This window comes from Sphingobium sp. B8D3A (assembly GCF_025961995.1).
Classification (GTDB): Bacteria; Pseudomonadota; Alphaproteobacteria; order Sphingomonadales; family Sphingomonadaceae; genus Sphingobium.
The window spans coordinates 2,838,623-2,896,293 of record NZ_JAOQOS010000001.1; the positions used below are offsets into that span (position 1 = coordinate 2,838,623).

The window sequence follows — 57,671 nt, forward strand, 5'->3', positions numbered from 1 at the left end:
AAGATCCACGCCCAGAAGGCCACAGTCGCCAGCGCCGAGGCGGCGAGAATGACCTTCGACCACCGCTTGTTCGCCGTCAGCTCAAAGCCCGCGCCCATGTCCATCACCAGATGGCGCAGGCCCGAGAGCATGTGCTGGAAGAAGGCCCAGGTCAGGCCGATCAGCACGATGCGCGCGATCACATTGGCAATCAGGCCAGCCAGATCGCCCGCATCAGCTTGCCAGACATAATATTGGAAGTTCGCATAGGCTGCGGGTCCGCTCGCCGCCGCATACAGCCACCAGGTCAGGCCGAGGCCCCCCAGAATCGCCATGCCATCCCCCGTCACCCGGTGGAGGATGGAAAGAAGCATATGCGGGCCCCACTTCCAGATGGTGAGGTGCGGGGAAAGCGGCCTTCGCCCGGATTGCGCCATGATCGAGCAGTCCTGTTCGTGAAAGAATGCGCCCCTTTAGCGCAAAGCTGCTGCACTGCAAACGCTCGCTGGCGCCATGTCACCAATGTGCAGACTGAGGTCCCGGTGAACATGGAAAACAGAGGATGTTAGCCCTCGATTAACGAAAGGCCGATATCACGCCACCCCATACGACCCGGCAAATGGCAGGACAAAAGGGGCACCGAGGCCATGATCGCAGGAAAAAGCGACACGATTTCAATGGCTGAACGGCTGCAGGAGTTCGACCCCCAAGTGACATTGCCGGGGCGGGCGCGTCAAATCCTGGCTTATCTCGGAGACCGCATCGACGAACTGGGCGACACCGCCATGGCGGTCTACCTCCCCTGCATCGACCTTACGGCGGTCGGCCCGGCGGAGCTGGAAGCCACGCGGCAGGGCGCAAGAACCTTCCATCGAACACTGCTCAGCGATTTCGCCGGGGAAGAATGGACGGAGATGGCGCGGACCGGCGTGATGAAGATGCTTGCGCGCGATGTCTCCATCCGCACCCAGATCGTCATCATTAACCGCGTGGTCGACAAGGTCCGTGATATCCTGACGGAGCTCGTGGCCGATCGCGACGAGCGCTCGGAATTGCTGGCCGCCATGCGGTTCATCTCGCTGGTGCAAGCGGAAGTGTGCTGCGCCTTTTACGCCGACACGATCCGCGAGCAGGACCGGATCGAGCGCCAGCGCCAGCGCGACAAATTCTCCGAATTGCTGAACACGCAGATCGATCTAGCCGCGCAACTGGGCGAGCGCCTGCGCGAACAGGCCCGCGAATCCTCGAACGCCACGCGCGGGATGCTCGATAAGGCTTCCGAAGTCGCCGCCGCTGCCGAACAATCGGCCATCGCCATGCGCGAGGCCGCGCACACCAGCTCCGGCCTGATCCGCGCCATCGAGGAAGCCCGCACCGAAGTGGACCAGGCGGCGGAAGTCGCCGCCCTGGCCTCCGAGCAGGCCGGTGAGGCGGTGAACGTCTCGACGGCGCTGAGCGATCACGCCCAGTCCATCGAATCGATCCTCGGCCTGATCCGCGATATTGCCGGGCAGACCAATCTCCTTGCCCTCAACGCGACCATCGAGGCCGCGCGCGCCGGCGATGCGGGACGCGGCTTTGCCGTCGTCGCGCAGGAAGTGAAGTCGCTGGCGAGCCAGACCGCCCACGCCACCGACGACATCGCGCAGAAGATCGCCGCCATCCAGAACGCCACGCGGCACACAGTCGAGACCAACGAGCGCATCCGCGAAACCGTGCTCAACGTCCAGACCATGGGCATGCGCATCCGCACCGCGATGGACGCGCAATCGCAGACTGTGACGATGATTACCGCTGCCGTGGACGAGACGGCGCTTGCCGCCGACTCCATGTCATCGAACATTTCGGCGATCCGGCAGGATACGGAGATCGTCGCCTCGGAGATCGACGAGCTGGAAAGCGGCTTCACCGAAGTCCGCAACCTGCTCGGCGCCCTGCGCACGCGCTCGGCCAATTTCGTGGTCTCCATGGCACCGGCGACCGACGCCCAGGCAGAGCCGCAGCCGGCTTATCCGCCAATCCGACGCGCCGTCTGACAAATCCGCTTCGACTGAGGCGACCCGGTCCATTCTCTCTCCCTTTGCCGTCCAAATCGGCTAGAGAGAGGGCATGACACAGCGTTCCTCCACCGCCAGCGTCGCGCCCGCGATGCCCTGGCAGATGACCTTTTCCTGCACGCGCGCCGTCGCCGAGCGGTTCGAGCTTGAGGCCGAGCCGCTGTTCATCGACTGGCCCTCGCCGCCGGCGATTCTGGCGAGCGAGCCGGACGAAAGCCAGCCCGATGCCTGGCAGCTTGACATCATCTTCGAAACCAAGCCGACGCGCGCGACCATCGATGCCATCGCGGCGCTGATGCCCGATGGCGCCGCGACCCCATACACGCTGGCGCAATTGCCGGACACCGACTGGGTGACGCAGAGCCAGGCCGGCCTGGAACCGATGACGGCCGGGCCGTTCCATGTCCGCCATGACAGTGCGGACAGCCCGCGCGCCGACCGCATCGATTTTCTCATCCCCGCCAGCCGCGCCTTCGGCACCGGCCAGCATGAGACGACACGCGGCTGCCTGCTGGCGCTGGCCGACCTCAAGGCGCGCGGCATGCGCTATGGCAATATTGCGGACATCGGCACCGGCACCGGCCTGCTTGCATTCGCCGCCAACCGTCTTTGGCCCCGCGCTCATGTGCTCGCCTCCGACATCGACCCTGTCGCGGTGGACGTTTCGGCCGAAAATGCCGATTTGAACGGCGTTCCGCTCGGGGCCGGCGCGGGGGCGCTGCGGCTGGTCGCCGCGCCGGGGGTCGAGCATCCGCTCATTCAGGGCCTTGCGCCTTACGATCTGCTCATCGCCAATATTCTCGCCGGGCCGCTGATCGAGTTGGCGCCAAGCCTCTCCGCACAGGTCGCCGAGGGCGGCACGCTGATGCTGGCGGGCCTGCTGGACAGCCAGGCCGGCCGCGTGCAGGCCGCCTATCGCGCGCAGGGCATGGTGCTGATCTGGCGGTTCGACCATGGCGACTGGCCCACGCTCGTGCTGCGCAAGCGCCATCGCTTCGGCTGGCGCCGCACGACGCGCTGGCGCACGGGCGATCATGGCGCCGCGCCCGGATTTGGCAGCTGGTAGGACCGGCTGCGCATTGACAGGGCGCCCGCGCCGACCGACCATCCCCGCCTGACGCTGCGAGGGAGAGATTCGGCATGTGCGACAATGACATCCATCAGGGCCTGGTCGAGGATTGGAGCGTCACCCGGCGCATGTTCATGGCAACTGGCGCCGCCGTCGGCCTGGCCGGTGCGGCGACCGCGCAGGCCGTCGCCAATGTGACGGAAACCAACGTCAGCATCAAAACGCCCGACGGTTCTGCCGATGCCGCCCTCTTCCACCCCGCCGGCACGGGGCCCTGGCCTGCCGTGCTGATGTGGCCGGACATCATGGGCCTGCGCCCGGTGTTCCGCGAGATGGGCCGGCGCCTGGCGGCCGAGGGCTATGTGGTCCTCGTCCCCAACCCCTTCTACCGCAATGCCGTCGCGCCGGTGATCGACGGGACATTCGACTTCAGCAACCCGGAGTCGCGCAAGATCCTGTTCGGCTATCGCGCCGCGATGAGCGATGCCGCGGTCGATCATGACGCGGCGACCTATCTCGGCTTCCTCGACGCGCAGCCGCAGGTCGACAAGGGCCGCAAGGCCGGCGTGCAGGGCTATTGCATGGGCGGGCCGCTCTCCTTCCGCACCGCCGCTGTGGCTTCGGCACGGATCGGCGCGGTCGGCAGCTTCCATGGCGGAGGCCTGACCACCGACCAGCCGAGCAGTCCGCATCTGCTCATCCCCAAGACCGATGCCGCCTATCTCGTCGCGGTGGCGCAGAATGACGATGCCAAGGAGCCGGAATCCAAGACGATCCTGCGCAAGGCATTCGATGCAGCGGGCAAGACCGCGACGGTCGAGGTCTATCCCGCCGACCATGGTTGGTGCGTGCCCGGTAGCCAGGCCTATAACCATGACGCGGCGGAAAAGGCCTGGGCCGCGTTGCTTGCGATGTATCGCACAGCGCTGGCCTGACGCGGAGGCGCCCTAGCCGGCGCTCCGCACGATCTCAGCCCAAGCGGCCTCGTCGATCACCTCGATCCCGAGGTCGGCGGCCTTCTTGAGCTTGGAGCCGGCACCCGGCCCCGCCACCACCAGATCGGTCGACGCACTGACCGAGCCGGCCGACCGGGCGCCCAGCGCCTCGGCCTGCGCCTTGGCTTCATCGCGGCTCATCGTCTCCAGCTTGCCGGTGAAGACGATGGTCTTGCCCGAGACGGCGCTGGCCTTCACATCCACAACATAAGGCGGCGGCGAAACCTGCGAGAGCAAGTCGTCCCACGCCGCGACATTATGCTCCTCATGGAAGAAGTCGCCCAGCGCCTCGACCACGGCGCCGCCGATGCCTTCGATCGCGGTGAGAGTGGCCTTGGCCTGTTGGACAACGTCCCCGTTCGGGTCGAGCGAAGTCGAGACCCGTTCGCGCATCAGCATCTCGACCTCGCTCGATGCGAACGCAAGCCGGTCGGCATTGGCAAGCATCGACCACGCTTGCAGTACCGGCAAGGTCGCGAATGCCTTCATCAGATCGCGCGCTGTTACCGCGCCGACATGGCGAATGCCGAGGCCGAACAGCAGCCGCGCGGCATCGGGCGCGCGCCGGTCCTCGATGGCCTTGAGGAGATTGTCGACCGACTTCTCCTTCCAGCCCTCGCGGCCCAGCAGATCGGCGCGATGCTGCCTGAGCCGGAAAATGTCCGCCGGGCCATGTTCCAGCCAGCCGAGCGCGAAGAACTCGCGAATGGTCTTGTCGCCCAAGCCATCGATATCCATCGCGCCGCGACTGACGAAATGGTTGAGCCGCTCGATACGCTGGGCCGGGCAGATGAGGCCCGCCGTGCAGCGCACATCGACTTCGCCTTCCTCCGCCACCGCCTCACTGCCGCATTCCGGGCAATGATCGGGGAAGATGTACGGCGCTCGCTCCGCCTCCCGCGTCAGATTGTCCACGACCTGCGGGATCACGTCGCCGGCGCGCTGGACCAGAATCCGGTCGCCGGGCCGCACGCCCAGCCGCGCGATCTCGTCGCGATTGTGCAGGGTGACGTTCTGGACCACCACGCCGCCCACCGTGACCGGCTTGAGCCGGCCCACCGGCGTCAGCTTACCGGTGCGGCCGACCTGAATGTCGATGGCTTCCAGCGTCGTCTCGGCCTGTTCGGCGGGGAATTTATGCGCAATCGCCCAGCGCGGCGCCTTGGCAACGAAGCCGAGCCGCGCCTGCCAGTCCAGCCGATCCACCTTGTAGACCACGCCGTCAATATCGTAATTCAGGTCCGCGCGCTGTTGCTGGATGGCGCGATAATGCGCCAGCATCGCCGCGCTGCCATCGCACAGCACCAGATGCCGCGACACTGGAATGCCCCAACCTTCCAGCGCTTTCATCACGCCATATTGCGTATCCGCAGGCAGGCCATCATCGCTGACCACGCCCCAGCCATGGGCAAGAAATCGCAGCGGACGGCTGGCGGTGACGCTCGCATCCTTCTGGCGCAGCGATCCGGCGGCGGCATTGCGCGGATTGGCGAATTGGCGGACGCCCTCGGGATCAAATGCCTCACCGCGCGCCTCGGCCGTCGCGCGCGCCTCGTCCATCAGCCGCGCATTGAGCGCGGTGAAGGAGGACTTCTCCATATAGACCTCGCCGCGCACCTCCAGGATGGCCGGCGCGTCGACGGGCAGGGTCTGGGGAATATCGCCGATATGCGCAACATTGGGCGTCACGTCCTCCCCCACCTCGCCATCGCCGCGCGTCGCCGCACGGACGAGCTTGCGGTCCTCATAGCGGATGGAGAGCGACAGGCCGTCGATCTTGTCCTCTGCGGTCATCATGACCGGCTCATCTTCACCGAGCGCCAGATACCGCCGGACGCGCGCAACGAATTCCGCCACATCCTCGTCCGCAAAGGCGTTGTCGAGGCTCATCATGCGCTTCTCGTGGCGCACTTTGGCGAGCACAGACGTCGCCACCGAAGCGCCCACCTGCCGATTGGGGCTGTCCGCACGGATCAGATGCGGGAAAGCTGCCTCCAGCGCATTATTTTCGCCCACCAGCGCATCAAAAGCGGCGTCGCTGATCTCGGGCGCGTCATTGGCGTGATAGAGCGCGTTATGCCGCGCGATTTCCTTCGCGAGCCGCATAAGGCGGTTCGCGGCCTCAGCGTCGGTGAGTGTGTGGGAGTCGGTCATGCGCTTTTCCTCCTCTCCTCTTCAGAGGAGAGGCCGGGGGTGGCGCCTGCCTGCCATCGATCCGGGAGCATATCGAGCTTCGCGCGCAGGTGGGTCAAAACGCCCTCCATATTTGTCATCACATCGCTGTTACTGAAGCGCAGGGTGGAGAAACCCTGGTTCACTCTCAATTGTCGGTCTCTGACCGCGTCTAGCTCAGGCAGATGGGTCTGGCCGTCGACCTCCACCACCAAGCCTTTTTGCGGACAGAAGAAATCGACAATCCGGCCGTCAATCGTCGCTTGCCTGCGGAACTTGTGGCCGAGTTGTGAGGCGCGCAGATGCTGCCAGAGGCGGCGCTCCGGCTCGGTTGGTTCGCGGCGCATGCGGGAAGCCCGCGCGAGCATGGTAGGACGATCGGGGTTCATGGGCGTTCACCACCCCCGGCCCCTCCTCTAAAGAGGAGGGGAGCAGGTTGCGGCATGACGCCAGCCTGTACGCTGACCAGGTGCAGATTGTCAGCGCGACGCAATCTCCCCTCCTCTTCAGAGGAGGGGTCGGGGGTGGTGCTGGACGGCGACACCATCCTCACACCCCCTCCAGCAGCCGCTCGGCCTGTGCACGCGCTTCGTTGGTGATCTCGGCGCCGGAGAGCATGCGCGCGATTTCCTCGCGGCGTTCGGCGTCGTCGAGCGGATGGACCCCGGTGCGGGTGATGGTGCCTTGCGAGGATTTGGCGATGAGCAGATGCGCCGCGCCGCGTGCGGCCACCTGCGGGGAGTGAGTGACGACGATCACCTGCCCGCCACCGGAGAGCCGCGCCAGCCGCTCACCAATCGCGCCGGCCACGGCCCCGCCGACGCCCCGGTCGATCTCGTCGAAGATCATCGTGCCCGCGCTGCCCTGCGCGGCGAGCGCGACCTTGAGGGACAGGATGAAGCGCGACAATTCGCCGCCCGAGGCGATCTTAGTCAGCGGCGCGAAGGGCGCGCCGGGGTTGGTGGAAATCATGAACTCGACCCGATCCTTGCCGGACGCGCGCCACTGCCCTTCCGGCAGCAGCTCGACATCGGTGCGGAAGCGCGCGGCATCCAGCTTGAGCGGGGCCAGTTCGCCGGCAACCGCCGCGTCCAGTCGGGCAGCGGCCTCCCGGCGGCCATCGCTGAGCGCCTGCGCCGCGGCTTCATATGCCTGCCGTGCGGCCGCGACGTCCCGTTCAAGATCGGCCAACCCCGCCTCGCCCGCATCGATCCGCGCGAGCTGATCGCTCATCCGCGCCGCGAGATCGGCCAGATCGTCGGCCGCGACCTGATGCTTGCGGGCCAGTGCCCGCAGATCGAACAGGCGCGTCTCGATCGCGTCGAGCCGCGCGGGATCGACGGACAGCGCTTCGCCGGCCCGCGCGAGATGCTCCTCCGCTTCGCTGGCCTCGATCACGGCGCGATCGAAGGCAGCCAGCGCCTGCGTGAGCAACTCATGCTCCTCGCCGATCCGGTCCAGCCGCCGCGCTGCCTGCCGCAGCTTGGCCAGCGCACCGTCCGATCCGCCGAGCAAATCGTCGAGCGCGGCCATGTCCTCGGTGAGGCGCGCACTTTTCTGCATGTCGGCGCGCTCGGTGGCGAGCGTCTCCTCTTCACCCGGTTCGGGCGCGAAGGCCGTCAGCTCCGCCACGGCATGGGCGAGATAATCGCGTTCACGAGCGGCGCTCTCCAGCGTGTCGCGGGCCTCGGTGAGCCGCGCCTGCGCAGTCTGCCAGACGCCGTGTGCGGTGCGTACCGCGCCGGCATCCAGTCCGCCAAAGGCATCGAGCAGGTCCATATGCCCGCGCGGGTTGATGAGGCCGCGCTCGTCATGCTGGCCGTGAATCTCGACAAGATAGGCACCGACATCGCGCAGCAGCGCCGCCGAGCAGGGCTGATCGTTGATGAAGGCGCGGCTCCCGCCATCGGCCTTAAGCGTGCGGCGGATCAGCAGCGGTTCGCCCTGTTCTTGCGCCACATCGCTCTCGGCCAGCAAGATGGCCAGGGCTGAACCGGGCGCCGGCGGATCGAATGTCGCGGTCACGCTGGCCTGATCGGCACCGGCGCGCACAAGGCCGCTATCGGCCCGCATCCCCAGCGCCAGACCCAGCGCATCCAGCAGGATGGACTTGCCCGCGCCGGTTTCGCCAGTGAGCACAGTCAGTCCCCGCTCGAACACGAGATCGAGCGCCTCGATGAGCACGATGTTACGGATCGAGAGGCCGGTCAGCATATGCGGTGCAGAGCTAATCCATTGCCCTCATGCTGTCACCCGCCTTCGCCAGCGCAAAGCGCCGGAAAGAGATCAGGCGCTCGGAGCGTGCTGCGTCATCAGGCGATAGGAGCGCTGATACCAGTCCGAATCGGGATAGTTGGTCTGCAGCACGGCAGCGGCCCGCTTGGCTTCTTCCGTCATGCCGAGCGCCAGATAGCTCTCGACCAGACGGTGCAGCGCCTCTGCCGTGTGGCTGGTTTGCTGGTAATTGTCGACGACCTGCCGGAAGCGCATCGCGGCGGCGATCCACTCGCGGCGGCGCTGGTAGAAGCGGCCGACTTCCATTTCCTTGCCGGCGAGATGGTCGTTCACCAGATCGAGCTTGAGCCGGGCGTCCGACGCGTAGCGCGAATCGGGGTAGCGGCGGACCAGCTCGTTCAGCGCATCGCGGGCCTGAAGCGTCAGCTTTTGGTCGCGCGTCACATCGCTGATCTGCTCATAATAGCATAAGGCGATCAGATAATAGGCATAGGCCGCGTCGCGGTTACCCGGATGGATCGAAAGGAAGCGCTGGGCCGACTGGATCGACTGGCGATAATTGCGCGCGGCATAATAGCTGAACGAGCTCATCAGCTGCGCGCGGCGGGCCCAGGGCGAATAGGGATGCTGGCGCTCAACCTCATCGAACAGCACGGCAGCCTCGGCAAAGCGACCATTGTCGAGCCGCTGCTGGCCCGCCAGATACAGCGTGCTCACGTCGCGCGCGACATAGCGCGTATCAACGCGGTTCGAACTGCGCGCGCAGCCGGCCAGCAAGGCGAGTGAGATCAGGCTGGCGGCAATCAGCCGGCCACGACGCAGCGGTGTAACGGTCATGCGCAGCCTCTTAACCGAGCAACCGGACCGCGCCAAGCGAATGATGAGCGCTTTGCGCCACGGGCATAAGACAGATGATGCATGGCGCGCGAAACAAGGACCGGCCCGTTGAACCGGCGCTGAACGAGAGCGGCTGAATGGGCGCCTGCCCCTCTTTTCCCATGCGAGCGCACTGCCCGCAAACCGCGCCGCCGCTCTCTGTGTGGGAGGCGGGAAGCGGCGACGCGGCCTGCACCTTGCGGAGCAGAAAACGGTCGACGCCCGACCCGAACCGGGGAATGCGCACGCCAGCGTGGGGGATGGCGGCACACGGTTCAGGCCGGTCGTCGACCTGCGAAGCTGTCAGACGTCCGGGTGGTCGCTGACATAACTTCGCATCCTCGCGGACCCGAGGGGCGTTAGCCCGACCGTCCGCCGCTCGGGTTCTTCACCCGCAACGACGGCCAGCCCCGCTTGGACCAGTTTATCGATCACTGCAGCGGCCTCAGCCGGGCTGAGCATGTTGCCCACGGCCAGGGCCGTGTCGCTCACCGGACTGGACTGCAGTTCACCGACGAAAAGAGAGAGCATCACGTCCATGGCGCGATCGGCCATGACGGGCGTGTAGAAATGCTTGCTGCGCAGACGGCCGAGCATATGCATGCGGCCGGCCTTGGCCCGCAGAACGCTCGAGGCTTCCGCGGAGCGAGGATCAGCCGGCGCGTCCGGCCGGGCTGCGGCGTCGCGTTGCACGATATTGGGCACGTCAAAAAACTTTCGATTCGGCATCGGACTACCCTCGCCGCGCGGGAAACATCCCGCGCGCGAAAGATGCGCCGCCGCTGTGAGAAGAGGCGGCGGATAGACCACCGTCTCTGCCGGCGCATGTCCCGTAACCACCAGACAGGAGGAGCCTATCGTCACCAGCCGCGCTCACTGACCGGGAAGACCGGGCCGAGCGGCGGGAATAAGACCCGTGAGGTGGTCGGGTTGACCGCTCATTGTCCAATACCGCGATGGTCGCCGAGATAATTGCGCATTCGCGCCGATCCCATCGGGGTCAGGGTGATCCCATCGTCTTCCCCGACCGCGGGCCCGCCCGCTCCCGCCGACCCGGCGCGGACCAGACCTGCCTTGATTAGCGCTGCAACCACCTCATCTTGCGGATCGCTGCGCAGATCTTGCGCACCGTTCAACGATGCCCGTGAGACCGTCCGCCCCTCGCTCTGGGCAAGGAACAGCGTCAGCATGGCTGCCATGGCGCCATCGGCCATCACCGGCTCTGGAAAGAGGGCCCTGCGCTGGCCCATGAGGGCCTGCAAACGCCGGGCCCGCTCGATCACCGGGTCATCCGGCAGACAAGCGCGCGCATCGTCGTCCACGCCCGGTGGGCGCGGCTTATTGGCTGTATCGAACATCACGATCCGTCCCTGGGATATTCGCGGGGTTCACACTGAACCCGTGTCTCCTCGCCTATCCCTGCCTCAACATCATTCTCAAACGCGTGGCAGTCAGCGGCGGTCCGTCATGTCTTGAAGTCGATTGTCATCTGGTGCGACCCTGCAATTTTAGAAGCCTTTTTGGCTTTCTAAGGCAACATTATGTTATGCGAGCTTCACTTTGTGCGCCGTGATCACGGGAAGTCAACCGCTAAAGGACGGGTCGATGGAGCGATGCGATGGGGGCCCACCTCATCTGTCCCGTTTTGATTCGTTCCTGCCGGAATCAGCACCAAAACGGCACGGTTCGAGGATGTTGGACAGCGCCGGCAGCATTGCCGCGCGAAAGGCATAGCTGCGGCGGCCTGTCTCGATCGCCGATCCGGCGAGGCCTTTTCCGCGGAGCGCAGCCCGCAGCGTTGAGATGTGAACCTTGACCGCTGCACGCGACATCGCGCCGCGGTCCAGGAGCAACGCAAGTTCATCGAGCGGGATCAGCCGGTCAGGCTCGGCAATCAGGCGCAGGAGCAGGCGCGCACAGATATGGCCCCGCAGTCCCAAGGCCGCATTCAGATGGGCAACCGCCATCGGCTCGTTCGCGTGGCTGAGCAGCCCAACCTGCAACGCAACGCCGCTGGCAAAGGGCCTCGCACCGGCCCCTTCCGCTTCGTTCTGCTCCATCTCAAGCAGATGGCGCGCGGCCTCGATGCGATCTGCAGCTTCCTGAATCAGCCGGGCCGCACGATGACGGCGCACCTGGCCGGATCGATCTGGCTCCGTCACACCGCCCCTCCACGGTCAACGCGGACACGTCATTGGGCGGCCTGCGATAGCGCGGTGCGGCACCGGTCTTATGCCCTGCAAGGTGCCGGAGCGTGGCATGGGTTCCTTCCTGTCGATCGAGCGGGAGACGCTAACCCAGTCCGCCCCCGGCATTCCATCAATTGCCTCCATTTCGGAGTCGAAAAGGCGCGACGAGGTTAGCTCTGTCGCCGCATGCGCTCGTTAACTCAGCCGGCTTGCCCCTTTCGCCCTTTGGCTCCGCCACCAAGTGCCGATACGAGCGCGGCAAAGCATATTGCCGCCTAGATCAAGACAGCACGCCGCGCGCTACCGAGAGAGAGACGGGATGGGATGGAGAGGTGAGCCTTGCAATCTGAACAGCTTTTGAGCCTGCGCAATGTCCGCACGGTGCGCATCGGTGCCGGTCTTCTGCCGGCCTGTGCCGCCGATGTCGTCGCGTCCGGCGCCGAAAGCGCGCTGATCGTCTCCGGCAGCCCCCTGCGTGCGCTCAGCGAAGCACTCGCCTCCGAACTGGCCAAAGCCGGCTGCGCCGCCACGATTTTCGACGCCATTGCCGGTGAGCCGACCTTCGCCGATTTTGAGGCCGCCATGGCGACGGCGCGCGAGAGCCAAGCCGGCTTCATCATCGGACTGGGCGGCGGCAGTGCGATGGATGTCGCCAAGCTGGTCGCCGCGCTGATGGATGGCGCGCAGGGCATCGATGACGTCATCGGCACAGGCCTCCTCCAAGGCCGCGCCATTCCGCTCGCCTGCATCCCGACCACCGCCGGCACAGGCAGCGAAGTCACTCCCATCGCCATTCTGGAAGACGTGGCGGCGGAACTGAAGAAGGGCGTGGTCAGCGATCATCTCGTGCCGGATTTCGCTTATCTGGATGCTGAACTCACCGTCTCAATGCCCCGCGCCGTCACCGCCGCGACCGGGCTGGATGCGCTGACGCATTGCATCGAGGCCTATGCCAACCGCTTTGCCCATCCCGTCGTCGATGCCTGGGCGCTCGAAGGCATCCGCCTGATCGCCGGCCATCTCGAACGCGCCTGCACGGACGGCACAGACCTGGAGGCGCGCGATGCCATGCTTCGCGCGGCGCATCTTGGCGGCATGTGCCTCGGCCCGGTCAACACCGCGGCGGTCCACGCTTTGGCCTATCCGCTCGGCGGCGAATTCCACATTCCCCACGGCGTCGCCAACTCGCTGCTGCTGCCCCACGTGCTGCGCTTCACCCTGCCTGCCGCCCCCGCTCGCTATGCTGAGGTCGCTGCCGCCCTAGGCGTGCCGCGGACCGGCAATGACGAGGCTGACGCGCTGGCCGGCATCGCGCAGATCGAGCACCTTTCCGCTGCCATCGGCATCGAGCGGCACTTGTCCGCCTTCGGCATCGGCGCCAACGCGGTGCCCAAAATGGCTGCCGCCGCCATGACCGTGCAACGGCTGCTCATCAGAAATCCGCGCGAGGTCACCGAATCCGATGCGCGCGCCATCTACGAAGCTGCGCTATAGGACCGACACCCCATGAAAGCCGACCTCTTCTCCTGGTATCGCGGCGCGGACCGCAAGACCCGCCGCGTGTTCTGGACCTGCAGCGCCGGCTGGGCGATGGATAGCGCCGATGGGCTGGTCTATCAGTATCTCATCCCGCTGCTCATCGTTGGTCTTGGCATCTCGCTGACCGAGGCTGGGACCATCGCCAGCGCCAATTACTTCGCGGCGGCGATCGGTGGCTGGATCGGCGGCTGGCTATGCGACCGCTATGGCCGTGCCCGCATCCTGCAACTCACCATCCTGTGGTTCTCCTTCTTCTCATTCGCCTCGGGCTTTGCGCAGAATTTCGAGCAACTGCTCGTGCTGCGCGTGTTGCAAGGCATCGGCTTCGGCGCGGAATGGGCGGTCGGCGCGGTGCTGCTCGGCGAAATCGTCTCACCCAAGCATCGCGGCAAGGCGCTGGGCACGCTGCACAGCGGCGCGGCAGTCGGCTCCGGTCTGGCCGCGTTGATCGCCGGGCCATTCGCCTCCGCCTTCGATCCCGAGATCGGCTGGCGCCTCGCCTTCTTCGTCGGCATCATTCCCGCCGCGCTCATCTTCTTCATCCGGCGCGGGTCCGACGATTCCGACCTATTCAAACAGGCCCAGAAACGCGCGCACGAAACCGGGCAGCGCACCAGCCTCACCAGCATCTTCCGACCCAAGGTCGTCCGCATCACCGTTCTGGCGTCGCTGCTGGCCGTCGGCGCGCAGGGCGCAGGCTATGCCGTGAGCAGCTATCTGACGGTGTTCCTCGCTAATGAGCGCGGCATCGGTATCGCGATGGCCGGGCTGTGTGTGATGTTCAACAGCGTCGGCGGCTTCTTCGGCTTTCTGTTCAACGCCGCGATCAGCGATTTTGTCGGGCGCCGCAATGCCTTCCGGCTGTTCGGCCTCGGCTTCGTGATCTCCGCCGCCATCTATCTGTTTGGGCCATGGGGCGGGAATGTATGGTTCCTCGTGCCGTTCGGCATCGTCTACGGCTTCTTCCAGTTCGGCATCTATGCAAGCTTCGGCCCCTATTTCACCGAATTGTTCCCGACCGAACTGCGCGGCACCGGACAGGCCTTTGCTTATAATTTCGGCCGTGCCGCGAGCGCTCTGTTCATCATGACCGTACCCTTGGTGGCCGCCATCATCCCGCTGGGCGCGGCGATGGCCATCGTCGGCATGGGGGGCATCCTGTGCGCCCTCATCGCAACGCTGATGCTGCCCGAGACCGCCGGCCGCGCGCTGCAGTCACTGGATGACTTCGGTCGGGACGAAGCCCCCCAACCCATTGAGGCAAAGGCAACCGCTCCATGAGCCAGCAGCCCATCGCGATCGTCATCGGCGGCAGCCGCGGCATCGGCGCCGCCATCGTCCAGCTGCTCGCGGCGTCCGGCTACCATGTCGTGTTCAGCTATGCGCGTGACGCAGCGGCGGCGCAGGCCGTCGCAGCGAGCGTCACCACTGCCGGCGGTCAGGCCCACGCGGTGCAGGCAGACAGCGCGCGGGAGGCCGATCTGATTGCCCTGTTCGACGAAGCGCAGGCGCTGGGGCCGATCGGCGCGCTCGTCTATTCCGCCGGGATCACCGGCCAGGCCTCTCCCCTGGCGGAGGTCTCGGCGGAAACCCTCGAGCGCGTCATGGCGGTCAATCTCACCGGCGCGATGCTGGCCGCGCGTGAGGCCGTGCGGTGCATGGCCCTCTCGCGCGGCGGTGCGGGCGGCGGCATCGTCTTCATCTCGTCGCGGGCGACCGCTTATGGGTCAGCCGGGGAATATGTCTGGTATGCCGCATCCAAAGGCGGGCTCGACAGCCTGATGACCGGACTGGCGCGGGAAGTCGGCGGCGATGGCATTCGCGTCAACTGCGTCTCCCCCGGCCCGGTCGCCACGGACATGCTGAGCGCCGAGCGGTTGGCCGCTGGCGCCGCGCGCGTGCCGATGCAGCGCGCAGCACAGGCGGAGGAGATCGCGCAGGCGGTCCGTTACCTGCTCTCGTCCGAGGCCTCTTTTGTAAATGGCGCGAACCTCGCCGTATCCGGCGGCGTGTGACGATGGGAAACTTGCAAAGCGCCTTGAAATGGTTGACCCTGAAGGAAAGCGGCCGGGACGCCTCGATAGAAGGACAGAGGGCACGCGGAGAGGATAAGCATGGAATCCTACAGCACTGAAGCCTTCCCCATATCGACGCGCGCGGCGGCATGGACAAAGCTCTATTCACAGCAGCTCAATCGCGTGAACTTCACGCCCGCGGACCGGCATGAGTTTGCCGCGCGGCTCAGCCTCAGCCATTTCGGGCCAATCCAGCTCGCCAGTATCGCGGCCAATCGCAGCCATATCGAGCGGACGCGCAACCACATCCGCCCCGGCGCGCCGCGTCTTTATTCTTTCCTGATGCAGGCGCGCGGCAACAGCGTGCTCGACCATTGCGGGCATCAGGCCCAGCTCGATCAGGGCGATTTCGTGCTGTGCGACAGCGCGGCGCCGCACAGCTTCACGCTCGGCGACAATTCGATGATTATCATGCTGCGCGTTGATGCCGGCCTCATCAAAAAGCACCTGCCGACGCCCGAGCGCTTCTGCGGCCTCAAGCTCGATCATGAGGTGGGGCTGACCGCGGTCATGTCCGCCATGCTCGAAAATCTGAACACGCAGGTGCAGAGCGGCTTCCATTCCGATCATGATGGCCGCTTTGCTCGCCACGTGCTGGAAATGCTCTCCACGGCCTATGCGATGGGCTTTGACGAGCAGCCGGAAGGCTCGGCGGTGATGCTCGGCCGACAGAGCGAAGTCATTCGCTACATCGAGGACAATCTGCGCGACCCGGAACTGACGCCCGCACGCGTCGCCGAGGGGCTGCGCATCTCGCCGCGCTACCTGCGCACGCTCTTCGCCTCGCGCGGGGAGAAGGCGTCGAGCTACATCGTCCGGCGGCGTCTGGAAGAGTGCGGCAAGCAACTGCGCAACCCCGCCTGGGCCGGCCATACGCTGACCGAGATCGCCTTCGCCTGGGGGTTTAACAGCGCGGCGCATTTCACCCGCACCTTCCACGAGCATTTCGGCATGGCGCCGCGCGATTACCGGCGCGCTGGCTCGAACTGACCAGCCGCGCGGGCGCCTTCCTGAGCAAGTCATCCTGCCCGCCCGGGCAAGCGGCGACGCAACCTCTATGTCAGCCCGGTCTCCACGCAGACAGGCGGGACATGGAGGACGGAAGACACAATGGTTGCCAGGGAAGTGCTTGATCTGAACCAGATATTGTCGCTGCAGCTGACCGAATATTGGCACGAGATCGATACCAACAAGGGGCGCAAGGCCTCGGATTATTATACCGAGGATGCCGTCTTCCACGGCCAGTTCGCCTCCTATAACGGCCGCGCGAAGATCCAGCAATTCTATGACTGGCGCGCCGAACGCGGCGAGCGGCTCGCGGTCCATGCCTTCACCAACTTCCGAGCATGGTTCACCGGGCCGGACAGCGCGGAAGCGACGAACTACCTGTTCCTCTACGCCGCCGATGGCGTGCGCCCCCTCCCCACCCATCCGCCAGTGACGATTTCGCTGGCGACCGACCGCTATGTCCGCGGCGCCGGCGGGCGCTGGCTGTGCACCTATCGCCGGTTCGAGCATTTGTTCGAGAGTGATACCCCGATCACAAATCCGAACCTGGACGATCAAGAAGCAAAGTGAGCAGGCCCATGAGCAGACAGCGCGGCGAACTCGACGAGAAGGATCTTCTGCTTTCCAAGGCCTATGTGGCCGGCAAATGGGTGGATGGCAGTGGCGACCCCATCGCTGTCGACGATCCCTATACGCTCGAGACCGTGGGACAGGTGCCGCGCGTCAGCGAAGCGCAAGTGTCTGAGGCCATCGACGCCGCGAACCGCGCCTTTCCGCAATGGGCACGACGGCCCGCCAAGGAGCGCGGCGCGATCCTGCGGCGCTGGTATGAGCTGGTCATCCAGCACAAGGAGGACTTCGCCCGGCTCATCACGTTGGAGAACGGCAAGGCGCTCAAGGAATCGCGCGCCGAGGTCGACTATGGCGCCGGCTTCCTCGAATTCTATGCCGATGAGGCGACCCGCTCGTTGGGCGAGATCATCCCCGCCCCGGTGACCGGCCGCCGCCTCATGGTCGAGCGCGAGCCGATCGGCGTGTGCGTGGCGATCACGCCATGGAACTTCCCGCTCGCCATGCTCACGCGCAAGGTCGGGCCGGCGCTGGCCGCCGGCTGCACCATGGTCGCCAAGCCGGCCGAGCTGACGCCGCTCACGGCACTGGCCTTTGCCAAGCTGGGTGAAGAAGCAGGCGTGCCAGCGGGCGTTTTCAGCGTGGTCACCGGCAATTCCAAGACCATCGGGCCGGTGATGACCGGTTCGCCGATCGTCCGCAAACTCTCCTTCACCGGCTCGACCCCGGTGGGCGCAATGCTGGCGGAAGCCTGCGCCCCGACAATCAAGCGGCTCGGCCTCGAACTGGGCGGCAATGCGCCGCTGCTGATCTTCGACGATGCCGACCTCGACACCGCCGTCGAAACGGCAATGGTCGCCAAGTTCCGTAATGGCGGCCAGAGCTGCGTCGCGGCGAACCGCATCTATGTGCAGAATGGCATCCGCAGCCGCTTTCTCGACGCGTTTGGTAGCAAGGTCGCGGCGATGAAGGCTGGCGATGGCTTTGAAGACGGCATCGATGTCGGCCCGATGATCGATGATCGCGCCATCGCCAAAATCGATGAGCATCGCGAGGATGCGCTGCGCCATGGCGGACGCCTCATCGCCGGGGGCGCATCGCCCGGCGGACGCATCGCCGTGCCGACGCTGATCGGCGACGTCGCACCCGATGCCCTGCTGACCCGCGAGGAAACCTTCGGGCCGCTGGCCGGCGTCATCGGCTTTGCCAGCGTGGAAGACGGCGTGCGGCTCGCAAACGACACGCCCTTTGGCCTCGCAGCCTATCTCTGCTCCAGCGATCCGGCAACGATCGCCCGCGTAGGCCGGGATCTGGAGAGCGGCATCGTCGGCATCAACACCGGCCTCATCTCGACGCCTTATGCCCCCTTCGGCGGCGTCAAGCAGTCGGGCCTCGGGCGCGAGGGCTCGCACCACGGCCTCGCCGAATATCAAAATCTCAAATATCTCTGTCACGCAGGACTTTAGACCCGCTTATGCGCAAACACGCCAAGGTCATCATCACATGCGCGCCGACCGGCTCGATCCACACGCCCTCCATGTCGCCGCATCTGCCGGTGAGCGCGGACGAGATTGCGGAGGCCGCCATTGGCGCAGCGCAGGCCGGCGCGGCGATCCTGCACCTGCATGCGCGTAACCCGGCAGACGGCAGCCCAAGCCCCCGCGCGGCCGATTTCATGGCCTTTCTGCCGCGCATCCGGCAGGCGACGGACGCGGTGGTGAATATCTCCACTGGCGGCAGCGCCACCATGTCGCTGGATGACCGGCTGGAAGGCGCCAAGCAGGCCCGGCCCGAGCTGTGCTCGCTCAACATGGGACCGCTGATCTTCGATTTCTCCGGGGCGGCCAAGCGGGTCACCCAGTGGCAGCACGGCTGGGAGAAGCCCTATGTCGAAGGCGCGCGCGGGCGGATCATGTACAATGACAATGCCTACATCGAGCGCATCATGCTGGAGGTCGGCCGGGAGTTCGGCACGCGCTTCGAGTTCGAATGCTATGACATCGGCCATCTCTACACGCTCGCTCATTTTGCCGACCGCGGCCTCATCGACCCGCCCTTCCTCGTCCAGGGCGTGTTCGGCATCCTGGGCGGCATCGGCGCGGACCCGCGCAATCTCGCCCATATGGTGACCATGGCCGATAGTCTGTTCGGCGAGGATTATGTGTTCTCGGCCTTCGCGGCGGGCCGCCATCAACTCGGCTTCTGCACCCAGAGCGCGCTGCTCGGCGGCAATGTCCGCGTCGGGCTGGAAGACAGCCTGTTCATCGGCAAGGGCGAGCTCGCCACCTCCAACGCGCAGCAGGTGGAACGCATCCGCCTCGTGATCGAAGCCCTGGGCCGCGAGATTGCGACGGCTGCCGAAGCCCGCGCGTTGCTCGGCCTCAAGGGCGGCGACGCCGTCGGCTTCTGAGCCAGAGCTTCGGCCTCCCTTCAACGTCCATCGCTTTTGGGTGCCCGCCCGGCCTGAATGGCCGAGTGGGCATTTCGACAAAGGAAAGCCGGGCCTCCTTTCGGAAGCCCGGCTGGCATCTGCAGCGCTGGCGTCAGATCAGAATTTGACCCGTACGCCGGTCCGGAACCGCGCACCGAAGGTGTCGAAATAGACCGGGTTGGTTGGATAGTTGGAGCCACCCAGGCCGCCGCCACCCGGCGCAATCGGCGGCTTCTTGTCGAAGATATTGTCGATCGCGCCGAACACCTCGATGCTGTTCCCACCATTTCCGACCGGAATGGCATAGGACATGGCGAGGCCGAAATAGCTCGCTCCCTTCACGCGGTTGGTGTTGATGCTGTTGCGCAGCGTCGGATCGTAGCCTTCATCTTCCGGCCCCACCCGCTCGACATTGTAGATGCCCGAGCTGATCCGGCGCATGCTCACCGTGGCGTTGAAGGGCCCGCTATCATAGCTCAGGAACGCGTTGACGATCCACGAGGGCGCGGGATTGAAGTTGCCGCCGCTGCTCACCGGCCCGGTCTGCCCGGCATAATCGATCACCGGCGTCGTCGGGTCGGCCTGCACCTTGAAGTCATATTGGTGGTTGGCCAGCACGCGCAGGTTGAGCGCCCCGCCCCAATCGGCCGAAAGGTCGGACAGGCGCAGCGTATAGTCGAACTCGAAATCGAGGCCACGCACGGTCATGCTGCCGAGGTTCACCTGGCGGGCATCGATGTACGAGATGTTCGTCGGCGAGACGAAGGTGATGCGGTCACAGAAGATGTCGAACTGATCGCAGAAATCGACGATCTGCTGGCCGCCGAGCCGGCTGACAGCATCCTCGATCGCGATCTGATACCAGTCGACCGACATGCGCAGACCCGGGATGAAGCTTGGGCGGAACACGATGCCCGCCGTTGTCGTATCCGCCTTTTCCGGCGTCAGCGCGAAGCTGCCGCCATTCAGGATCGGGGTCGGATCGTCATTGCCCACGCCCGCGATGTTCGGATTGTCGACGATGCCCTGCGATGAGCCTTCCTCCGTTGCCACCTGCCGCTGGAACAGCTCGCGGAAGCCCGCAGCGCGGATGTCGCGCGAGCGAGAGCCGCGCAGGCGCACACCGCCGCCGATTTCCCAGATGCCGCTTAGCTTGTAGCTCACCGCCTCGGTCGTCTTCTCCTCGCTGGTGAACGCATCCGACGCCTTGTTGCGCGTCCAGCGTACGGCGCCGTTGAGCTCCAGCGTCTCAAAGAACGGATGGTTCGCCAGCAGAGGCACGCTCACTTCGCCGAAGGTTTCGAGAACCTCTATGGTGCCGCCATAATCGAGGCCAAAGGTGAAGGCGTAGTCGGTGTAATTGGGGATATCGCCATGGGTCACATCGCCCTTTTCCTTGCGATATTCCACACCCGTGGCTGCGCCGACCGGCCCGGCGCCAAAGCCATCGAACAGCGAGCCGCTGATTGAGGCGGCAGCGACATGCTGGGTATAAAGGAAGTCCTCCACCACCGGGCGGTAGGCGTAGTCGATGGCCGCCTGGCTGAGATTATCGAGACCAAACAGGTTCATCGGTACGCAGCCCTGCGCGCGCGGATTGGGATTGGCCTTGAGCAGTTCCCGGCAGACGATCTGGTTGGTCGCCGGATTGACCACGGCGTCCAGCCCATATTGGAACTCGGTGTTCACGCGCGAATAGCGGGCCGACTGGTGCCGCTTGTTGCGGCCGTACTGATAATAGACGTCCCAGTTCCAACCGCCACCGATCTCGCCGGTGACGCCAAACACCGCGCGCCAGACATCTGCGGTGACGGAGTTGAGCGCCGGGATCTGCGCATCAACATCCTTGCCGAGGCTGAACTGGGTGCCGGCTAGCAGCGTCTTGAGCGAGGCCGGGAGGAAGGCATTATCCGGTTGGACGAAATAGGTCGAGCGCGGCCCGGCTGTCACGCCGCTGTTGGAGGCGGAGCGATGCGCGTAGGTGACTTCGGTATAGGCTTCGACCGTGTCCGACAGGTCGTATTTGCCGGAGAGATAGCCGACGAAGCGCTCGACCGGCGTCTGGATGTCGGAATCTGCATAGGTCGATTCGCCGTCACCGCCCTGGCGCGGACCGGTCTGCGACGATTGGACGTATGTGCCCGGATCGAACTGCACGATGCCGGTGCCGTCGTCATTGAAGCGGATGTTGCGCGCCGCCGGCGCGGCGGGCGCACGGTTGCGAACCACGCCGCGCGCATCGTTAAACGCCTGCTTGGAATTGGGGCCGATGATGAAGTTGGGCAGACCATAGCCCGGCGTGCCGGGACGATCGAAGCCCGAGAGCGAGCCGTTGGCCAGCACATTATTGGCATTCACGAAGACGTCGTAGCTTTCCGCACACCAGTCGCGCGAAAGCGAGCAATCGCCGATGCCGTCCTTCTTCTCATATTCGCCGCCGATGACGATATGGCCGCGGCTGCCGACGCGTGTGCCATAGACGAGCGATCCATGATGCCCCTTGCCATCCCCCCGGAAGGTCTGGCCATAATCGACCTGCCCGCGCAGCCCCTCGAGCTCGGTATCGAGGATCAGGTTGACGACACCGGCAATCGCATCCGACCCATAAGCCGCCGATGCGCCGCCCGTCACCGTCTCCACGCGCTTGATCATCGCGGTGGGAATGAGGTTGAGATCAACCGCACCGCCATCCGATGTCGGCACGAAGCGGCGGGAATTGACCAGCGTGAGCGTGCGCGTGCCGGAATCCGGGTTGAGCCCGCGCAGGTTCGCATAGGAAGCGCCGACATTCGCGCCCGCGGTGATGCCGGCGGTTGCGTCCGACTGGAACGCCGTGTTCTGCGGGATAAGCTCGACGATATCGCCGGCATTCACGATGCCCAGCTTCTCAGTCTGCTCGATGCCGAACACCGTGGCGGGCGTCGGCTCGTTAAAGGCGTTGTTGCGGATCCGCGTGCCCGTGACGACGATGGATTGCTCGCTCGCGCTCTCCGCCCCGCTGCTGTCCTGCGCCTGAACCGGCATTGACAGCAACGCCGCCGCCGGCAGTGCCGCCCACAGCAGATGCGACGCGCCCCCGCGTCCTTTCACTTTCAAAGTCATTCGTACGGCCTCCCCATTATGTATATTTTGCGCGCACGACCTTTGCCGGGCGCGACCTCATGCGGACCATCGCATTGCGCAACGGGCCGCTTCTTATCTCCAAGTGATCCAGCTTATGCCGAATTCGGCACAAACAGAGCCGGACGACGGCATCGCCCGGCTCCGATGTCATCGGTGTGCTGCGGTGCTCTTACGCCCAGTTGAGCGCGCGCTTAATCGTGCCGCCCAAAATCCACTCCTTGTCACTCTGCGAAATCTCATTGGTGTGGAGAAGGCTGTAGAGCGCGTCCGCATAGGGCTTCCAGTCCTTGCGGAGCGGGAAGCCATTGGGACCCGGCGGCGTTTCCGTGCCCCAGCGCTGCCGGGTCATGTCGCTCGCCCACAGGCACCGTTCCGGGCCGAAGGCGTGCAGGATCTTGTGAATGTATGGCCAGATGTCGTGATAGGGATAGGCCTCCTTGGAGATGATCGGCATCCCGCACAGCTTCACATAGACATTGGGATAGCGCGCCATGTCGAGCAGCTTGGGAAGGTTCGCCCAGCGATCCTTGGGCGGCGCGATCATCGACTGGGTGACCCCGTAGTGATCGATGATGATCGTCATGTCCGGGTGACGCTCGGCATAGATCGCGGCCTCGTGACCGAACTCATGGGCACCGACGAACATCGGGATCTTATACTTGGCGCCATAAGCGAAATAGCGGTCGAACGCGCCCTGCTTGACCAGCGGACTGACCGCGATCTGCGCGCCCGGCTTACGCCAGACCTGCCCGTAATTGGTGAACAGCACGCGCGTGGCGAGCATCCCAGGCTTCTTCTTGAACGCCGCCATCTGCTGCTCGAGATCGGGCGCCGCATGATCGAACACCTCGACCGCCCCGAACCGATCCGGATAGTAGCGCACCGCCGCTTCGTTGAAGGACCGACCGGCATAGATGATCGCCTTGTCGACGCCGACGCAATCGATCGCCTCGCGCGCCAGCTCGACGTTGATGAACTCTTCAAGCTGCGGCGTGATCGTCTCGCCTTCGGGCTTGGCGGCGCGCATGCCGCCGCCGATATGGGGTTCGTGGATCTGACCGTCGATGATCTGCATGTACCTTGTTCCTCTCGCCTATGCTTGATGGTCGGTGGCGGGCACGTGCCCGCCTTCCGATCAGAACCGCTTGTTCAGGGTGAGATACCACTCACGCGGGGCGCCCGGCTGGCCATTGATCTGCGGATAGCCAATGGCCTGGTAGATGAAGTAGTTGCGCCAGTAGAACTGCTTGAAGACGTTGGTGACGCCCGCTGCGATGGAGAAATCATACTCCTTGTTCGCGTAGGTCAGGCGAGCGTTGACCAGCGAATAGCCGTCCTGATTATACTCTACACGGTCCGGGCTGTAGACCTGGCTGCCGGTGTAGAACCAGTCGACACGTGGCGTGACCGTGCCCTGCAGAGCCGGCGCATCGACCTCATACTGGATGCCGGCATTGGCCTTGAGCTCCGGGATCGCCACCGGGCGCCGGTTCTGGCCGGCCGGGCGGGCATCCAGATCGGCCGACGAGAATTTGTGGTAGCCGATCGAGCCGCCGACCGCCAAGCCCTCGACCGGACGGAAATCTAGCTCCAGCTCGAAGCCTTTCACCTTGCCCGGCGTGTTCTGGTAGAAGGTGCGGCCGATGCAGGCGAAGCCGGGCGTGTTAGCGGCGATTTCAGCCGACGTCAGCGGACGGCAGGTCGTGAAGGCAGGGTTCACCGGGTTGGGGATTTCAAGGAAACCGCCCGGCGCTGGCTGCCCGTTCGCACCCAGCTGATACTCCTGACCGGAGACACCCGTCGGACGGGTCTTATAATCCGTGTAGAAGGCCGCAGCGTTGATCCGCAGCATCCGGTCGAACAGATCGGTCTTCACGCCCAGTTCGTACGACTGGGTTTCATCGCCCGGATATTGCGCGACCTGGCTCGGCTGCAGCGGACGGGCATTGAAGCCCGGCAGCCGCGCGCCAGTGGCCACGGACGCGTAGATCATCGTGCGCTCGCTCAGCTTGTAATCCGCGCCAACCTTCCAGTCGAACCGCTCATCCTTGATGTCGAAGTTGAAGACGGTCTGACCGGTGGGCGAGATGGTGAACTGCGTCGAGGTGGCCGTGGTGCCATCCAGCACGCTGCGATAATCGACACCCTTCTTGTCCTTGGAGAAACGCCCACCGAGCGTCAGGCCAAAGCGATCGCCAAAGGGCCGCAGCGTGGCGTTGGCGAAGACCGCCTTGCTCTCCGGCGTGTAGCGGCTCCAGAGATAACGCTGCGTATTGTTGAACGGCGACGTGCCGGAGAAGCGCTGTTCGCCATCCGCCCAGTAGTAGAAGGCGCCGACGACCCAATCGGCCCAGCCGGTCTTGCCGATCAGGCGGATTTCGCCGGTCCAGTCATCCTGGAACACATCATTGCGATTGTTTTCCATGGCGACGGGCGAACCATCGACATCGAACCCGAACACGCCATCATAGCGGCGATAGCCGACGATGCCGACAACATCGATATTGTCGCTGATCTCATATTCGATCCGCGCATTGCCGCCCCAGTTCGTCTGCGGAACGTTGCTGGGGTGCGTAATGCCGCCGCGGAAAGGCGAGCCATTGTAGAATGTGTTGCCAGGAATCGCGGTGCCGGCGGCAATCGGATCGGCAAAAGTCGCGAAGGTCGTATAAGGGTCGCCGGTGATGAAGCGGCTATCATAAGCAAAGGTCGGGCCGCCCGGTGCCGTCCAGCGGTTGAACAGCGTCGAGACCGCGGAGCGGCCGGCTGCGACGGCCGGATTGATGGCGACGACGCTATCCATGGCCGCCTCCGAATTGTCCTGGAGATAATCCAGCGCGGCGGTGATCTTGAGGCGCGGCGTGGGCTCCCAGTAGATCTGGCCACGGATGGCCTGCACATCCTCACCACCCAGATGGCCGATGGTGCAATCCTTGGGCGGATTGATGTCGGAATTGTTGAGCAGGCCGGCATCCGCAGTCGGGAACAGCCCGGCCAGCTGAGGCGTGCCCCGGCGGATCATTTCGCAGCGGAAATCGAGCTGCCGCTGATAGCCAGTCATCTTCTTGACCAAGCCGGAGACGGAGAGCGACATGGTCGATCCGAGCGGCAGGTTGATGCCGGCGCGCATTTCGCGGCGGTCGTAGCTCCCGACCGTGAACTCGCCATAGCCCGAGGCTTCGCCGAGCACCGGCCGGCGGGTGGTGAGGTTGACGGCGCCAGCCAGCGAGTTGCGGCCGAACAGCGTGCCTTGCGGGCCGCGCAGCACCTCTACCCGCTCCAGATCAAGCAGATCGAACATGGAGCCGAAGACCAGCGGATAATAGACATCGTCGATATAGAAGGCGACGCCCGCCTCGCCCGACAGATTGGTCTCGCTCGAGCCGATGCCACGGATGAAGGCGCTCATGCCGGGGCCGAATGCCGCCTGCGACTTCTCGAAGGAGACGTTGGGAACGACCCGCGACATTTCGGCGACGTTGGTCAGCCCCTGCTCCATCAGCGCGTCTGCCGGCAGCGCCGAGATCGCAATCGGCGTATCCTGCAGGTTGGTCGCGCGGCGGGTCGCCGTAACGACGATGTCCGCGATCCCGGTTCCACGCTCGGAAGCGCCGTCCGCCTCAGTGACCTGCGCGTGGCCGGTCTGCGCTATACACAGCGCCAGCGCGGACGCTGAAAGCTTGCCGAAAGTCCTCTTCATCTCATCCCCTCCCGAATTGGTGCAGCCATGTCTGGCCTCGGGGGGAGCACTAGAGGGCCTCCATCATCCAATCTTGCCGGATGCGGCACTGAACGACGCCTTGCCCGGCATATGCCGTTTACGAACCCGCGTTCATCACGCGAACTGCTGCAGTTCCGGATAAGGCAGCGCCGGTCCCTCTCCGATGCGGAAGGTGCAGTGACCGGTATAGACCGCGGCATCGCCATGCGCGCGCACGGGCCGGCTCATGAGGTAACGGCCATTGATCAGCCGGACCGTGCCGTTTTCGTAGCGCGCCACGACGTCCTTCTGCACGACCCGCACCTGCCGACCGGCGAACAGCGCCTCCAGCGCATCGGTATCATCATGGATGCCATCGGCATGGAGCACTGGCACTTCGGCGGCCTGAAGGGCGGCGGGCACCATGGCCGCGCCGACGATGGCGCCGCCGCTCGCACCGATGAAACCGCGACGGGAAAGCTGGGTGTTGGTCATCATGGTCTCCAATCAGGAAAAATAGAGCTTGAGTGCAGTCCGGCAAATCTGGGCGCGCTGAGCGGGATCGGGCACCCAGCGGCGGTAGCTGGCCAGCACCTGCTCGTAGCCAATGCGGCGTTCGTAGCCGACGAAGGGCGCGTCACTGCCCCACAGCAGGCGATCGGTGCCGACGCGTGACACCAAATGGTCCGCGACATGCTGGGCGAGGCTTTCGAGGTCGCCATCGGGATCGTCGCGCCAGGCTTCCGGCCCCGGCAGGCGGAAGCCGCCCGAGAGCTTGACCCAGGTATGTCCCTTGTCGACGGCATCGAGCATCGCGCGGAAGCCGACGCAATCGAGCGGCGCTTGCGGATCGGGATGGCCGAAATGGTCGATCACGATATCGACGCCGCTCTCCACCAGCGCATCGAGCACCGGCGGCAGGTTCTGTCCCTCGATGGCGACATGGACATGCCAGCCAAGATCGCGGGCGCGGCGGAACAGCAGCCGATATTCGTCGCTGCGATAATCGGCATGATATTCGGCGCGGGCGAGCTGCAACCGGATGCCGATGATGCCATCGTCGCGCATCCGCTCCAGCACGTAGAAATCCGTGCCCGGCGGGACGATGGCGGTGCCGCGCAGCCGCTTGTGGCGGCGCAGTTCGGAGATCAGATAATCATTGTAGCTGCCCGAAATACTCAGCGCCGAAATGACGGCGAAGTGGATGCCATGCGCATCCATCCGCGCCAGCAAATCGTCGGCAGTGAAGGCATAGTCCGGAGTGATCCACGCGCCGCTGGTAACGGGCATGTCCGCCGAAAAGATGTGGGCATGGCAATCGATGATAGGATTGCGCACCGCGTCATCGGTCAAGGATGTCATCTGGTCCCCCTCCTCGACTGCATCATTGCGCGCGCGGATACTCATCCGCGTTCAGCACCCAGCCGGGCATGTCCGAGAAATCGGCACGCGGTGGCGAGAAGATATCGACCAGCACGTTACGACCGGGCGCGGACGGCGCGGAGGTGTGGATGACGCGGGGCGGAATGACGCACACCGACGGCGCGCCGCAGCGCTCATGCTCGTCGTCGCGCCAGTCATGCTGGTTGGCCGTCCATGGCCAGCGCAGATGGTGCATATAGTCGCCCTCCAGCGCCAGGGAGCACTGCTCGAAATCATCGTGATGATGCGGCGAGAGCTTGGTCACATCGCGCGGCCCCTGCGGCGGGAAGACGTTGACCATGAAGGTGGTGCATCGCCAGATCTTGCCGAAGCGCCCCGGCTCGTCGGGCACGTCCAGGCTGTAGCTGCGCAGCTTGAACCCATCGACCGGATCTGGCCACGGCTGGAACGGCGGAATCTGCGGATGCGGCCCGGCATAGGCCTGCGGATTGACGACCCGCGCAAGCAGATCTTGCGCCTCCAGCGAAAACAGCCGGACGATCTGGCCAGCCGAGCGGACCGTGATGCGGCTATCGCCCGGCGGCACGAAGTTGATGCTGTTGCCGGCAATCTCGTGCGCCACGCCGTCGATCTCGATGGTCAGCGCGCTCTGGGCATCCGGCAGCAGTAGGACATATTCGTCGATCTGGCCGGCTCGCTCGAACACCGCACCTTCTTCCGCCTGCGAGTAAGCGACTACGAAATTCTGCCCACGCGTGAGCCAAGTCTTGAGGCCGGGCGCCGTCTCCTGTGGGGCCTCTTCATAGAAGCGGGCGTAAGTGGAGGCCCCGAAGGCGCTGGCCGGCGCGGCTCCCCCGGCTGCGGCAGTCGAGAGGCGGGAACGGGGATCGTCGGATTCGTACATGAATTACTCCGTGGCGGCGGCGCGGCGGCCGTCCGACCAGTGCAGGAAGGTCTCGGGAGCGCGGCCGCTCACCGGATTGGCGAAATGGAAGCCCATCGGGGCGATGGCGGGATAAGGCGCGAAGGTGACGCCGCGCAGCGGGCCATCCGGCGGGTTCTTGGCAACATCCTCGGGCTTGGGGCGATAGCGCTCGCTGGCGCCCGGCACAATCGCGGCCCAACCGCCGGCATAATCGGCGAGCCAGACATAATCGAGATCCATGCCGTGAATGCACCAGACGCCGTTTTCGAGCACCGCCTGATTCTCGTAGATGCCCGAAATCCACGACCCCTGCCCCTTGGCGGCGCTGTTGAACTGGAACAAGCGCAGGCGGATATTGGCGCGCATCCCGTCTTCCGAAACGGTCACATAGGGCTGCGTCTTCTGGTGGATGGCCATGAACGCCGCCGAGCGCCCGGCATTGCCATAGCGCCCGAACAGCGATCCCCGCACACGCTCCCGCCCGACATAGGTGCCGATATAGGAGAGCTCTTTCCAGCCGTCGGTGGCGAAGAGATCGGCCGTGTCGTCCCAGCGGAACTCGTCGATATAATAGCCATAGGCATCGGCGATGTTTTCCGCGCCATCGAAGGCAGCCGCGCGGGCGAGCAGTGTCGCTGCGTCTCCGGTGCTGGCAAAGGATGGCGCAGGCGCGAGCGCATCGGCGAAGCGCACGGGTGCAGGTCGATGACCGGGATAGGAGGCGTCGGCCAGTTGCGAGGGCCGGTCCGGTCGCGCCGCAGCCACGCCGGGCAAACCGGCCGCAAGCGGCGCCTGCCAGCCTTTTGCATAAGCCGCGCGCATCACCGGCACGCGGCGCAGCGCCGTGATACGCCAGCGGCCATCGTCACCGCGCGCGCAGGTGAAATCCTGAATCGTCGCCGACCAATAGGTCTCACCGCCATGCTGACCGGTCATCCCGATCTCGATATTGCGCACCGTGGCGCTACGTCCGCCCGCATCCATCGTCACGACCGGCATGAGCTGGGGACGGTCGTTCAATTCGCCGGTCTTCAGACCGGCCTCGCCGAACAGCGCGAGCGCACGGCGGACGCCGGCATGGCCCACAAACTGCCCGGTGCCGGCAATGTCGATCAGCGCATCCTCGGTGAACAGATCGACAATGTCGTCGTGCATCTTGCGATCAAGATAGAAGCCGAACGCGGCCTGAAGATTCTGCACCAGCCCCTGCGACACCAGCAGATCGGCCTGCGCTGCGATCTCGCGGACCGGCAGCGGGCTCCGGGCGGGACGCTTGGCGCCCCACGGATTGCCGGCCTGATCCGGCGTATAGTGAAACGGCACCATCGGCACGCTGGGCGCAACATGCGTCCAGCCCTTGTCATAAGGTCCGGCAAATTGCGGGTGATAGTGCATCCGCGCAATCGCCCAGCCACCCATGCCGCCAGCGTCGTCGGAGACCCGGACATAATCGATCACGTGGATGCCGCCGGCCCAGCCGGCCGACTGGTCGTTCACCCCGGTCATCGCCACCTCATGCCAGCGTCCGCGCGCGGACTGGCCATCGGGCGTGAGGGTGATCACGGGGCTGAGGAACAGGCGCAGATTGAGATGCCCTGCTGGCAGTCCGCGACTGTCGCCGCCCATCGTGCTGCGCAGATGCGCCTCGATGGGTGTGCGGCCCGTCACGGATTGCGCGCCGTCGGTCCATAGGCCGTCAGCGGCGAAGAGAAGCGCCATGTCGGCCCACTGGCCGGCTTGCGCATAATGCGCCCAGACATGCTGGAGGCGTTTGATCTCCCGGATCGCGCGAACATCCGCGAGCCGCGCAGTCAGGTCCGCAGCGTCACCGCCCGCGCCCGCTGAGGCCATCCGTGAGGTTGCGCAGCCTGCCAGCAGCGAGGCCGCACTCCCGAGCAGGATCGCGCGTCGCGAGAGGATCATGCGCCCCGGCTCGCTCACGTCGTCGGCTCCAGCGCCAGCGCCTCTTCGTAGACGCTGCGGTCGATCAGCCTCGCAAGCTGTGCACGCGACCGTGCTGGCCGCTTGTCACGCTCTGCCAGCCACTGTTCTTCCTCAGTCATGATATCGAGCAGGTCGGCAGGATAATCAGCGTTGAAGGCGTGGTGCTTCCACGCCGTCTGCACTTCCTCCACCGAATGGCCGCCCCGCTCCACCACCAGAGCCTGCGCCGCTGCCGGGTCCTTGCGGAGCGCCGCCGCCGCATCGATCACGGCACGGACGAAGCGGACGATCTTCTTGCGCTTGGCCGGATCGGCGAGATTTTCAGCTGTGCTGTTGAGGTTGAACTGCTCGGCATAAACGCCATCGCCGCTGAACTCGATCAGGTCGTCACCCAATGCGCGCGCGCTGTTCTCGCTCTCCGGCTCCCAGATGATCACGGCATCGACGCGCCGCTCGGCGAGCGCCTTGGTCATTTCGCTGAGCGGGCCGGGCGTGCGGACGACCTCGATATCGTCATAGGACAGGCCGGCCTGCGCCAGCATCTTGTGAAAGAAATAGCCCGAGGACGTCTGCGGGATCGACGCGACGCGCTTGCCCTTGAGATCGGCCACGGTCGCGATCCCCGCCGATTTCCGCGCAACAATGCGATACTGCCCCTCGGTCACCTGCAGGATGATGCGCAGATTGGGATGCTTGACCGAGTAGCGCAGCGCCTGCGTCTCGGCATGCGTGGCGACATCCGCCACGCCTTCCTCGCCGAAGCCGGCAATGATCGGCTCTCCAACCAGATTGGGAATGCCGCCCATCTTCACCGTGGCAGCATCGGGATAGAAAGTCTTGGCCGCCAGGAGCACGGGCGCGATCTCGAAGGTCTGGATATTGCCGTACACGGCAATGGGACCCGGCTTCCCCTCATCCCTGGCTGTGGCACTCGCGGGAAGGAGCGCGCCGGCCGCGAGCATGGCCGCCATTGCGAGACTGTTCCTGATTGTGCGCACCGTCATCCCTCCTCAACACCGCAACCTGTTGGCCCGGCCCTATTCATTCACGCTAGGCGCCCACGCTGGCGGGCCGCAATTCAAATGCGCGTTGATGCCGCGCGAGGAAAAACTGGCTTCCGTCGAGGACAAATAGCGCAGGCTGGGCTGCGCCTCGCTCGCCTCAATCCAGCCCTCCCCGCACCGCATGCACCGTCTGCGCCGCGGCGTGCGCGAACATCATCGCATCATTGCTCACCATCACCAGCGAGAAGCCCATCGCCAGATACGGCGCGGCTTCCTGCGCGGTGCCGACGGCCACGCCAGACAGCAGGCCCGCCTGCTTGGTCGCGGCGAGCATGGCGGCGGTGAGCGCCTCAACATCGGGATGCGCGGCCGATTTGCCGCTGGAGAGAAACAGGTCGCCATGGCCGATGAAAATGCCGCCCACATGCTCGACCGCCGCAAATTCCGCGGTCCGCTCCAGACTGGCCCAGTCCTCAAGCTGGATCATGCGCAGGCACTGCCCGTCGCCCCGCGCGATATACTCCGGAATCGGCGCCAGACCCCAGCGACCGGCACGCGAGGTGAGGCCGAGGCCCCGCTCCCCGGCCGGGCTGAACACCATCTTGCGGCACACCGCATGGGCATCGGCAGGATTGGTAATGCGCGGCACCAGCAGGCCGTCCGCGCCAGCGTCCAGCAGGGGCTGGATCGGCGATCCGCTGTGATCGGGCAGCCGAACCAGCGCCGCCATGCCCATCGTCTGCGCAGCTGCGATCAGCGTGTAGGCACGCTCGAGAGTGTGCGGGGCGTGCTCCATGTCGATCACTACGACATCGAAGCCGGCATGGCCGATCAGCTCCAGCGTCTCCAGCGACGGCAGCTTGACCCAAGTCCCCAGCAGGCCCCGCCCCTGCGCGGCCCGCTGCAGCGCATAGTCTACGAAATTGTCCACTAACCGCCCTGTTCGATCCGCTGCACCGGTGCGCAAAAAGCCACTGTGCGCAGGCCGACGGCGCCCGCTTGTCTCGAACGGCTCGGAGTCTTTGCAGAGCTGCAACGCCCGCTCGGACCGTGGGCATGAAAAAAGCCCCGCATCGCTGCGGGGCTTCTCTCAATCTCGCTTTGAAGGCGATCAGTCGTCGTCGCGCTTCAGGAAGGCAGGCGCGAACTCGGGCGCCGGGCCGTCATCATCGCTGCGCTCGCGGCGGGGGCCGCGTTCACCACGCTCGCCGCCACGGTCACCACCGCGATCCCGGCGGGGACCACGGTCGCCACGGCCGCCGCCGTCACGACGCGGACCACGGTCGCCGCGATCACCCCGGTCGCCACGGTCACCGCGCGGTTCGCGGGCAGGACGGGTGTCCTCCAGCTCCTCGCCGGTTTCCTGATCGACGACGCGCATGGAGAGGCGCACCTTGCCACGCGGATCGATCTCGAGGACCTTGACCTTGACTTCCTGGCCTTCCTTGAGGACGTCCGCCACCTTCTCGACCCGCTCGTTGCGGATTTCCGAGACGTGGACGAGGCCGTCCTTGCCGCCCATGAAGTTCACGAACGCGCCGAAGTCGACCAGATTGACGACCTTGCCGTTATAGACCTTGCCGACTTCCGCTTCCTCGACGATGCCGAGGATCCAGGCCTTGGCCGCCTCGATCTGGTTCACGTCGGACGAGCTGATCTTGATCAGGCCCTCATCGTCAATGTCGACCTTGGCGCCCGTCTCCGCGACGATCTCGCGAATGACCTTGCCGCCCGTGCCGATGACTTCACGGATCTTGCTCTTGTCGATCTGCAGCGTCTCGATGCGCGGGGCATGAGCCGAGAGTTCGGTGCGGACTTCGCCCAGCGCCTTGCTCATCTCGCCCAGAATGTGGGCGCGACCGTCCTTGGCCTGACGCAGCGCGACCTCGAAGATCTCCTGCGTGATACCGGCGACCTTGATGTCCATCTGCATCGTGGTGATGCCTTCGGACGTGCCGGCAACCTTGAAGTCCATGTCGCCGAGGTGATCCTCGTCACCCAGAATGTCGCTGAGGACCGCAAAGTCCTTGCCTTCCAGGATGAGGCCCATGGCGATGCCGGAGACCGGACGCTTCAGGGGCACCCCGGCATCCATCATCGAGAGCGAACCGCCGCAGACGGTCGCCATCGAGGAGGAACCGTTGGACTCGGTGATGTCCGAGAGCACGCGGATCGTGTAGGGGAACTCGTCCTTGCTCGGCAGCACCGGGTGCAGCGCGCGCCAGGCGAGCTTGCCATGGCCGACTTCACGACGACCGGGCGCACCGAAGCGGCCCACTTCACCGACCGAATAGGGCGGGAAGTTATAGTGCAACATGAAGTTCTCGTAGGAGAGACCGGTCAGACCGTCGATCATCTGCTCGGAATCCTTGGTGCCGAGCGTGGTCGTGCAGATGGCCTGCGTCTCGCCGCGCGTGAACAGCGCCGAGCCGTGCGTGCGGGGCAGGAAGCCCACCATCGCCTCGATCGGGCGGATCTGCGTGGTCGTGCGACCGTCGATACGCTGACCGTCCTTGAGGATGGCGCCGCGCACGATTTCCGCTTCCAGCTTCTTCATGAGCTTGTTGGCGACCATCTGGGTCTGCGCGCCCTCAGCCGCGAACGCTTCCTTCGCCTTGGCGCGGGCTTCGTTCAGTGCACTGGAGCGGGCCGACTTGTCGGTCAGCTTGTAGGCGGCGGCAATGTCCTTGCCGATCAGCTTCTTGAGCTTGGCCTTCATGTCCGCCGTATTGTCGGAGAGGTCGATCTCCCACGGCGACTTGGCGGCTTTCTCGGCCAGCTGGATGATCGCATCGACGACCTTGCGCGAGGCATCATGCGCGAACATGACGGCGCCGAGCATGACGTCTTCGGAGAGCTCCTTGGCTTCCGATTCCACCATCATCACGGCCGTGTCGGTCGCGGCGACGACGAGATCCAGCTCGCCGGTCTTCACCTCATCGAGGCTCGGGTTGAGCTGGTACTCGCCATCCTTGTAGCCGACGCGCGCGGCGCCGATCGGCCCCATGAACGGCACGCCGGAAATGGTGAGCGCAGCGGAAGCCGCAATCATCGCCACGATATCGGGCTCAGTCTCGCCATCGAAGGAGAGAACCTGCGCGATCACGTTGATCTCGTTGTAGAACCCTTCCGGGAACAGCGGACGCACCGGGCGATCGATCAGGCGGGAGACCAAAGTCTCCTTTTCCGTCGCGCCACGCTCACGCTTGAAGAAGCCGCCCGGAATACGCCCGGCAGCCGAGAATTTCTCCTGATAGTGAACGGTGAGCGGGAAGAAGTCCTGCCCTTCCTTCACCGACTTGGCGGCGGTGACAGCGCACAGCACAACCGTTTCGCCATAGGTCGCGAGCACCGCGCCATCGGCCTGACGGGCAATACGGCCCGTTTCGAGCTTGAGGGTCTTTCCGCCCAGCTCGATTTCTACTGTCTTTACATCAAACATTGGTTTTCCTTCCACCCACCGGCCCTATTGCGCGGCGGGGCTGCAGTGCGGGCTAAGCCGGCCCGCGGCGGTTCGGGACTAGTCTTGCGTCCCACAAAGAGGTTGGCCGAAGTGCCATCCCCTCCTCGTCACTCCCGCGAAAGCGGGAGTCCAGTTCTGTCATCTCAGCCTCGGACGGCGCTCCCGCGCCTGTCTCGTGCTGGATCCCCGCCTGCGCGGGGATGACGCAATACGTAAACGGCCCGCCGAAGCGGGCCGAACGATTGGGTCACTTGCGAAGGCCGAGCTTCGCGATGAGAGCGGTATAGCGCCCCGCATCCTTCTTCTTGAGATAGTCGAGCAGCGAACGACGCTTGTTGACCATCATCAGCAGGCCGCGGCGGCTGTGATTATCCTTGTGGTGGCCCTTGAAGTGCTCGGTGAGGTTGGAAATGCGCTCCGTGAGGATCGCAACCTGCACTTCCGGCGAACCGGTATCGCCCTCTTGCTGGGCATTGTCCTTGATCAGTTCCGCCTTGCGTTCAGCCGTAATCGACATCGTCATTCCTTTCCAAAATCAGAGATTGAAGCCCCGCACGACCCGGATTTCCGGGCCCAAAGCCTCCACCAGCGCCACAGGCGTATCGCCCTCGGCTGCCAGCATGAGCCCTTGCTTGCGAGGGTCCCCGGGCAGTGTCCGGCCTTGTCTCAAGGCCATCGCCTGCTGCGAGGTGACGGGGAGAGCCGGGATGTCGTCCAGCCCTGCCGTCAATGGCAGCATATGCTGCGCAATGGCGCGCCCTTTACCAGCATCGCTCAGAATGTCCAGTGAAATAGCCCGATCCAGGGTGAACGGACCGGCCTTCACCCGGCGCAGCATCGTCACATGCCCGACCGTGCCGAGCGCCAGCGCGATGTCCCGCGCGAGGCTGCGGATATAGGTGCCTTTCGAAACATGGGCAGTGAGGGTGACGGCTTCAAGGGTTTCGCTGGCGGCCTGCTCATCCTTGAGGCCTCCCCCCGTCCCGTTCGCATCGAGCGAAGTCGAGATGCCTTCGCCCAGCTCCGCGGTGTCTCGACTTCGATCGACACGAACGGAGGGGGTGGCGTTGACCGAGAGACCATGCACCGTCACCGCCCGCAGTTTCATCTCCACCTCTTCGCCTGCCCGCGCGCGATCATAAGCGCGCTGGCCATCCACCTTGATCGCGCTATAGGCGGGCGGGGCCTGCTCGATCTGGCCGGTGAACTGCGCCAGCACCCCCTCAACCTGCGCCAGACTCGGCCGCACGTCGGAGGTCGCAATCACCGTGCCTTCAAGGTCGAGCGTGTCGGTCTGCGCGCCGAAGCAAATCGTGAAGTCGTAGACCTTGTCGCTGTCCAGCATTCGCCCGGCCAGCTTGGTCGCCTCCCCCACCGCCACGGGCAGCACGCCTGTCGCCAGCGGATCGAGCGTGCCGCCATGGCCGACCTTCGCCTTGGGCAGGCCAGCCTCGCGCAGCGCGCGCTTGACGGCGCTCACCGCCTGGGTGGAGCCAAGGCCCAGCGGCTTGTCGAGGATCAGCCAGCCATGCAGCGGCTTGGGCCCGGTGTCAGGCATAGTGTCGGGATCGTTCATCGGCTGCCCATAGCGAGGCATATAGCGCCTGTCAGGCCCCGCTGGCCGCAAGGGCCGCCGCGCGTGCCTTGATCTGTTCATATTGTAGCCATAGGCATGCTTATAGGCGCAAGGGTGGGTTGCGCCCCCGCCCGCCACGCCCAGTCCGGTGCCAATGCAGTTGAGGTCCGTTGATTTACAGCATCCGCTCCGGCTTCCAGCGTCTGACCGGACGGGCCCGGACCCGATTTGGCGAGCGCGCGACGGCGTTTCTCCTCGCATTGGCGGTCGAAGGACTGATCGTGCTGGCGCTTATCGCCTTTGCGCCCTCCCCTTTCGAAGCCCGCGAAGCGCCCGACAAAAATGTCCTGACATTCGACGTCGCGATCCCGCCCGACCCTGCGCCCGAACCTGAACAGGCCGAGCCAGAGAAGGCTGAACCCGAGCCGGTTCCCGAGGAAGCCAAGCTCGAACCGGAGCAACAACCCGAGCCGGCCCCCGACCCACCGCAGCCGCCCAAGCAGGCCGAGCCAAAGCCGATCGTCACACCGCCTGCGCCGCGCAAGCCCACCTTCATCGAGATGAAGCCGGACCAGATGGCGGCCATCGATCTGCGCGCGATCCGCCCGGCCGCCCCCGCCCCGCCGGCCGCCGCCCGCCCGGCAGCGCCCATGGGTCCGCCGAACACCGGACAACCAGCCGATACACCGCTGGTCGACGGCACTGGCCCCAACGGCGAGCCGCTCTACGCGGCAAGCTGGTATCGCGAGCCCTATCCCGAGGAATTGCGCGGCTATCTCTCGACCGCGCGCAGCCAGGGCTGGGGCATGATTGCCTGCCGCACGGTTGCCGATTATCGGGTGGCCGATTGCGTGCCCGTGGCAGAATATCCCAATGGATCGGACATCAATCGCGCGATTCTGGCCGCCGCATGGCAGTTCCGCGTGCGCCCGCCCCGTGTCGGTGGCAAGGTGCTGGTCGGCCAATGGGTGCGCATCCGAATCTCATACGAGCAGCGTCCTGCCGGTGCCGCGGGCAGGCCGTGATCGACCGGAAATGACTCTGTCAAAAAATCTTGCGGACGCCACCAGCGCCTTGTCTTGCAGCGCGTGAAGCCTCTACAAGGCGCCATTCCTTCCACAATCCAATATAGGCGAGTGATCCATGACCGGCACCCAGCAGACTGCTTCCCAGATCTCCGATGACATTGCCCGCGTTTTTGCCCTGCAAAAGGCGAACCAGTGGAATGTCAAAGCCACCACCGCTGCCGAGCGTCGCCTCAAGCTGACCAAGCTCAAGGATGCCGTCGCGTCCCATGCCGACGAGATCGTCGCGGCGGTGCTGGAAGATACCCGCAAGCCGGAGCCGGAAATCCGCGTGACGGAAGTGCTGAACATCCTCGGCAACATCCAGCTCATTCTCGACAATCTCGATGACTGGATGAAGCCGACCGAAGTCACGCCCTCCAAGGTGGAGACCGACCGCGCCCAGATCATCTACGAAGCGCGCGGCGTCTGCCTGATCCTCGGGCCATGGAACTTTCCGCTCGGCCTCGTCTTCGGCCCGCTTGCCGCTGCCGTCGCGGCCGGCAATTGCTGCATCCTCAAGCTCACTGATCTCTGCCCCGCCACCGAGAAGGTTGCTGCGAAGATCGTGAAGTCGGTCTTCGAGGAGAATGAGGTTGCCGTGTTCGAGGGCGATGTCAGCGTCGCCACCGCACTGCTCGACCTGCCGTTCAATCACATCTTCTTCACCGGCAGCACGCGGGTCGGCAAGATCGTGATGACCGCCGCCGCCAAGCATCTCGCCAGCGTCACGCTGGAGCTGGGCGGCAAGTCGCCGGTCATCATCGATGAAGGCGCGGACGTCGAGAAGATCGCGGCCGATCTCGCCGGCGCCAAGCAGTTCAACGGCGGCCAGGCCTGCATCTGCCCGGACTATGTGTTCGTGAAAGAAGACCAGAAGGCAAAGCTGGTCGAGGGCTTCAAGGCGAACGTCGAGAAGAACCTCTATGAGAACGGCCAGATCAAGAAGGAAGGCATCGCCCAGGTCGTCAATCAGGCCAACTTCAATCGCGTGAAGGGCCTCTTCGACGATGCCGTGGCGCAGGGCGCCACCGTTGCCGCGGGCGGCGTGCTGGAGGCGGAAGACCGCACCATCCACCCGACCATGCTGACCGACGTCAATCCGCAGATGAAAATCCTGCAGGAAGAGATTTTCGCGCCCATCCTGCCGGTGATGACCTACGACAATCTCGATCAGGCGATCAGCTACATTGAGGAGCGCGACAAACCGCTCGCGCTGTATGTCTACAGCAATGACGAAGCCAATGTGCAGAAGATCCTCAACCGCACCTCGTCAGGCGGTGTGACCGTGAACGGCGTCTTCTCGCATTATCTGGAGAACCGCCTACCCTTCGGCGGCGTCAATGGCAGCGGCATGGGCAGCTATCATGGCTATTTCGGCTTCAAGGCCTTCAGCCACGAGCGCGCGGTGTATATCCACCAGACGGCCGCCTGAAACGCGGGCTGAACATTTGTGCGGAGCGGAGGGGCAGCCCCTCTCCGCTCCCGCATCCCGCGCCGGTGAACGAGCGGGCTTACTTCTTCTTCGGGGGCGGCCCGCTCTCGACAAGCGATTTGAGCGGGTAGCGCGTGCCGGCCACGACAATCGCGCCGAACCGGTCGAGCCGATCGATACCCTTGGTTTCGAAGCCGATGGATTGGGCAAAAGGCAGGTCCGGTGCGCCCGTCATCAACGTCGCCAGATACCATTGTCCACCACTGGCCTGCACATAGATCTGATCGTCACTGACCGCCTGCCAATCGCGAATGCCGCGCTGGTCGACAAAGGGGATCGACGCTTCCTTGCCGGCGCCCGCTTGCGCGGCCGGCTGGGCAATGACGGGCGCGCCAGCCAACAGCAGCGCGCTTGCCAGCATCGCTTTTCTGAAATGGGTCATGGCGTGCATCCTTCCGATAATGATGTGAGTCCGGATCATGGCGTTACGATAGCATGACGCGCGTGAAGCGGCGATGAACCGTTCGGCGCTGCGTGATATCGCTCCATCGCAACTCTAGAATCGCCGCATCGCATCGCTGAAATGCCGCCGACACAGAGCCACATAACGATCATTGCCGCCGATCTCCGTCTGCGCGCCTTCCCGGACCGCCTCGCCGCGCTCGTCCACCCGCAGGTTCATCGTTGCCTTGCGCCCGCAGTGGCAAACCGCCTTGAGCTCGACCAACGTGTCGGCAATGCCGAGCAGCACCGCCGAGCCAGCGAAGAGCTTGCCCTGAAAATCGGTCCGTAGCCCGTAGCACAGCACGGGAATGCCGAGCTCGTCGGCCACCCGGGCGAGCTGCCAGACCTGCTCTGGCGAGAGGAACTGCGCCTCGTCCACCAGCACGCAGGCAATCGGCCCTTCGAGATGCGCCGCCTGGATGCGCCCGTGCAGATCGGTCGTCACATCGAAGCTGTTGGCGGCAGCGCGCAGCCCAATCCGGCTGCCGATGCTGTCCACTGCTTCACGATCACCCTCCCGCGCTGTCCCCTGCGCCGTCCAGAGCATCGTCGCCATGCCCCGCTCGCGATAATTGAAGTCCGCCTGCAGCAGATTGGTGGACTTCCCCGCATTCATCGAGGCGTAGTAGAAATAGAGCTTGGCCATGCCGCAGCTTTGCCTCCGCGTTGCCTTTTCGACAAGCGGGGAGACGCCGCGCAGGCCACGCCCGGCCATGACCGGCCCTTTCGCTTTCTATTCCAACGCCATCGTGCTACACCATGCGGGCTTAACGTCGCCTTTGACGGATATCGGACCGCTTCAGCGTCCCCCTTTGTCCCCATCTAGCCTCACGAAGCCGGGACGCGCGAATGCATCGCGCGTGCCCGATTACCATTTGGGAACAAGGATACCCAATATGACCATCGGAACAGTCAAGTTTTTCAATGCCGACAAGGGCTATGGTTTCATCGCGCCGGAAGACGGCGGCAATGACGCCTTCGTGCACATCTCGGCCGTCGAGCGCGCCGGCATGCACACCCTGCAGAAGGATCAGCGCATTTCCTACGAGCTGGAAAATGACAAGCGCGGCAAGGCTTCGGCCGTGAACCTTCAGGCTGTCTGAAGATAAGGGCTGCCCGACGACCGGGCAGTTTGAAGATACAGGGCCGGGCGGCATCGTCGCCCGGCCTCCTCGCCCGAAGTGACGAAACGGAGCTGAATTCTACGCATGAAAAAATACAAAGAGCCGGACTTTCAATCACGCATTGCTGCCGCAGCCGATGCCCGCAACGAGGTGATGGCAAAATTGCGCACGCGCGCGCCCGTCGATCCGGAAGTCGCTGCTGCCCGCGCTGCCGCCGCACAGGCACAGGAAGCTGCCCAGCAGGAAAAGCATCGCCTCGCCCGGCTGGCCGCGCAAGAGCGCAAGGCCGCCAAGCAGGCCAAGGCTGAGGAAGCCGCCGCTGCAAAGGCAGCCAAAGAGGCAAAGAAAAAGCCCGAACTTACCGAAGCCGAACGCAAGGCCGCCCGCGACGCGCGCTACCTCGCGCGCAAGAACCGATAAGATGTGGGCCTGCGCGGTTCCGCTCCGCGCAGACTTCACGCACCCCCTCTTTCCGCCGGGAGCCGATAATGAGCCGCGAGACGATCAAACCCTTCCTCATCACCAAGGACGATGGCGGCAATTTCCGCCTGACGGTGCGCGAGACGCGCTATAATTCGCAGGGCTATCCGCTGGTCACCTCCACGCTGCAGGACGAGACCTTCACGACGGCCACGCAAGCCCGCGCCTTCGCGCGTGACACGTTCAAGGCAGAGCCGGGGCAATACGCCACCAAGTGACGGCGTCGCCCGGCTCAGCGAGCCGTGGATTGCCTCTCGAACACCGCCCGCTGCGACGCGAAGGCACGCTGGAAGGCGGGCCGCGCCTCGCCGCGTGCGACATAGGCTGAGAGAGCCGGATAGCCCTTCAGCAGATCCGAGCTGCCGAGCCGCCGCAGCACCGTTATCATCATCAGATCGCCCGCGCTGAATGCACCGTCCAGCCACGCGGCCTCGCCGAGCCGCGCGGAGAGGTCATCCAGCCGCGCCCGGATACAGCCTTCCAGCATCGGCAGGCGCGGGTCATACCAATCCTTGTCGCGATCGACATGCCCGGCCGTCTCGCGCTCGAGGATCGGCGGCTCCACCGTGCTGAGCGCGGCAAACATCCACGCAATCGCGCGCGCCCGTCCGTCCATATCGGTCGGCAACAGACCGACATGCCGCTCGGCAATGTGGAAGACGATGGCGCCGGATTCGAACAGAACCAGCCCATCCTCCTCATAAGTCGGGATTTGCCCGAACGGCTGGCGCATGCGGTGCGGCGGCTGCTTCATCGCCGCGAAGGAGACGAGGCTCACAGCGTAGGGCTGCCCCACTTCCTCCAGCGCCCAGCGGACCGGCATGTCGCGCGCTAGGCCACGGCCGCGATCCGGCGAACTCTCAAACGCAGTAATCGTAATGGTCATGGCAATGCCCCCGGACGGACGCATGATGCCCGTGCAAGCGGCGCTCGACAATATCAACCGGATCAGCCCGGCGCGCGAACGATCAACGGATCATCACGCCGGGCTCTCACTCCTCTTCGTCGACGATGTCCTGCGCGACCTTGGGTGAGCGCAGGATCGCATCGATGTGGCTGCCTTCCTCGAAGCTCTCATCGCTGAGGAATTTGAGCTTGGCGGCGAACTTCATCTTCACGCGCTTGGCGACCTCGCGCTGCAGATAGGCGGTGTTGGTGCGCAGTGCCTTGAGCACCACCTCTTCATCCCGCCCCAGCAACGGCTTCACGAAAACTGTCGCATGGCGCAGATCGGGCGACATGCGCACTTCCGTCACCGTCACGACGTGACTGGCGAGCACATCGTCATGCACGTCGCCACGCTGGAGCACGTCCGCCAGCACATGGCGCACCTGCTCCCCCACCCGCAGCAACCGGACGGAAGGTTCCCCCGAACCGCTCATGACTTACCTCCTTCGCGGCGCGCCGGACGTCAGAGCGTCCGTGCGCGTTCCTCGACTTCGAAGAGCTCGAGCGTATCGCCAACCTTGATGTCGTTGGTGTTCTCGAGCACCGCACCGCACTCCATGCCGGCCCGCACTTCGGACACGTCGTCCTTGAAGCGCCGCAGCGAGGCGATGGTGGTTGCCGAGACGATGACATTGTCGCGCGTGAGGCGTGCGTTGACGCCCTTGCGGATGACACCATCCTGCACCAGCAAACCGGCCGCCTTGTCCTTCTTGCCGGCCGGGAAGACCTGCAGGACCTGTGCGGCACCGATGACCGTCTCGATGCGCTCCGGCGCAAGCTGGCCGGCCATTTCGCGCTTTACTTCCTCGATGAGGTCGTAAATCACGTCATAATAACGCAGCGAGACCTTGTCGCGCTCGGCAAGCTGACGCGCCTTGGCATTGGGACGCACGTTGAAGCCGATCAGCGGCGCACGGCTGGCGGCGGCCAGCGTCACGTCGCTCTCGGTGATCGCGCCGACACCGGAATGGAGCACACGCACCTTGATCTCGTCCGTCGAGGCGCGGGTGAGCGATCCGATGATCGCTTCCACCGTGCCCTGCACGTCGCCCTTGATGACGACCGGATATTCGATAACCTGCGTGTTGAGCGCCGAGAACATATGCTCGAAGCTCGTCGGGGCCGCCGTGGTGCGCTTGCGCGTCGCCAGCTCCTGGCGATAGGCCGCAACCTCGCGGGCCCGCGCCTCGCTCTCGACCACGCTGAGCTGGTCGCCCGCCATCGGCACGCCGGCAAGGCCAAGCACCTCGACCGGAACCGAAGGCCCAGCTTCCTTCACCTGCTGACCCTTGTCGTTGACCATGGCGCGGACCTTGCCCGAATGCTCGCCGACGACGAAGATATCGCCGACCTTGAGCGTGCCACGACCCACGAGGATCGTCGCGACCGGACCACGGCCCTTGTCGAGCTGCGCCTCCACGACCGTGCCTTCAGCGGCGCGCTCGGGATTGGCCTTCAGCTCCAGCAATTCGGCCTGCAGCAGGATCTTGTCGATCAGGTCATCGAGGCCGGTGCGCTTGAGCGCGGAGACTTCCACGTCCTGCGTGTCGCCGCCCATATCCTCGACGATGACTTCATGCTCGAGCAGACGCTCGCGCACGCGCTGCGGATTGGCATCCGGCTTGTCGACCTTGTTGATCGCCACGATCATCGGCACGCCGGCAGCCTTGGTGTGGTTGATCGCCTCGATGGTCTGCGGCATCAGCCCGTCGTCCGCCGCGACCACCAGGATCACGATGTCGGTGACGTTGGCACCGCGTGCGCGCATCTCGGTGAACGCTTCGTGACCCGGCGTATCGAGGAAGGTGATGATCTCACCGCCCTTGGTCTTCACTTGATAGGCGCCGATATGCTGGGTGATGCCGCCCGCTTCGCCCGCCACCACATCGGTGCCGCGCAGGGCATCGAGCAGCGAGGTCTTGCCGTGATCGACATGGCCCATGATCGTGACGACCGGAGGACGCGTGACCAGCGATTCCGCAGCATCGACGTCGCTCGCGGTATCGATCTCGATATCGGAATCGGAGACGCGCTGGATGCGGTGGCCGAATTCCTCGACCAGCAGCTCGGCCGTATCCTGGTCGATCGTCTGGTTAACGGTGACCGCCATGCCCAGCTTGAAGAGCGACTTGACGAGGTCCGCGCCCTTTTCGGCCATACGGTTGGCGAGTTCCTGAACGGTGATCGCCTCCGGCACGATGACATCGCGCGACTGCTTCTCGCGCGGCTGTGACGAGCCAGAGAAGTGCGAACGACGCTCCTTCTCGCGGGCACGGCGCAGCGCGGCGAGGCTGCGTGCGCGGGCGCTGTCATCATCGGCGAGCGCGCGATTGACGGTGAGCTTGCCGGCCTGACGACGATCGTCACCACCCTTCTTGCGCTCGACCTTGGCCGGTTCCGGGCGCTTGATGACCGGCGCGGCCACAGGCGTGAAACGACGGGGCGCGGGACGCTCGGGCGTCGTGCCAGTCGCGGCCTTGGGAGCCTCTCCGGCAGGTGCCGCGGCCTCTGCAGCCGCAGGTGCCGCCGGAGCAGCCTCTTGCGCGGGCGCCTGGGCCGCTTTTGCTTCGACTTCCTGGCGCTGGCGCTCGGCTTCTTCCTCCGCGCGGCGGTTGTCTTCAGCGCGGCGCTTCTCTTCCTCGGTCGCGGCGAGGCGGGCGGCCTCTTCACGGCGGCGCGCATCTTCCAGCGCAGCCATGCGGGCTTCCTCGGCCTCGCGCAGCAGCTTGGCCTGCAGTTCCTGCCGGCTCATCAGGCTATCCGTCGAGGAGGCGCGCGGTGCCGGCGCCGGGGTCGGCGCAGGACGGGCGGCGGGCGGCGGCGGCGGTGCCGGCGGCGCGACGGGCGCGGCCTGCTCGGGCACGGCGCGCGCCGTCTCTGCCTCACCGGGTTTGCCGATGACGCGACGGCGCTTCACCTCAACGACGACCGTATTCTTCCGGCCGTGGCTGAAGCTCTGCTGCACCTGGCCGGCCTCGACCGTCCGCTTGAGACCAAGCGGTTTACGGCCCAAAGTCGGCTTGTCTTCCCTATTGTCACTCATCGACGCAATCTAACCCTTCATCTTCCATCCGGCGCACCCCCGCAGAGGTGACCCGAGTCGTTCGTCCTCACGCCAGAGGCGCGGGATCATCATCCATATGCCTGACGACTGCCGAACCGGAGCTCGGCGCCGCGTTAGCGCATCCCAGATAGTTTTGCCAGCGACCGAGCAGACCGGAGAGGCGGCCTGCCGCAGCAGCGTTTGTCACCGCGATATGGACGACATTGTTTCTGCCCAATGCCATAGATAGGGCGTCGCGGTCCACCGGCAAGCGTGTGCCGGCAAATTCCTCGCCTTCCCGCTCCTCGCCAACCCGCCAGGCCTGATCCAGCTTGCGCACCCCGTCATCGCCGGCATCCGCCGCGTGGAGCAGCATGCGGACCTGTCCGCGCCGGGCCGCGACATCGATCTTGTCGAAACCGGTGGCGAGATTGGAAGCCTTGGCCTCCAGCCCCAGCCGCGCCATGAAATCATCGCGCAACGCAACCGCGATCCGCTCGGCCAGATCGTCCGGCACGGTAAGCGGCTCACCCTTGAACGCCCGCGCCAATGCGCCGCGCAGCCGGCCTTTGACCATCGCCTCCTCAAGCGTCGCGCGATCGACACCCAGCCAGGCACCCCGCCCCGGCGCCCGCGCGCGGACGTCCGGCAACACGTCACCGTCGGGCGAAATGGCCAGGCGGATCAGCGCCGCGGGATCGCCGTGGGTGCTGGAGAGAATGCAGCGACGCTCAGACATGGGCACCTCCTGTGAGGTGCCCGTCTAAGACCATCGCCTCCAAACTTCCGTTCGTGTCGAGCCCTTCGACTGCCCGCAGGCGGGCGCTCAGGATAAACTTCAGCCGAAAGGCTGAAGTCGAGACACGCGAGCGCAGTCCTATCGTGTCTCGACTTCGCTCGACACGAACGGGATGGATGAGCATTTTCTCGTTTAGCGCAGCCCAGCCCCCCGCTTCCGCAGGAGCAGCCGGGAACGCAGCGATGATTGGAAGCCTCAGCCTCTCATTGGGAGGAATTCGCAGCATCGGCGACCTCCCTTTGCGCGGCTTCCCGCTCGGAAACGAGGATGCCCGCAGCACCCCAGTTGTCCGCCGACACCTCATCGATGACGACGAACACCTGCTCGGGCCGCTTGCCGAGACGATCGACCAGCGAACGCGTAACATCGGCGACCAGAGCCGCCTTCTGTTCGCGCGTCACGCCTTCAATCACCTCGATCTTCACATAGGGCATCAGGCGTTGCCTTCCACTTCATCCTCAGCGGCGCCCTCTGCAGCGGGCTCGTCTTCGAACCAGTGCGCGCGGGCCGCCATGATGATCTCGTTGCCCTGCTCTTCGCTCAGGCCATATTCGGCGAGAATGCCGCCCTTGTCCTCGGAGACTTCGCGGCGACGACGCGGGTCGTTGCGCTTCTTGGCCACCAGCTCGTCGGTGGCGAGGTCGGCGAGATCGTCCAGAGTCTTGATGCCGGCCTTGCCCAACGTGACCAGCATGGCCTCGGTGAGGTGGGGCATCTCGGCCAGCGCATCGTCGACGCCAAGACCACGGCGCTCTTCGCGCGCAGCGGCCTCGCGGCGGTCCAGCGCTTCCTGCGCGCGGCTCTGCAGCTCCTGCGCCAGCTCGTCGTCGAAGCCCTCGATGGAAGCCAGCTCGTCGATGCCGACATAAGCGACTTCCTCCAGCTCGGTGAAGCCTTCGGCCACCAGCAGCTGCGAGAGCGTCTCGTCCACATCCAGCTCGTTCTGGAACATCTCGGAGCGCTGCACGAACTCGCGCTGACGCTTCTCGCTCGCGTCCGCCTCGGTCATGATGTCGATGGCCTTGCCGGTGAGCTGGCTGGCAAGACGGACATTCTGGCCGCGACGACCGATGGCGAGGCTGAGCTGGTCGTCAGGCACCACGACCTCGATGCGCTCTTCCTCCTCGTCGATCACCACGCGGGCGACCTGAGCGGGCTGGAGGGCGTTGACGACGAAAGTCGCCGTGTCCTCGCTCCAGGGAATGATGTCGATCTTCTCGCCCTGCATTTCCTGCACGACGGCCTGCACGCGGCTGCCCTTCATGCCGACGCAAGCGCCGACCGGATCGATGCTGCTATCGCGGCTGATCACGCCGATCTTGGCGCGCGAGCCCGGATCGCGGGCAGCAGCCATGATAGTGATGATGCCGTCGTAAATTTCGGGCACTTCCTGCGCGAACAGCTTCTTCATGAAGTCGGGGTGCGCGCGGCTGAGGAAGATTTGCGGACCACGGTTCTCGCGACGCACATTGAGGATCAGCGCACGGACGCGATCGCCCACGCGCACGACTTCGCGCGGGATCTGCTGATCGCGGCGGATCACACCCTCGGCCCGGCCAAGGTTCACGACCACGTGGCCGAACTCGACCGACTTGACGACGCCGGTGATGATCTCACCCACGCGATCCTTGAATTCCTCGAACTGGCGCTCACGCTCGGCATCGCGCACCTTCTGGAAGATCACCTGCTTGGCGCTCTGCGCGTCGATGCGACCGAGGTCGACGGGCGGCAGCGGATCGACGATGAAGTCGCCGATCACGGCATCCTTCTGGAGCTTCTGCGCGGCCTTGAGGTCGACCTGCTTGAAATAGTCCTCGACCACCTCGACCACTTCGACGACGCGCCACAGGCGCAGGTCGCCAGTCTCGGGATCGAGCTTGGCGCGAATGTCGTTCTCGGCACCGTAGCGCGCCCGGGCGGACCGCTGGATCGCGTCTTCCATCGCCTCGATGACGATGGCCTTGTCGATCATCTTCTCGCTTGCCACCGAATTGGCAATGGCAATCAGCTCGGCCTTGTTGGCGGAAATGGCGTTGGCCATGAGAGTCAGTCTTCCTGTTCCTGGGTGACGATTTCGTCCGCGCCCTCGGTGGAGAGCGGGACAGTAGCAGAAATCAGCGCATCGGTCAGCATCAGCTTGGCGCTGTCGATATTGGCAAAGTCCACGACGATGCGGCCGGCCTTGAGATCATCGACCAGCACCTGCTCGCCCTCGACGCCCGCAAGAATGCCGCGCACCTGCTTGCGGCCATCCTCCATGGGCGTCACGAAATGAACGCGTGCTTCATGCCCGGCCCAGTCGTTGTAGTCCTTGAGGCGGGTGAGCGGCCGGTCGATGCCCGGCGAGCTGACCTCCAGACGATACGCGTCCTCGATGAGCACGTCGCCCGCTTCTTCCAGCGCATCGAACTTGTCCGAGATGCGGCGCGAGAGGCTGGCGCAATCATCGATGTTGAGCTGGCGCGTATCGGGCCGCTCGGCCATGATCTGCAGCGTCCGGTCATCGCCCTGGCCGAAGAGCAGCACGCGCACGAGATCGAGCCCCAGAGCCTTTGCCTCCGACGCCACAACCGTCTCGATCCGCGCAATATCGCTCATTCGCACTCCCTATGCCTGCGCCTCGTCCGGACATGGACACGCGACAGGGTTTCGCCGCCGGCCCCTCTCGGCGCCGACCCCAACTTCGCAACGATGTCAGGAAAGCAAGAGCTATATAAGCGGAGTCGCAGTTGAAGGCAAGCTGCATGGCAAACGCCGCGAGCGGGATTGCAGCGAGCCGCACCTTGAAGCTTCAAGGGAAGAGGCAGGCGAACCTCACCGGAACTTGCACCCGGTGGAAAGCGCCTGACTCTGTCGCTGCCTCAGGTGCCGGCCCCGTCCGGGCCGATTGCCCCCGGCAACGCTACTTCGGGCGGCGAAGATGCCGTCCGACGGTATTTGAGGGAACTTTTTGATCGCGCATGACGCCACGAGCCCATTTGCAGAGAAACCCTAAGATTGAAAGGTTTAGACGCGATCTTCGTAGTCGAACGCCGCCCTCGCGCCAGTGAACTGTTCAATTTCGGGTCACATTGGATGGTTAACCGATCATCAACATCTTTGACAGGACTGAAACGGAAAAGATATCTCCAAGACCTCAGGTGGGGTGACCTTTGACAGATGCAAAGCGCCAGATGGAGCCGGATTACCGGCCTCCCGTCGTGGGCACACGCATTTCCGGGGCAAAACCTGAAAGTTAATATCTGTGGGAGTTATAGATCATGTTTCACAAGTCTTTCAGGAAAGCCGTACTGCTGTCGGCTGCCACCATTGCCGCGACGGCGATGCTGCCGGCTTCCGCCTCGGCCTCTACTTTCGTGCTCAGCGGCGGCAACAATAGCGATGGCTCCATCGGTAACGTGCGCACCTACACGGGCTCGGACGGCACCAAGCTGGAAGTTACGGCGTACAGCCTCAACGGTACGACCCTGGCCGCCGGTGCGGTGGGCGCCTATTCGCCTGGTCTCGGCGTCATGAACAGCTTCCCCAACTGGTGGGGCCAGGGTGGCGATGACTCGCACACTGTGGACAATAATGGCTATGTCGACATTCTGGTCTTCCAGTTCGACAAGATCGTCACCATCGACAAGATCGGCCTCGTGAGCTTCGGCGACACGGACATCAATTATGCCGTCGGCAGCACCAATGTGGCCTTCAACAGCACGTTCACGATCGCGAACTATTCGACCTTCAATTCGCTGTTCGGCCCCACGATCCTGTCGAACGGCAATGGTCAGGACCAGAACCGTGACATCAACCCGAACAATCTGTCGGGCAACCTGTTCTATGTGGCTGCAGCCTTCTCCAACTCCGGCAGCAACGACAGCTTCAAGGTCAATGGCCTGACCTACGCCGTCACGCAGACGTCGGCTCCGGTTCCTGAGCCGGCCACCTGGGGCATGATGATCTGCGGTCTGGCCGTGACCGGCTACGCCATGCGTCGCCGCAAGACCAACGCGACCATCAGCTTCGCCTGATCGTTCAGGAAAAGTCGATATGAGAAAGGGGAGCTTCGGCTCCCCTTTTTTGTCAGCATCTCGGGCGTGGGTGAGGCCCGCCACTCAAGCTGCGTTCTGGCGGGCGGCGCGCGCCAAGCTCTTGTTATAGAACGGTCTACCGCCAAGCCGCTCTTGTCGCTATGGTCGGATATCCCACCCTTCGCCGGAGATCCGCCCCATGAATGTCCGTAAGCTCGGCCTGACCTGTGCCGTCAGCCTCGCCATTGTCGCCTGCGGCAGCGCGTCCGCGCCCGATGAGGTCAAGGCGGCAAGCGGCGCACCGTTCCAGACCACGGAAGTCGCGCAGTTCGCCTCGCCATGGGCCATGGAGTTCCTGCCGGACGGGCACATGCTGGTCACGCAGAAGGAAGGCACGCTGATCCTGCTCGACCCGCAAAGCGGCCGCAAGCAGACGGTGAGCGGCACGCCCAGCGTGAAGAGCGACGATCAGGGGGCGCTCATGGATGTGCGGCTCGCCCCGGATTATGCGACCAGCAAGACGATCTATTTCAGCTTCTCGGAAGCCGCCGAGGGTAAGAAAAGCCGCGTTGCGCTGGCGACTGCGAAGCTGGCCCCGACAGCGGCTGCGCTGAGCGATGTGCGGGTGATCTTCCGGGGCGATGATCGCTCGGAGAAGGGCGGCCATTATTCCGGCCGAATCGCCTTCTCGCTGGACAAGACCCATCTCTTCTTCACTGCTGGTGACCGCCAGTTGATGACGCCAGCGCAGGAGCCGGGCACGACGCTCGGCAAGGTCCTGCGCCTCAACCTCGATGGCAGCCCGGCAGCCGGCAATCCGCTCGCGGCCAAGGGCTTCCACCCGGCTGTTTGGTCCTACGGCCACCGCAATCTGCTCGGCATCGCCTTCGATGCCGATGGACGCCTATGGGAAATGGAAATGGGGCCGCGCCATGGCGATGAGATCAACCTGATCAAAGCCGGCCTCAACTATGGCTGGCCCAACGCCTCCATGGGCAACCATTATGACGGCAAGGCGATCCCCGATCATCAGCCGGGCGACGGCTATGAAGCGCCCAAGGTCTTTTGGGTGCCGGCCATCTCGCCCGGCGGGCTGGATTATTACAATGCCGACCTCTTCCCGCAGTGGAAGAACTCGCTGTTCATCACCGGCCTCTCCGGCAAGTCGCTCGACCGCATCGCGCTCGATGGCGAAACCGCGACCAAGGTCGATCACTGGGACATGGGCGCGCGCATCCGCGCGGTACGCGCCGGACCGGACGGCGCGATCTGGCTGCTTGAGGACGGAGAAAATGGCCGCCTCCTCAAGCTGACGCCCGCAGCCTGATCCAGCCGCGCGCCGCTTCGCGCTCGGTCAAGGCGCGCGCGGCCTCGGTCATTGCTCCCGGCCGGCCCACCGCTTATGGGCCGGCGGAACAAAAGACCGACTGGAGAAGAGCGCCTATGTCATTCCGTCCGCACCGCATCGCCCTGGGGGCGGTTTTGGCCCTGGGCGTCGCATCGCCCACGCTCGCCCAGACCGCCCCCGCGACGCCGCCTGCGGCCCCGGCCCCGGCCAAAGTCGATCTCTCCCAATTGCCTTTCACGATCACCGAGGTCGCAACCTTCGATTATCCCTGGTCGATGGCCTTCCTGCCGGACGGCAAGCAGCTGGTGACCCAGAAGCGCGGGGCGATGGTCCTTTTCGATCCCCGCACGGGCGACAAGACGGTGCTGCTGGGCACGCCGACCGTCGTCAGCGAGGGCCAGGCCGCGTTGATGGACGTGGTGCTCGCACCGGACTTCACCGCCAGTCGCCAGATTTATTTCAGCTTTTCCGAACCCGGCGAAGGCAAGGAAACCGGCACCGCGCTGGCTACCGCCACGCTTGATGAAGCAAGCGGCGCGCTCAAGGATGTCAAGATCATCTTCCGCGCGACGCCCAATATGGTGAGCGGCGCCCATTATTCCGGCCGCATCGCCATCGCGCCGGACAAGCGCAGCCTGTTCTTCACCAATGGCGAGCGCGCCAAGTTCGACCCGGCGCAGGACCCCAAGTCGACGCTCGGCAAGGTGCTGCATCTCAATCTGGACGGGACACCCGCCGCGGGAAACCCGCTGGCGGCCAAGGGCTTCCATCCCGCCATCTGGACCTATGGCCAGCGCAATCTGACCGGCCTCGCCTTTGATGCGAATGAGCGTTTGTGGCAGGTGGAAATGGGCCCGCTGGGCGGCGATGAGTTGAACCTCGTCAAGGCGGGCGCCAATTACGGCTGGCCGATCCGCTCCAATGGCGACCATTATGACAAGCGCCCGATCCCGGACCACAGCGCCGATGACGGGTTCGAGAAGCCCAAGCTCTACTGGAACCCTTCGCTCGCGCCGTCCTCGCTGGCTTATTACAATGCCGACCTGTTCGCGGGTTGGAAGAACTCGCTGTTCATCACCGGCCTGTCCGGTCAGGCGCTTGTTCGCATCTCACTTGACGGCGAGACGGCGACCAAGGCCGACCATTGGCGCATGGGCATGCGGTTGCGCAACGTGCGGGTCGGGCCGGATGGCGCGCTCTGGCTGCTCGAAGACAGCCCCAAGGGCCGGATGCTCAAGCTGACGCCGAAAGGCTGAGCGAGTCTGAGGGCGGTCGCTGGCCTAAGCGTCCGCCCAGCGGCGCAGCAGATTATGATAGACCCCGGTCATGCGGATCACTTCGGCATGACCCTGCCCCAGCGTGGCGGCCAGTTGCTGGATGCTGCTGTCGAGATCGAACAGGATCTGCCGCTCACCGTCGTCGCGGATCATCGATTGCAGCCAGAAGAAGCTCGCCACCCGGCGACCGCGCGTCACCGGCTCCACCCGATGCAGGGAGGATGAGGGGTAAAGCACGGCATGGCCGGCCGGCAGCTTGACCTGCTGCACGCCGAATTGCGTCTCGACTGTCAGCTCACCGCCATCATAAGCCTCGGGCCGCTCGAGGAAAATGGTCATGGACAGGTCCGAGCGGACGCGAAAGCCGGTGCCGGCCTGGATCCGCACGGCATTATCGACATGCACGCCAAAGGACTGCCCACCCGCATAGCTGTTGAACAGGGGCGGAAAGATCTTGAGCGGCAGCGCTGCGGCAATGAACAAAGGATTGCGGCCCAGTGCGTCGCGGATGATCTCGCCGGCCTGTTGGGCCTGCGGCGCCTCCTCTGGCAACTGCAGGTTGTTCTTCGCGAGTGCCGACTGATGGCCCGAGGTGACGTTGCCATCCACCCACGTGGCGGAATCGATGAGATCACGCACCTTGGCGAGCGTCGGCCCGTCGAGCACCTCTGGAATGGGGATCAGCATGAAACGCCTTATGCGTTGTCTTGGGGTTGAATGACGAACGGGATTTCCACCACGCCTTTCACGAAAACCGGCTGGCCATCACGCAAGGTGGGCCGCCAGCGCCAGCGCTTGACGGCATCGAGCGCGGCCTTGTCGAGCCGAGTGAAACCGCTGCTGCGCGCGATCCTGATATCTTCCACGCAACCATCGAGGCCCACGGTCAAGGCCAGCAGGACCACGCCCTGCTCCCGCTTGCGGCGGCTCTCAATGGGGTAACGCGGCGCCTTGCCGGCCACCATTTGCGTGCCGAGGTCGCCGCCGTCGGTGACCGAGGCCACTGAGACCGGTGCGGCGGCCGGACGGGGCGGCGCCGGCGGCCCCGGTGCCATGACGGGGACGACCGGAATATCCGGCCTTGCGGCCACCATCGGCGGATCAATCCGGGGAATGTCGATCTGTGGCCGCGGCACAACCACCTCGGGCGCGCGGGGCGGCGGTGGCGGCGCGTCGACGGGCGGCGGAGGCGGCGGCGAAGAGATCAGATTGACCGTAAAGACCTTGGGCGCCTCACCCACCTTGAAACTGGGCCCGAGGCGGGTGACAAGCGCGAACAACCCGGCATGGATCAGGATGACGAGCAGCACGACCAGCGGATTGAACCGCCTGCCCTGCCCATAGCGCCCCTGACTTGCCGAGTGTGAAATGTTCACCGCGGACACCCCTTTTCGCCTGCCGCTATCGACGAACAGGCCCATTCCGTCAATAATGCGAATCAATATTACCAGACGTTGGCCGGATCATTGATGTGGATCAGGGGCGAACCGCTTTGGGTCGGTTCGCCCCTGCCCCCCACACTCAGTAGCTGTAGGTCAGGCTGAACACGGCGGACCGCCCCACCCCCGGCTGCGCCCAGCTGTTGTTCACATTGGTCCGCACGGTGGTGACATAGTCCTCATCAGTCACGTTCTGCACGTTCACCTGCGCCAGCAGCCTCTCGGTGACCGGATAGGCCAGCATGATCCGATGCAGTGTGTAGGCCGGTACATAATAGACCGGCGTCGCGGTCGGGTTCATCGAGTGGCGACCCTGATAGGTCAGGCCATAGCCCACTTCGAGACCGAACGGGAACTTGTAGGTGGTGAACAGGCTGCCCGAATGCTTAGGCGTCGCCGAGAGGGCCGTGCCGGCCGTCGGATCGGGATTGGCCACGGTGTTGCCGCAGCGCACCGGATTGGCCAGACAGAAGTCGGACACGCCCTGGATCAGCTTGCTATCCAGATACATGTAGTTGGCGAAGATCGACCAGGATTCGGTAATGTTGCCCGTGGCGCTCAGCGACACGCCGTTCACCCGCGAGCGGCCATCGAGCACCTGATCGGGGATCGTGGGATCGCCCGAGGCCACGCGATACTTGTCGCGCTCATTGCGGAACACCGCCGCTGCGAGTTGCAGCTTGGCGTCGAACAGATCGGCCTTCACGCCAATTTCGTAATTCTTCGCCGATTCCGGTTCGACGTTGCAGGTGTTGACAGCGCAGCTGCCATCAACCGAACCCTTGGACGGTGTGCGCGAATTACCGACCGCCACATAGGCGCTGACGTTTGGCATCGGCTTGAACACCGCGCCGACACGCCAGGAGAAGAGATTGTCCTTCGCCTCGAACGGGCCGGTCACCACGCCGGTGGTCACGTTGCGCGTCTGGGTCGATCCCTCGAACCGCTCATAGCGCACGCCGCCGTTGATCTCGAACATGTCCGAAAGCTTCATGGTATCGAACAAATAGGCCGCATAGCTGGTCTGCTCGCCGACATTGTAGCCGGTCTGAATGTAGTTCTGGGGGCCAGTGTAGATGTTGCTGCCATAGACGCGCGCCAGCGTTCCGGCCGGTGCGACCGGTCCCGTCAGGACGGCGCCGGGGTTGGCGATGTTGGTGAGGGGATAATAATTCGGCGCGGCATAGGGATTGCTACCATCGGCAGCGCGCAGGATGCTGCCATTGTTCAGCGTATAACGCTCCCACAGCAGCGATCCGCCGAGAACGAGCGTGTGCTCGATGCCGCCCGTCGCGAATTCGGCGCTCAGGTCGAGCTGGTTATAGGCGGTTTCGTTGCGAATGTGGCGCGCCGTGCCGCGGCCCCCAGTCGGCAGATAATAGCCTGCCGGGACGACCAGCGTGCTGCTGCCAATGGCGACGGTGCAGGCACTACCATCCGGCTGCAGGCCGTTCGCGAGACAGAAGGTGCCCGTCGGCTGGCTGGTCACGGTGTATTGGCTGACATTCTCATAGCGGGTGAGATTGCGCACCTTCACCGTGTCGCTCAGTTCGTGCGAGAAAATCGCCTGCACCGAGTCCGTCACAGACTGTTGCGTGTCGACATTGGCAAAGCCGTAATAAGCGCTTTGGTTGAAGTCGGGCAGATAGCCGCCCTGAGCCGCATAATAGCGCAGGCCGTATTGCGGCATGCCCTTGTCGTCGAGATGCTCATATTGCAGCGTCAGGCTGGTCGGGCCATCGATACCGATGGTGACAGCCGGCGCCACACCCCAGCGCTCGTAGAACTCCACGTCCCGGCCGGGCACGTCGTTCTTGTGGTAGACCGCGTTCAGCCGCACCGCGATCATGTCGCTCACGCGCTTGTTGAGATCGACGGTGCCGCGATAATAATTGTCCGTGCCGACGCCGGCCTGAACCGACATCTTATCGTCCGCCAGCGGCTTCTTGGTCACCAGATTGATCGACCCGCCAACCGAGCCCGCGCCGTTGAACACCGAGTTGGCGCCGTTGGCGACCTCGACCTGCTCGATATTATAGGTCTCGTTGCGGTTCATGATCGCGCCGCTGCGTACGCCATCGACCGAGATGTCGTTGTTGGCCGAATAGCCGCGCAGATTGATACGGTCGCCATAGCCGAAGCCGCCCTCGCCGGCGCCAAAGGTGATGCCGGGCACGGTGCTCAGCACTTCGCGCAGCGTGAGCAGGTTCTGCTGCTGCAGCGTCTTGGCGCCGATCACCGTCACCGTCTGCGGCGTATCCAGCAGCGGACGCGTATATTTGGGCGACTCCGCCCGCTCGACCTTGATCTCGGACTCATCGATGGCCGTGTCGGTCACGGTCATCCCGCCCAGACGGCGCCCCTGCTCGCCATCCTGCGCGACAGCCGGCGCTGCAAACGCGACGGCGCTGACGCAGCCAAGCGCGAGAAAGGAAGTGAGATTGGCGGATTTACTCATGCGGCGTTCCCCAGTTGGTGTCATCGATCGCTATTGCGAGTCGGTCGCACCAATTAGGATATTGCGAGTGATTTGCAACACATGATTTGCGGTCAGTGGTGTGATCTACAACTTTTCGGTTCTGCAACGTGGGTGACCGGCGACTTCTCTTGCATGCGCTGAATCGGCCATCCTACGCGCACTTGGTGCCGCGGTTACGGCAAGCGGCGACTGGTCTGTGATCAGAAAGGACGCGGGAGTTGGGAGCCTGGGTCTGACCCCGGCCACCAACTCCCGTCTTTGATCTGCAATCTAATCAAGCGAGGGGCGAGCTCGCCCCTCCTAGTCTCAGGCGTCCGCCAAGGCCCGCTTCGCGTCTGCCTCCAGCGACCGCCCAGCGAGCAGGAACATCACCCCCGCCAACAGCGCCGTCACGACGATGACCAGCATCGAATAGCGCACGGCCACATCACCCAGCGTGGGGTGCAGCACGTCATTCAGATAGCCCACGACCAGCGGGCCGAGCGCCTGCCCAATCAGTGCCGCGCTGAAAAGCAGGATGGACGTTGCGACAGCGCGCATCCTCAGCTTCGCCACGCTCATGACCGCCGCGAATACCGGGCCCTGATGAATCAGCAGGAGGAAAGCCGAGGCCGCATAAGCTGCCAGCCAAACCGCCGTATCCTCGGCGAGCAGGAAGATCAGCTCAGCAGGCGCGGCAAGCAGACAGGTGATCGCCGGCAAGGTCATGCGCCAGTGGCTGGCCTTGCGGCTCAACCGGTCGATCAGCAGACCGCCCAGAACCACGCCAGCCACGCCGAACACGCCCCGGATCGGGCCGATGGTCGCAGCCACCTCCACCAGCGTGAGGCCGTGGACGCGCGTCAGGAAGGTCGGAGTCCAGACGCTGGCGGCAAAGACGTTCAGCCCCATCAGCGTGGCGCCGATGACCAGAAAGACATAAGCGCGCTGCTTGGCGAGAAAGGCCATGCTTGCCTTGAAGCTTTCCCTCGCCGCACGCTCGATGCGCTTGGCTTCGGACGCCCCGCGCTCCGGTTCCTTGACCGTCAGGAAGAACAGCACCGCCAGGAACACGCCCGGCATACCGGCCACGACGAACATCGACCGCCAGCCATATTCATGGCCAACCCAGCCCACGATGGGGAAGAAGAGAATCGACGAGATCGAGACGGCCGTGCCGAAGATCGAGAAGGCCAGCGGGCGGCGCTCCGCGCGGAACAGGTCGGAGATGATCGAATTGGACGGCGCAATGCCGCACGCCTCGCCCGCCCCCATGAGGAAGCGCGCGATGGCGAGCTGCCAGATGTTGGCCACCCAGCCGGTCACCATCGTCATCAGGCTCCAGAAAGCGAAGCCGACAGCAATGATATTGCGCCGGTTGTAGCGATCCGCCGCCCAGGCGATGGGCACGCCGAGGATGGAA

General features: G+C 64.7%; 51 protein-coding genes (2 of these 51 running past the window's edge). 18 read left to right on the forward strand and 33 right to left on the reverse strand.

What is annotated here, in order from left to right; translation table 11 throughout:
• Positions 1–416: the 5' portion of a succinate dehydrogenase, cytochrome b556 subunit gene (sdhC, locus tag M2342_RS13180; RefSeq protein WP_264569748.1), read on the reverse strand. Its footprint begins 19 nt before the window's first position; 416 of the gene's 435 nt are visible here — the first part of the coding sequence; its start codon is at positions 414–416; the stop codon falls past the left edge of the window.
• 240 nt (positions 417–656) lie between these two features.
• Here sdhC and M2342_RS13185 point away from each other — a divergent pair, with 240 nt between their 5' ends.
• The 3 genes from M2342_RS13185 to M2342_RS13195 all read left to right on the forward strand — a co-directional run bounded on the left by M2342_RS13185 (position 657) and on the right by M2342_RS13195 (position 4,040).
• On the forward strand, positions 657–2,015 hold the full coding sequence (locus M2342_RS13185; protein ID WP_264579424.1) for a methyl-accepting chemotaxis protein: 1,359 nt from the start codon (positions 657–659) through the stop codon (positions 2,013–2,015).
• 73 nt (positions 2,016–2,088) lie between these two features.
• Complete coding sequence (locus tag M2342_RS13190) at positions 2,089–3,102, forward strand: 50S ribosomal protein L11 methyltransferase (protein ID WP_264579425.1); 1,014 nt, start codon at positions 2,089–2,091, stop codon at positions 3,100–3,102.
• Between the two features lie 74 nt (positions 3,103–3,176).
• The gene (locus M2342_RS13195; protein ID WP_264579426.1) at positions 3,177–4,040 is read left to right on the forward strand and encodes a dienelactone hydrolase family protein; all 864 of its coding nucleotides are present in this window, start codon (positions 3,177–3,179) and stop codon (positions 4,038–4,040) included.
• A 12-nt stretch (positions 4,041–4,052) separates the two neighbouring features.
• On the opposite strand, the gene ligA is transcribed toward M2342_RS13195, so the two are convergent.
• From ligA to M2342_RS13230, 7 genes are all read right to left on the reverse strand, one after another.
• On the reverse strand, positions 4,053–6,254 hold the full coding sequence (gene ligA / locus M2342_RS13200; RefSeq protein WP_264579427.1) for an NAD-dependent DNA ligase LigA: 2,202 nt from the start codon (positions 6,252–6,254) through the stop codon (positions 4,053–4,055).
• Positions 6,251–6,661: an endonuclease domain-containing protein gene (locus tag M2342_RS13205; protein ID WP_264579428.1), complete on the reverse strand. Its 411-nt coding sequence runs from the start codon at positions 6,659–6,661 to the stop codon at positions 6,251–6,253. Before M2342_RS13205 ends, ligA begins: the two co-directional genes overlap by 4 nt.
• Before the next feature lie 160 nt (positions 6,662–6,821).
• Positions 6,822–8,486: a DNA repair protein RecN gene (gene recN / locus M2342_RS13210; protein WP_264579429.1), complete on the reverse strand. Its 1,665-nt coding sequence runs from the start codon at positions 8,484–8,486 to the stop codon at positions 6,822–6,824.
• Between the two features lie 72 nt (positions 8,487–8,558).
• Positions 8,559–9,344 (reverse strand): outer membrane protein assembly factor BamD, encoded by a 786-nt coding sequence (locus tag M2342_RS13215; RefSeq protein WP_264576295.1) that lies wholly within the window; start codon positions 9,342–9,344, stop codon positions 8,559–8,561.
• 342 nt (positions 9,345–9,686) lie between these two features.
• Complete coding sequence (locus M2342_RS13220) at positions 9,687–10,112, reverse strand: hypothetical protein (protein ID WP_264579430.1); 426 nt, start codon at positions 10,110–10,112, stop codon at positions 9,687–9,689.
• A 209-nt stretch (positions 10,113–10,321) separates the two neighbouring features.
• Complete coding sequence (locus M2342_RS13225; protein ID WP_264579431.1) at positions 10,322–10,744, reverse strand: hypothetical protein; 423 nt, start codon at positions 10,742–10,744, stop codon at positions 10,322–10,324.
• A gap of 270 nt (positions 10,745–11,014) precedes the next feature.
• Positions 11,015–11,545: a helix-turn-helix domain-containing protein gene (locus M2342_RS13230; RefSeq protein ID WP_264579432.1), complete on the reverse strand. Its 531-nt coding sequence runs from the start codon at positions 11,543–11,545 to the stop codon at positions 11,015–11,017.
• Between the two features lie 366 nt (positions 11,546–11,911).
• On the opposite strand from M2342_RS13230, the gene M2342_RS13235 reads away from it, so the two are divergent.
• The 7 genes from M2342_RS13235 to M2342_RS13265 all read left to right on the forward strand — a co-directional run bounded on the left by M2342_RS13235 (position 11,912) and on the right by M2342_RS13265 (position 19,174).
• Positions 11,912–13,066, forward strand: a complete 1,155-nt coding sequence (locus M2342_RS13235; protein ID WP_264579433.1) for an iron-containing alcohol dehydrogenase — start codon at positions 11,912–11,914, stop codon at positions 13,064–13,066.
• Positions 13,067–13,078: 12 nt separating this feature from the next.
• Positions 13,079–14,392, forward strand: coding sequence for an MFS transporter (locus tag M2342_RS13240; protein WP_264579434.1), 1,314 nt, complete (start codon positions 13,079–13,081; stop codon positions 14,390–14,392).
• A complete protein-coding gene (locus tag M2342_RS13245; RefSeq protein WP_264579435.1) occupies positions 14,389–15,126 on the forward strand; it encodes an SDR family NAD(P)-dependent oxidoreductase in 738 nt (245 codons plus the stop codon). Before M2342_RS13240 ends, M2342_RS13245 begins: the two co-directional genes overlap by 4 nt.
• 99 nt (positions 15,127–15,225) lie before the next feature.
• The gene (locus M2342_RS13250; protein WP_181559011.1) at positions 15,226–16,176 is read left to right on the forward strand and encodes a helix-turn-helix domain-containing protein; all 951 of its coding nucleotides are present in this window, start codon (positions 15,226–15,228) and stop codon (positions 16,174–16,176) included.
• A gap of 120 nt (positions 16,177–16,296) precedes the next feature.
• Complete coding sequence (locus tag M2342_RS13255) at positions 16,297–16,764, forward strand: nuclear transport factor 2 family protein (protein ID WP_264574709.1); 468 nt, start codon at positions 16,297–16,299, stop codon at positions 16,762–16,764.
• An 8-nt stretch (positions 16,765–16,772) separates the two neighbouring features.
• Positions 16,773–18,230: an NAD-dependent succinate-semialdehyde dehydrogenase gene (locus M2342_RS13260; RefSeq protein WP_264579436.1), complete on the forward strand. Its 1,458-nt coding sequence runs from the start codon at positions 16,773–16,775 to the stop codon at positions 18,228–18,230.
• An 8-nt stretch (positions 18,231–18,238) separates the two neighbouring features.
• Entirely contained in the window at positions 18,239–19,174 is a 936-nt protein-coding gene (locus M2342_RS13265) for a 3-keto-5-aminohexanoate cleavage protein (RefSeq protein ID WP_264579437.1), read from the forward strand.
• A 138-nt stretch (positions 19,175–19,312) separates the two neighbouring features.
• On the opposite strand, the gene M2342_RS13270 is transcribed toward M2342_RS13265, so the two are convergent.
• From M2342_RS13270 to truB, 12 genes are all read right to left on the reverse strand, one after another.
• Positions 19,313–22,297 (reverse strand): TonB-dependent receptor plug domain-containing protein, encoded by a 2,985-nt coding sequence (locus M2342_RS13270; protein WP_264579438.1) that lies wholly within the window; start codon positions 22,295–22,297, stop codon positions 19,313–19,315.
• Between the two features lie 190 nt (positions 22,298–22,487).
• Complete coding sequence (locus M2342_RS13275) at positions 22,488–23,393, reverse strand: amidohydrolase family protein (protein ID WP_264579439.1); 906 nt, start codon at positions 23,391–23,393, stop codon at positions 22,488–22,490.
• Between the two features lie 60 nt (positions 23,394–23,453).
• Complete coding sequence (locus tag M2342_RS13280; protein WP_264579440.1) at positions 23,454–26,018, reverse strand: TonB-dependent receptor; 2,565 nt, start codon at positions 26,016–26,018, stop codon at positions 23,454–23,456.
• A gap of 135 nt (positions 26,019–26,153) precedes the next feature.
• Entirely contained in the window at positions 26,154–26,516 is a 363-nt protein-coding gene (locus M2342_RS13285; protein ID WP_181559004.1) for a twin-arginine translocation signal domain-containing protein, read from the reverse strand.
• Between the two features lie 9 nt (positions 26,517–26,525).
• Complete coding sequence (locus M2342_RS13290; RefSeq protein WP_264579441.1) at positions 26,526–27,380, reverse strand: amidohydrolase family protein; 855 nt, start codon at positions 27,378–27,380, stop codon at positions 26,526–26,528.
• A 22-nt stretch (positions 27,381–27,402) separates the two neighbouring features.
• Entirely contained in the window at positions 27,403–28,305 is a 903-nt protein-coding gene (locus tag M2342_RS13295; RefSeq protein ID WP_264579442.1) for a hypothetical protein, read from the reverse strand.
• 3 nt (positions 28,306–28,308) lie between these two features.
• Entirely contained in the window at positions 28,309–30,267 is a 1,959-nt protein-coding gene (locus M2342_RS13300) for a nuclear transport factor 2 family protein (RefSeq protein ID WP_264579443.1), read from the reverse strand.
• Positions 30,264–31,274, reverse strand: coding sequence for an ABC transporter substrate-binding protein (locus tag M2342_RS13305; protein ID WP_264579444.1), 1,011 nt, complete (start codon positions 31,272–31,274; stop codon positions 30,264–30,266). The genes M2342_RS13300 and M2342_RS13305 overlap by 4 nt, the downstream gene beginning before the upstream one ends.
• A gap of 157 nt (positions 31,275–31,431) precedes the next feature.
• A complete protein-coding gene (locus M2342_RS13310; RefSeq protein ID WP_264579445.1) occupies positions 31,432–32,205 on the reverse strand; it encodes an HpcH/HpaI aldolase family protein in 774 nt (257 codons plus the stop codon).
• Positions 32,206–32,385: 180 nt separating this feature from the next.
• Positions 32,386–34,716 carry a polyribonucleotide nucleotidyltransferase gene (gene pnp / locus M2342_RS13315; RefSeq protein ID WP_264579446.1) on the reverse strand — a complete coding sequence of 777 codons (2,331 nt, stop codon included), beginning with the start codon at positions 34,714–34,716 and terminating at the stop codon, positions 32,386–32,388.
• A 268-nt stretch (positions 34,717–34,984) separates the two neighbouring features.
• Positions 34,985–35,254 carry a 30S ribosomal protein S15 gene (rpsO, locus tag M2342_RS13320; RefSeq protein WP_181558998.1) on the reverse strand — a complete coding sequence of 90 codons (270 nt, stop codon included), beginning with the start codon at positions 35,252–35,254 and terminating at the stop codon, positions 34,985–34,987.
• Between the two features lie 18 nt (positions 35,255–35,272).
• Positions 35,273–36,271: a tRNA pseudouridine(55) synthase TruB gene (truB, locus tag M2342_RS13325; protein WP_264580047.1), complete on the reverse strand. Its 999-nt coding sequence runs from the start codon at positions 36,269–36,271 to the stop codon at positions 35,273–35,275.
• Between the two features lie 212 nt (positions 36,272–36,483).
• Between truB and M2342_RS13330 the strand changes: the two genes are divergently transcribed.
• Together M2342_RS13330 and M2342_RS13335 are read left to right on the forward strand one after the other, a co-directional pair.
• A complete protein-coding gene (locus tag M2342_RS13330; RefSeq protein WP_264579447.1) occupies positions 36,484–37,338 on the forward strand; it encodes a hypothetical protein in 855 nt (284 codons plus the stop codon).
• 118 nt (positions 37,339–37,456) lie between these two features.
• On the forward strand, positions 37,457–38,812 hold the full coding sequence (locus tag M2342_RS13335; RefSeq protein ID WP_181558996.1) for an aldehyde dehydrogenase family protein: 1,356 nt from the start codon (positions 37,457–37,459) through the stop codon (positions 38,810–38,812).
• A gap of 79 nt (positions 38,813–38,891) precedes the next feature.
• Here M2342_RS13335 and M2342_RS13340 read toward each other — a convergent pair whose 3' ends face one another.
• Both M2342_RS13340 and M2342_RS13345 read right to left on the reverse strand, forming a co-directional pair.
• Complete coding sequence (locus tag M2342_RS13340; protein ID WP_264579448.1) at positions 38,892–39,254, reverse strand: DUF6491 family protein; 363 nt, start codon at positions 39,252–39,254, stop codon at positions 38,892–38,894.
• A gap of 114 nt (positions 39,255–39,368) precedes the next feature.
• Positions 39,369–39,962, reverse strand: coding sequence for a thymidine kinase (locus M2342_RS13345; protein WP_264580048.1), 594 nt, complete (start codon positions 39,960–39,962; stop codon positions 39,369–39,371).
• A 250-nt stretch (positions 39,963–40,212) separates the two neighbouring features.
• Here M2342_RS13345 and M2342_RS13350 point away from each other — a divergent pair, with 250 nt between their 5' ends.
• From M2342_RS13350 to M2342_RS13360, 3 genes are all read left to right on the forward strand, one after another.
• Complete coding sequence (locus M2342_RS13350; protein WP_181558994.1) at positions 40,213–40,419, forward strand: cold-shock protein; 207 nt, start codon at positions 40,213–40,215, stop codon at positions 40,417–40,419.
• A 105-nt stretch (positions 40,420–40,524) separates the two neighbouring features.
• Positions 40,525–40,860: a DUF6481 family protein gene (locus M2342_RS13355; protein ID WP_181558993.1), complete on the forward strand. Its 336-nt coding sequence runs from the start codon at positions 40,525–40,527 to the stop codon at positions 40,858–40,860.
• A gap of 68 nt (positions 40,861–40,928) precedes the next feature.
• Positions 40,929–41,138 (forward strand): hypothetical protein, encoded by a 210-nt coding sequence (locus tag M2342_RS13360; RefSeq protein WP_181558992.1) that lies wholly within the window; start codon positions 40,929–40,931, stop codon positions 41,136–41,138.
• Positions 41,139–41,152: 14 nt separating this feature from the next.
• On the opposite strand, the gene M2342_RS13365 is transcribed toward M2342_RS13360, so the two are convergent.
• From M2342_RS13365 to rimP, 7 genes are all read right to left on the reverse strand, one after another.
• Complete coding sequence (locus M2342_RS13365) at positions 41,153–41,806, reverse strand: glutathione S-transferase family protein (protein WP_264579449.1); 654 nt, start codon at positions 41,804–41,806, stop codon at positions 41,153–41,155.
• 106 nt (positions 41,807–41,912) lie between these two features.
• Entirely contained in the window at positions 41,913–42,302 is a 390-nt protein-coding gene (gene rbfA, locus M2342_RS13370) for a 30S ribosome-binding factor RbfA (RefSeq protein ID WP_264574692.1), read from the reverse strand.
• Positions 42,303–42,331: 29 nt separating this feature from the next.
• The gene (infB, locus tag M2342_RS13375; RefSeq protein ID WP_264579450.1) at positions 42,332–44,911 is read right to left on the reverse strand and encodes a translation initiation factor IF-2; all 2,580 of its coding nucleotides are present in this window, start codon (positions 44,909–44,911) and stop codon (positions 42,332–42,334) included.
• A 67-nt stretch (positions 44,912–44,978) separates the two neighbouring features.
• On the reverse strand, positions 44,979–45,650 hold the full coding sequence (locus M2342_RS13380) for a DUF448 domain-containing protein (protein ID WP_264579451.1): 672 nt from the start codon (positions 45,648–45,650) through the stop codon (positions 44,979–44,981).
• A gap of 263 nt (positions 45,651–45,913) precedes the next feature.
• Positions 45,914–46,144, reverse strand: a complete 231-nt coding sequence (locus M2342_RS13385) for a tautomerase family protein (RefSeq protein ID WP_181558987.1) — start codon at positions 46,142–46,144, stop codon at positions 45,914–45,916.
• Positions 46,144–47,751 carry a transcription termination factor NusA gene (gene nusA, locus M2342_RS13390; RefSeq protein WP_181558986.1) on the reverse strand — a complete coding sequence of 536 codons (1,608 nt, stop codon included), beginning with the start codon at positions 47,749–47,751 and terminating at the stop codon, positions 46,144–46,146. The genes M2342_RS13385 and nusA overlap by 1 nt, the downstream gene beginning before the upstream one ends.
• Before the next feature lie 5 nt (positions 47,752–47,756).
• Complete coding sequence (rimP, locus tag M2342_RS13395) at positions 47,757–48,308, reverse strand: ribosome maturation protein RimP (RefSeq protein ID WP_264579452.1); 552 nt, start codon at positions 48,306–48,308, stop codon at positions 47,757–47,759.
• A gap of 662 nt (positions 48,309–48,970) precedes the next feature.
• Between rimP and M2342_RS13400 the strand changes: the two genes are divergently transcribed.
• From M2342_RS13400 to M2342_RS13410, 3 genes are all read left to right on the forward strand, one after another.
• Positions 48,971–49,726, forward strand: coding sequence for a PEPxxWA-CTERM sorting domain-containing protein (locus tag M2342_RS13400; protein WP_264574688.1), 756 nt, complete (start codon positions 48,971–48,973; stop codon positions 49,724–49,726).
• A 199-nt stretch (positions 49,727–49,925) separates the two neighbouring features.
• A complete protein-coding gene (locus M2342_RS13405; protein WP_264579453.1) occupies positions 49,926–51,053 on the forward strand; it encodes a PQQ-dependent sugar dehydrogenase in 1,128 nt (375 codons plus the stop codon).
• Positions 51,054–51,169: 116 nt separating this feature from the next.
• Positions 51,170–52,330, forward strand: a complete 1,161-nt coding sequence (locus M2342_RS13410; RefSeq protein ID WP_264579454.1) for a PQQ-dependent sugar dehydrogenase — start codon at positions 51,170–51,172, stop codon at positions 52,328–52,330.
• A 24-nt stretch (positions 52,331–52,354) separates the two neighbouring features.
• On the opposite strand, the gene M2342_RS13415 is transcribed toward M2342_RS13410, so the two are convergent.
• The 4 genes from M2342_RS13415 to M2342_RS13430 form a co-directional block, all read right to left on the reverse strand.
• Entirely contained in the window at positions 52,355–53,038 is a 684-nt protein-coding gene (locus M2342_RS13415; RefSeq protein ID WP_264579455.1) for a Fe2+-dependent dioxygenase, read from the reverse strand.
• A gap of 8 nt (positions 53,039–53,046) precedes the next feature.
• Positions 53,047–53,793, reverse strand: a complete 747-nt coding sequence (locus M2342_RS13420; RefSeq protein ID WP_264579456.1) for an energy transducer TonB — start codon at positions 53,791–53,793, stop codon at positions 53,047–53,049.
• 79 nt (positions 53,794–53,872) lie between these two features.
• Positions 53,873–56,248, reverse strand: coding sequence for a TonB-dependent receptor (locus tag M2342_RS13425; protein ID WP_264579457.1), 2,376 nt, complete (start codon positions 56,246–56,248; stop codon positions 53,873–53,875).
• A 327-nt stretch (positions 56,249–56,575) separates the two neighbouring features.
• Positions 56,576–57,671: the 3' portion of a spinster family MFS transporter gene (locus M2342_RS13430; RefSeq protein ID WP_264579458.1), read on the reverse strand. 224 nt of this gene lie beyond the right edge of the window; only the last 1,096 of its 1,320 coding nucleotides appear in the window; its start codon lies beyond the right edge, outside the window; the stop codon is at positions 56,576–56,578.

Bases quoted from the DNA above. Each gene is read 5' to 3' on its own strand.
- M2342_RS13290 (WP_264579441.1), bottom strand. From the start codon at position 27,380: ATGACATCCTTGACCGATGACGCGGTGCGCAATCCTATCATCGATTGC.
- M2342_RS13340 (WP_264579448.1), bottom strand. From the start codon at position 39,254: ATGACCCATTTCAGAAAAGCGATGCTGGCAAGCGCGCTGCTGTTGGCT.
- M2342_RS13265 (WP_264579437.1), top strand. From the start codon at position 18,239: ATGCGCAAACACGCCAAGGTCATCATCACATGCGCGCCGACCGGCTCG.
- M2342_RS13405 (WP_264579453.1), top strand. From the start codon at position 49,926: ATGAATGTCCGTAAGCTCGGCCTGACCTGTGCCGTCAGCCTCGCCATT.
- M2342_RS13350 (WP_181558994.1), top strand. From the start codon at position 40,213: ATGACCATCGGAACAGTCAAGTTTTTCAATGCCGACAAGGGCTATGGT.
- M2342_RS13195 (WP_264579426.1), top strand. From the start codon at position 3,177: ATGTGCGACAATGACATCCATCAGGGCCTGGTCGAGGATTGGAGCGTC.
- M2342_RS13360 (WP_181558992.1), top strand. From the start codon at position 40,929: ATGAGCCGCGAGACGATCAAACCCTTCCTCATCACCAAGGACGATGGC.
- M2342_RS13270 (WP_264579438.1), bottom strand. From the start codon at position 22,297: ATGACTTTGAAAGTGAAAGGACGCGGGGGCGCGTCGCATCTGCTGTGG.
- M2342_RS13295 (WP_264579442.1), bottom strand. From the start codon at position 28,305: ATGTACGAATCCGACGATCCCCGTTCCCGCCTCTCGACTGCCGCAGCC.
- M2342_RS13385 (WP_181558987.1), bottom strand. From the start codon at position 46,144: ATGCCCTATGTGAAGATCGAGGTGATTGAAGGCGTGACGCGCGAACAG.
- M2342_RS13220 (WP_264579430.1), bottom strand. From the start codon at position 10,112: ATGCCGAATCGAAAGTTTTTTGACGTGCCCAATATCGTGCAACGCGAC.
- M2342_RS13205 (WP_264579428.1), bottom strand. From the start codon at position 6,661: ATGAACCCCGATCGTCCTACCATGCTCGCGCGGGCTTCCCGCATGCGC.
- M2342_RS13260 (WP_264579436.1), top strand. From the start codon at position 16,773: ATGAGCAGACAGCGCGGCGAACTCGACGAGAAGGATCTTCTGCTTTCC.
- M2342_RS13185 (WP_264579424.1), top strand. From the start codon at position 657: ATGGCTGAACGGCTGCAGGAGTTCGACCCCCAAGTGACATTGCCGGGG.
- M2342_RS13305 (WP_264579444.1), bottom strand. From the start codon at position 31,274: ATGACGGTGCGCACAATCAGGAACAGTCTCGCAATGGCGGCCATGCTC.
- M2342_RS13280 (WP_264579440.1), bottom strand. From the start codon at position 26,018: ATGAAGAGGACTTTCGGCAAGCTTTCAGCGTCCGCGCTGGCGCTGTGT.
- M2342_RS13275 (WP_264579439.1), bottom strand. From the start codon at position 23,393: ATGCAGATCATCGACGGTCAGATCCACGAACCCCATATCGGCGGCGGC.
- rbfA (WP_264574692.1), bottom strand. From the start codon at position 42,302: ATGAGCGGTTCGGGGGAACCTTCCGTCCGGTTGCTGCGGGTGGGGGAG.
- recN (WP_264579429.1), bottom strand. From the start codon at position 8,486: ATGCTGACCGGCCTCTCGATCCGTAACATCGTGCTCATCGAGGCGCTC.
- M2342_RS13415 (WP_264579455.1), bottom strand. From the start codon at position 53,038: ATGCTGATCCCCATTCCAGAGGTGCTCGACGGGCCGACGCTCGCCAAG.
- M2342_RS13400 (WP_264574688.1), top strand. From the start codon at position 48,971: ATGTTTCACAAGTCTTTCAGGAAAGCCGTACTGCTGTCGGCTGCCACC.
- ligA (WP_264579427.1), bottom strand. From the start codon at position 6,254: ATGACCGACTCCCACACACTCACCGACGCTGAGGCCGCGAACCGCCTT.
- M2342_RS13245 (WP_264579435.1), top strand. From the start codon at position 14,389: ATGAGCCAGCAGCCCATCGCGATCGTCATCGGCGGCAGCCGCGGCATC.
- M2342_RS13345 (WP_264580048.1), bottom strand. From the start codon at position 39,962: ATGGCCAAGCTCTATTTCTACTACGCCTCGATGAATGCGGGGAAGTCC.
- M2342_RS13240 (WP_264579434.1), top strand. From the start codon at position 13,079: ATGAAAGCCGACCTCTTCTCCTGGTATCGCGGCGCGGACCGCAAGACC.
- nusA (WP_181558986.1), bottom strand. From the start codon at position 47,751: ATGGCCAACGCCATTTCCGCCAACAAGGCCGAGCTGATTGCCATTGCC.
- M2342_RS13255 (WP_264574709.1), top strand. From the start codon at position 16,297: ATGGTTGCCAGGGAAGTGCTTGATCTGAACCAGATATTGTCGCTGCAG.
- M2342_RS13190 (WP_264579425.1), top strand. From the start codon at position 2,089: ATGACACAGCGTTCCTCCACCGCCAGCGTCGCGCCCGCGATGCCCTGG.
- M2342_RS13380 (WP_264579451.1), bottom strand. From the start codon at position 45,650: ATGTCTGAGCGTCGCTGCATTCTCTCCAGCACCCACGGCGATCCCGCG.
- M2342_RS13215 (WP_264576295.1), bottom strand. From the start codon at position 9,344: ATGACCGTTACACCGCTGCGTCGTGGCCGGCTGATTGCCGCCAGCCTG.
- rimP (WP_264579452.1), bottom strand. From the start codon at position 48,308: ATGAGCGATATTGCGCGGATCGAGACGGTTGTGGCGTCGGAGGCAAAG.
- rpsO (WP_181558998.1), bottom strand. From the start codon at position 35,254: ATGTCGATTACGGCTGAACGCAAGGCGGAACTGATCAAGGACAATGCC.
- M2342_RS13410 (WP_264579454.1), top strand. From the start codon at position 51,170: ATGTCATTCCGTCCGCACCGCATCGCCCTGGGGGCGGTTTTGGCCCTG.
- pnp (WP_264579446.1), bottom strand. From the start codon at position 34,716: ATGTTTGATGTAAAGACAGTAGAAATCGAGCTGGGCGGAAAGACCCTC.
- infB (WP_264579450.1), bottom strand. From the start codon at position 44,911: ATGAGTGACAATAGGGAAGACAAGCCGACTTTGGGCCGTAAACCGCTT.
- M2342_RS13285 (WP_181559004.1), bottom strand. From the start codon at position 26,516: ATGATGACCAACACCCAGCTTTCCCGTCGCGGTTTCATCGGTGCGAGC.
- M2342_RS13335 (WP_181558996.1), top strand. From the start codon at position 37,457: ATGACCGGCACCCAGCAGACTGCTTCCCAGATCTCCGATGACATTGCC.
- M2342_RS13425 (WP_264579457.1), bottom strand. From the start codon at position 56,248: ATGAGTAAATCCGCCAATCTCACTTCCTTTCTCGCGCTTGGCTGCGTC.
- M2342_RS13250 (WP_181559011.1), top strand. From the start codon at position 15,226: ATGGAATCCTACAGCACTGAAGCCTTCCCCATATCGACGCGCGCGGCG.
- M2342_RS13365 (WP_264579449.1), bottom strand. From the start codon at position 41,806: ATGACCATTACGATTACTGCGTTTGAGAGTTCGCCGGATCGCGGCCGT.
- M2342_RS13355 (WP_181558993.1), top strand. From the start codon at position 40,525: ATGAAAAAATACAAAGAGCCGGACTTTCAATCACGCATTGCTGCCGCA.